The 56721-nt window shown below is 68.0% G+C and carries 52 protein-coding genes and 1 pseudogene (2 of these 53 running past the window's edge); 17 read left to right on the top strand and 36 right to left on the bottom strand.

Going from position 1 to position 56721, the window contains the following annotated elements; translation table 11 throughout:
• The 3 genes in view from CFB89_RS20980 to CFB89_RS20970 are tightly spaced (at most 33 nt apart) and all read right to left on the bottom strand, a layout consistent with a single transcriptional unit that may run on beyond the window.
• On the bottom strand, positions 1-290 hold the beginning of the coding sequence (locus CFB89_RS20980) for a Zn-dependent hydrolase (RefSeq protein WP_089469550.1). The gene continues 967 nt to the left of window position 1, outside the view; only the first 290 of its 1257 coding nucleotides appear in the window; the start codon lies at positions 288-290; the stop codon falls past the left edge of the window.
• Positions 283-807 carry an L-2-amino-thiazoline-4-carboxylic acid hydrolase gene (locus tag CFB89_RS20975; protein ID WP_089469549.1) on the bottom strand — a complete coding sequence of 175 codons (525 nt, stop codon included), beginning with the start codon at positions 805-807 and terminating at the stop codon, positions 283-285. Before CFB89_RS20975 ends, CFB89_RS20980 begins: the two co-directional genes overlap by 8 nt.
• Before the next feature lie 33 nt (positions 808-840).
• Positions 841-2016: a branched-chain amino acid ABC transporter substrate-binding protein gene (locus tag CFB89_RS20970; protein WP_089469548.1), complete on the bottom strand. Its 1176-nt coding sequence runs from the start codon at positions 2014-2016 to the stop codon at positions 841-843.
• 178 nt (positions 2017-2194) lie between these two features.
• Here CFB89_RS20970 and CFB89_RS20965 point away from each other — a divergent pair, with 178 nt between their 5' ends.
• The 5 genes from CFB89_RS20965 (at position 2195) to ahpF (ending at position 6283) form a co-directional block, all read left to right on the top strand.
• Complete coding sequence (locus tag CFB89_RS20965; protein WP_089469547.1) at positions 2195-3091, top strand: LysR substrate-binding domain-containing protein; 897 nt, start codon at positions 2195-2197, stop codon at positions 3089-3091.
• A gap of 89 nt (positions 3092-3180) precedes the next feature.
• Positions 3181-3399 carry a ribbon-helix-helix protein, CopG family gene (locus tag CFB89_RS20960; RefSeq protein WP_089469546.1) on the top strand — a complete coding sequence of 73 codons (219 nt, stop codon included), beginning with the start codon at positions 3181-3183 and terminating at the stop codon, positions 3397-3399.
• Positions 3393-3758: a type II toxin-antitoxin system VapC family toxin gene (locus CFB89_RS20955; RefSeq protein WP_089469545.1), complete on the top strand. Its 366-nt coding sequence runs from the start codon at positions 3393-3395 to the stop codon at positions 3756-3758. Before CFB89_RS20960 ends, CFB89_RS20955 begins: the two co-directional genes overlap by 7 nt.
• 239 nt (positions 3759-3997) lie before the next feature.
• Complete coding sequence (gene ahpC, locus CFB89_RS20950) at positions 3998-4561, top strand: alkyl hydroperoxide reductase subunit C (protein ID WP_034179823.1); 564 nt, start codon at positions 3998-4000, stop codon at positions 4559-4561.
• 123 nt (positions 4562-4684) lie between these two features.
• Positions 4685-6283 carry an alkyl hydroperoxide reductase subunit F gene (gene ahpF, locus CFB89_RS20945; RefSeq protein WP_089469544.1) on the top strand — a complete coding sequence of 533 codons (1599 nt, stop codon included), beginning with the start codon at positions 4685-4687 and terminating at the stop codon, positions 6281-6283.
• A gap of 95 nt (positions 6284-6378) precedes the next feature.
• Here the strand turns inward: ahpF and CFB89_RS20940 are convergent, their stop codons facing one another.
• The 9 genes from CFB89_RS20940 to CFB89_RS20900 form a co-directional block, all read right to left on the bottom strand.
• Complete coding sequence (locus CFB89_RS20940; protein ID WP_089469543.1) at positions 6379-7155, bottom strand: extensin; 777 nt, start codon at positions 7153-7155, stop codon at positions 6379-6381.
• Positions 7156-7321: 166 nt separating this feature from the next.
• Positions 7322-8221, bottom strand: coding sequence for a lipid A hydroxylase LpxO (gene lpxO / locus CFB89_RS20935; protein WP_089469542.1), 900 nt, complete (start codon positions 8219-8221; stop codon positions 7322-7324).
• A 207-nt stretch (positions 8222-8428) separates the two neighbouring features.
• Positions 8429-8983, bottom strand: a complete 555-nt coding sequence (locus CFB89_RS20930; protein WP_089469541.1) for a carboxymuconolactone decarboxylase family protein — start codon at positions 8981-8983, stop codon at positions 8429-8431.
• A 24-nt stretch (positions 8984-9007) separates the two neighbouring features.
• Positions 9008-10342, bottom strand: coding sequence for an aspartate aminotransferase family protein (locus CFB89_RS20925; RefSeq protein ID WP_089469540.1), 1335 nt, complete (start codon positions 10340-10342; stop codon positions 9008-9010).
• A gap of 15 nt (positions 10343-10357) precedes the next feature.
• Positions 10358-11407, bottom strand: coding sequence for a C45 family peptidase (locus tag CFB89_RS20920; protein WP_089469539.1), 1050 nt, complete (start codon positions 11405-11407; stop codon positions 10358-10360).
• Positions 11408-11427: 20 nt separating this feature from the next.
• On the bottom strand, positions 11428-12156 hold the full coding sequence (gene glnQ, locus CFB89_RS20915) for a glutamine ABC transporter ATP-binding protein GlnQ (protein WP_011547980.1): 729 nt from the start codon (positions 12154-12156) through the stop codon (positions 11428-11430).
• Positions 12153-12860, bottom strand: a complete 708-nt coding sequence (gene glnP, locus CFB89_RS20910; protein ID WP_179233505.1) for a glutamine ABC transporter permease GlnP — start codon at positions 12858-12860, stop codon at positions 12153-12155. The genes glnQ and glnP overlap by 4 nt, the downstream gene beginning before the upstream one ends.
• A gap of 15 nt (positions 12861-12875) precedes the next feature.
• Positions 12876-13613 (bottom strand): glutamine ABC transporter substrate-binding protein GlnH, encoded by a 738-nt coding sequence (glnH, locus tag CFB89_RS20905; protein ID WP_089469537.1) that lies wholly within the window; start codon positions 13611-13613, stop codon positions 12876-12878.
• Between the two features lie 518 nt (positions 13614-14131).
• Positions 14132-17671: an ABC transporter ATP-binding protein gene (locus CFB89_RS20900; RefSeq protein WP_089469536.1), complete on the bottom strand. Its 3540-nt coding sequence runs from the start codon at positions 17669-17671 to the stop codon at positions 14132-14134.
• Between the two features lie 118 nt (positions 17672-17789).
• On the opposite strand from CFB89_RS20900, the gene CFB89_RS20895 reads away from it, so the two are divergent.
• On the top strand, positions 17790-18737 hold the full coding sequence (locus CFB89_RS20895; RefSeq protein ID WP_089469535.1) for a LysR family transcriptional regulator: 948 nt from the start codon (positions 17790-17792) through the stop codon (positions 18735-18737).
• A 49-nt stretch (positions 18738-18786) separates the two neighbouring features.
• Here CFB89_RS20895 and CFB89_RS20890 read toward each other — a convergent pair whose 3' ends face one another.
• Positions 18787-19158: an MAPEG family protein gene (locus tag CFB89_RS20890; RefSeq protein ID WP_089469534.1), complete on the bottom strand. Its 372-nt coding sequence runs from the start codon at positions 19156-19158 to the stop codon at positions 18787-18789.
• Positions 19159-19432: 274 nt separating this feature from the next.
• On the opposite strand from CFB89_RS20890, the gene alr reads away from it, so the two are divergent.
• Positions 19433-20554, top strand: coding sequence for an alanine racemase (gene alr, locus CFB89_RS20880; protein ID WP_089469532.1), 1122 nt, complete (start codon positions 19433-19435; stop codon positions 20552-20554).
• Between the two features lie 316 nt (positions 20555-20870).
• Here alr and CFB89_RS20875 read toward each other — a convergent pair whose 3' ends face one another.
• Both CFB89_RS20875 and CFB89_RS20870 read right to left on the bottom strand, forming a co-directional pair.
• The gene (locus CFB89_RS20875) at positions 20871-21665 is read right to left on the bottom strand and encodes an enoyl-CoA hydratase (RefSeq protein ID WP_089470549.1); all 795 of its coding nucleotides are present in this window, start codon (positions 21663-21665) and stop codon (positions 20871-20873) included.
• A gap of 193 nt (positions 21666-21858) precedes the next feature.
• Positions 21859-23299, bottom strand: a pseudogene (locus tag CFB89_RS20870) (MFS transporter).
• Positions 23300-23436: 137 nt separating this feature from the next.
• Between CFB89_RS20870 and CFB89_RS20865 the strand changes: the two are divergent.
• A complete protein-coding gene (locus CFB89_RS20865; RefSeq protein WP_179233504.1) occupies positions 23437-24315 on the top strand; it encodes a LysR family transcriptional regulator in 879 nt (292 codons plus the stop codon).
• 23 nt (positions 24316-24338) lie between these two features.
• Here CFB89_RS20865 and CFB89_RS20860 read toward each other — a convergent pair whose 3' ends face one another.
• The 8 genes from CFB89_RS20860 to CFB89_RS20825 all read right to left on the bottom strand — a co-directional run bounded on the left by CFB89_RS20860 (position 24339) and on the right by CFB89_RS20825 (position 31622).
• Positions 24339-25292: a hypothetical protein gene (locus CFB89_RS20860; RefSeq protein ID WP_089469530.1), complete on the bottom strand. Its 954-nt coding sequence runs from the start codon at positions 25290-25292 to the stop codon at positions 24339-24341.
• 40 nt (positions 25293-25332) lie between these two features.
• Positions 25333-25785 carry a DUF3592 domain-containing protein gene (locus CFB89_RS20855; RefSeq protein ID WP_089469529.1) on the bottom strand — a complete coding sequence of 151 codons (453 nt, stop codon included), beginning with the start codon at positions 25783-25785 and terminating at the stop codon, positions 25333-25335.
• 9 nt (positions 25786-25794) lie between these two features.
• Positions 25795-26379 carry a hypothetical protein gene (locus tag CFB89_RS20850; protein ID WP_144030142.1) on the bottom strand — a complete coding sequence of 195 codons (585 nt, stop codon included), beginning with the start codon at positions 26377-26379 and terminating at the stop codon, positions 25795-25797.
• Positions 26380-26521: 142 nt separating this feature from the next.
• Positions 26522-26887: a response regulator gene (locus CFB89_RS20845; protein ID WP_089470548.1), complete on the bottom strand. Its 366-nt coding sequence runs from the start codon at positions 26885-26887 to the stop codon at positions 26522-26524.
• A gap of 36 nt (positions 26888-26923) precedes the next feature.
• Positions 26924-27883 carry a chemotaxis protein CheX gene (locus CFB89_RS20840; RefSeq protein ID WP_089469527.1) on the bottom strand — a complete coding sequence of 320 codons (960 nt, stop codon included), beginning with the start codon at positions 27881-27883 and terminating at the stop codon, positions 26924-26926.
• Positions 27884-27905: 22 nt separating this feature from the next.
• On the bottom strand, positions 27906-28487 hold the full coding sequence (locus CFB89_RS20835; RefSeq protein ID WP_089469526.1) for a hypothetical protein: 582 nt from the start codon (positions 28485-28487) through the stop codon (positions 27906-27908).
• On the bottom strand, positions 28484-29212 hold the full coding sequence (locus CFB89_RS20830; RefSeq protein ID WP_089470547.1) for a methyl-accepting chemotaxis protein: 729 nt from the start codon (positions 29210-29212) through the stop codon (positions 28484-28486). Before CFB89_RS20830 ends, CFB89_RS20835 begins: the two co-directional genes overlap by 4 nt.
• Positions 29213-29234: 22 nt before the next feature.
• Complete coding sequence (locus tag CFB89_RS20825) at positions 29235-31622, bottom strand: MCP four helix bundle domain-containing protein (RefSeq protein WP_089469525.1); 2388 nt, start codon at positions 31620-31622, stop codon at positions 29235-29237.
• A gap of 585 nt (positions 31623-32207) precedes the next feature.
• On the opposite strand from CFB89_RS20825, the gene CFB89_RS20815 reads away from it, so the two are divergent.
• Complete coding sequence (locus CFB89_RS20815; RefSeq protein ID WP_089469523.1) at positions 32208-32891, top strand: alpha/beta hydrolase; 684 nt, start codon at positions 32208-32210, stop codon at positions 32889-32891.
• Positions 32892-32974: 83 nt separating this feature from the next.
• On the opposite strand, the gene CFB89_RS20810 is transcribed toward CFB89_RS20815, so the two are convergent.
• On the bottom strand, positions 32975-34480 hold the full coding sequence (locus CFB89_RS20810; RefSeq protein WP_089469522.1) for an amino acid permease: 1506 nt from the start codon (positions 34478-34480) through the stop codon (positions 32975-32977).
• Between the two features lie 77 nt (positions 34481-34557).
• On the bottom strand, positions 34558-35964 hold the full coding sequence (locus tag CFB89_RS20805; protein ID WP_089469521.1) for an aspartate ammonia-lyase: 1407 nt from the start codon (positions 35962-35964) through the stop codon (positions 34558-34560).
• Positions 35965-36106: 142 nt separating this feature from the next.
• Between CFB89_RS20805 and CFB89_RS20800 the strand changes: the two genes are divergently transcribed.
• Entirely contained in the window at positions 36107-37081 is a 975-nt protein-coding gene (locus tag CFB89_RS20800) for a LysR family transcriptional regulator (protein ID WP_089469520.1), read from the top strand.
• Between the two features lie 57 nt (positions 37082-37138).
• Here the strand turns inward: CFB89_RS20800 and CFB89_RS20795 are convergent, their stop codons facing one another.
• The 5 genes from CFB89_RS20795 to CFB89_RS20765 all read right to left on the bottom strand — a co-directional run bounded on the left by CFB89_RS20795 (position 37139) and on the right by CFB89_RS20765 (position 42463).
• Positions 37139-38209: an asparaginase gene (locus tag CFB89_RS20795; RefSeq protein ID WP_089469519.1), complete on the bottom strand. Its 1071-nt coding sequence runs from the start codon at positions 38207-38209 to the stop codon at positions 37139-37141.
• 1129 nt (positions 38210-39338) lie between these two features.
• On the bottom strand, positions 39339-39662 hold the full coding sequence (locus CFB89_RS20780; protein ID WP_089469517.1) for a hypothetical protein: 324 nt from the start codon (positions 39660-39662) through the stop codon (positions 39339-39341).
• A 122-nt stretch (positions 39663-39784) separates the two neighbouring features.
• Positions 39785-40807, bottom strand: coding sequence for a DUF2891 domain-containing protein (locus CFB89_RS20775; protein ID WP_089470546.1), 1023 nt, complete (start codon positions 40805-40807; stop codon positions 39785-39787).
• A gap of 19 nt (positions 40808-40826) precedes the next feature.
• Positions 40827-41777 (bottom strand): DUF979 domain-containing protein, encoded by a 951-nt coding sequence (locus tag CFB89_RS20770; RefSeq protein WP_089469516.1) that lies wholly within the window; start codon positions 41775-41777, stop codon positions 40827-40829.
• Complete coding sequence (locus tag CFB89_RS20765; RefSeq protein ID WP_089469515.1) at positions 41774-42463, bottom strand: DUF969 domain-containing protein; 690 nt, start codon at positions 42461-42463, stop codon at positions 41774-41776. Before CFB89_RS20765 ends, CFB89_RS20770 begins: the two co-directional genes overlap by 4 nt.
• 274 nt (positions 42464-42737) lie before the next feature.
• Between CFB89_RS20765 and CFB89_RS20760 the strand changes: the two genes are divergently transcribed.
• On the top strand, positions 42738-42962 hold the full coding sequence (locus CFB89_RS20760; protein ID WP_050013757.1) for a hypothetical protein: 225 nt from the start codon (positions 42738-42740) through the stop codon (positions 42960-42962).
• A 54-nt stretch (positions 42963-43016) separates the two neighbouring features.
• Here the strand turns inward: CFB89_RS20760 and CFB89_RS20755 are convergent, their stop codons facing one another.
• Positions 43017-43451, bottom strand: a complete 435-nt coding sequence (locus CFB89_RS20755) for a hypothetical protein (RefSeq protein ID WP_089469514.1) — start codon at positions 43449-43451, stop codon at positions 43017-43019.
• Positions 43452-43766: 315 nt separating this feature from the next.
• Between CFB89_RS20755 and CFB89_RS20750 the strand changes: the two genes are divergently transcribed.
• Both CFB89_RS20750 and CFB89_RS20745 read left to right on the top strand, forming a co-directional pair.
• Positions 43767-44765 (top strand): chemotaxis response regulator protein-glutamate methylesterase, encoded by a 999-nt coding sequence (locus tag CFB89_RS20750; RefSeq protein WP_089469513.1) that lies wholly within the window; start codon positions 43767-43769, stop codon positions 44763-44765.
• Between the two features lie 67 nt (positions 44766-44832).
• Positions 44833-45888 carry a diguanylate cyclase gene (locus CFB89_RS20745; RefSeq protein ID WP_089469512.1) on the top strand — a complete coding sequence of 352 codons (1056 nt, stop codon included), beginning with the start codon at positions 44833-44835 and terminating at the stop codon, positions 45886-45888.
• 28 nt (positions 45889-45916) lie between these two features.
• Here the strand turns inward: CFB89_RS20745 and CFB89_RS20740 are convergent, their stop codons facing one another.
• On the bottom strand, positions 45917-48166 hold the full coding sequence (locus CFB89_RS20740) for a bifunctional diguanylate cyclase/phosphodiesterase (protein ID WP_089469511.1): 2250 nt from the start codon (positions 48164-48166) through the stop codon (positions 45917-45919).
• A gap of 465 nt (positions 48167-48631) precedes the next feature.
• On the opposite strand from CFB89_RS20740, the gene CFB89_RS20730 reads away from it, so the two are divergent.
• The gene (locus CFB89_RS20730; protein WP_089469509.1) at positions 48632-49354 is read left to right on the top strand and encodes a haloacid dehalogenase type II; all 723 of its coding nucleotides are present in this window, start codon (positions 48632-48634) and stop codon (positions 49352-49354) included.
• 66 nt (positions 49355-49420) lie between these two features.
• Here the strand turns inward: CFB89_RS20730 and CFB89_RS20725 are convergent, their stop codons facing one another.
• Entirely contained in the window at positions 49421-50212 is a 792-nt protein-coding gene (locus CFB89_RS20725) for a uracil permease (protein WP_089469508.1), read from the bottom strand.
• A 93-nt stretch (positions 50213-50305) separates the two neighbouring features.
• Positions 50306-51265, bottom strand: coding sequence for a LysR family transcriptional regulator (locus tag CFB89_RS20720; RefSeq protein ID WP_089469507.1), 960 nt, complete (start codon positions 51263-51265; stop codon positions 50306-50308).
• A 154-nt stretch (positions 51266-51419) separates the two neighbouring features.
• Between CFB89_RS20720 and CFB89_RS20715 the strand changes: the two genes are divergently transcribed.
• The 3 genes from CFB89_RS20715 to mmsB all read left to right on the top strand — a co-directional run bounded on the left by CFB89_RS20715 (position 51420) and on the right by mmsB (position 55289).
• Positions 51420-52739, top strand: coding sequence for an MFS transporter (locus CFB89_RS20715; RefSeq protein WP_089469506.1), 1320 nt, complete (start codon positions 51420-51422; stop codon positions 52737-52739).
• A 115-nt stretch (positions 52740-52854) separates the two neighbouring features.
• Positions 52855-54381 (top strand): CoA-acylating methylmalonate-semialdehyde dehydrogenase, encoded by a 1527-nt coding sequence (locus CFB89_RS20710; protein ID WP_089469505.1) that lies wholly within the window; start codon positions 52855-52857, stop codon positions 54379-54381.
• Positions 54382-54398: 17 nt separating this feature from the next.
• Positions 54399-55289, top strand: coding sequence for a 3-hydroxyisobutyrate dehydrogenase (gene mmsB / locus CFB89_RS20705; protein WP_089469504.1), 891 nt, complete (start codon positions 54399-54401; stop codon positions 55287-55289).
• 116 nt (positions 55290-55405) lie between these two features.
• Here the strand turns inward: mmsB and CFB89_RS20700 are convergent, their stop codons facing one another.
• Positions 55406-55738: a hypothetical protein gene (locus tag CFB89_RS20700; RefSeq protein ID WP_089469503.1), complete on the bottom strand. Its 333-nt coding sequence runs from the start codon at positions 55736-55738 to the stop codon at positions 55406-55408.
• Between the two features lie 227 nt (positions 55739-55965).
• A protein-coding gene (locus tag CFB89_RS20695; protein ID WP_089469502.1) for a c-type cytochrome crosses the window boundary here: on the bottom strand, positions 55966-56721 show its final stretch. 1659 nt of this gene lie beyond the right edge of the window; the window shows 756 of its 2415 coding nt (coding positions 1660-2415); its start codon lies beyond the right edge, outside the window — the gene reads right to left on this strand; its stop codon occupies positions 55966-55968.

Raw genomic sequence — 56721 nt, 5'->3', positions numbered from 1 at the left:
CCGGTCGGCTGCGAATCGGCGTGCGAGCCCGTCATCACCGGCGCGGCGTCGGGGCGGCGGCCCGCGCGGCGCGCGAACACGTTGCCCATCCGGTCGACGCGCACCGTGCAGCCGGCGTCGCGCGCCCACTGCACGAACAGGTCGCGCGACTCGCGGTCGAGATCGGTCAGCGCGAGACGGCAGACGCCGCCCTTCGGCGTCGCGCCGATCTGCGCCATCCGTTCGAGCGACGCCCACAGGCGCTCGCCGTCGACGCGCGGCATGCTCGCCATATCGGTATCGTCACGCATCGCCGTTCTCCTGCGCGTGTTGCAGCGCATAGCGGAAATCGCAGCGCTTGCCGCCCTGCATGATCGTGCTCGTGCGCGTGAGCGCGATGTCCGGCGCATAGCCCTGGATGAAATAGCTGTCGCGCGCGCAGCTCAGCAGATGCCCGATCTCGCCGAGCCCCATCGCGTGATACATCTCCGCATAACTGCAGCGATGCACGTCGTAGTCGTAGTGCGCGTCGTCGGCGCGCCGCACCTCGACGTCGAGCGCATCGTCCTTCTCCCACAGCACCTGCAGCGCGACGAACGACTTCACGCTCGTGCCGTCCGGCTCCTGCGCGGCGAACGTGCGGCCCGCGTCGACGGCCGCGCCGCGCACGGCTTCCGCGATCACGGCCTGTGCGCGCTCGGCGCCGAATTCGCGCTTCATGATCTCGTAGATCGGCTTGATGATTTCCGCTTCGATGCGGCGCCGCGCGAGGATCCCGAGGCGCGTGTCCTCGGGTGCGGCGGCGGATGTCGGGTTCGCTTCTGTCATGGGAATCGTCTCGGTCGTTGTGTCGTCGTGTTGTCACTGGGCCGCGGTGCGCGAGCCGCCGAGCACGTCGACGACGGCCCACTTGCCGCCGCGCACCCGGTAGATCGTGAAGGCCGGGTCCTTCAGGTTGCCTTCGGCGTCGAACGCGATGCGCCCGGTCACGCCGGGCCGCTCGATGGCACGAACGGCCGCGACCAGCTTCGCCGGCTGCGTCGTGCCGGCCTTCTGCGTGGCCGCGATCAGCGTGGCGGCCGCGTCGTACGCGAACGGCGCATGTAGCTCGATCGGCGCGTGAAAGCGTGCCTGGTATTGCGTGTCGAACGCCTTGCCGCCCGGCATCCGGTCGAGCGGCAGGCCCGGTTCGAGCGCCGTCACGCCGTCGCCGTCCTTGCCCGCGAGCGACAGGAAAGTCTGGCTCACGAAGCCGCCCGCGCCGAGCAGCGGCGCGTTCACGCCGAGCTGGCGCATCCGGCGCGCGATCGGCGCGGCCTGCGCGTCGAGGCCGCCGAAGAACACGAGATCCGCGCGCTTGCCCTTGATCGCGGTCAGCACGCCGCTGAAGTCGGTCGTCTTGTCGTTCACGTACTGGCGATCGACGATCGCGCCGCCGTTCGCCTGCACGCCCTTGATGAACTGATCGGCCAGCCCCGCGCCGAACGACGTGCGATCGTCGATCACCGCGATGCGCTTCGCCTTCAGCGTCTTCACCGCGTACGCACCGGTGAAGTGGCCACCGGCATCGTCGTGCCCCATGATGCGGAACGCTGTCGCGTAGCCCTGTTGCGTGTATTGATGGCCGGTGGACGCCGGCGCGATCTGCGGGATGCCCGCATCGCGGTACACGCGCGACGCCGGCACGCTGCAACCCGTGTTCCAGTGACCGACGACGCCGATCACGTGCTGGTCGACGAGTTGCTGTGCGACCGCGACGGCCGTGCGCGGGTCGGACTGGTCGTCGGCCGCGATGAGCTTGTAGACGACCGGCTTGCCGCCGATGGTGGGATGTTTCGCGTTCGCGTCGTCGATCGCGAGTTGCGCGCCGTTCTGCAGATCCTTGCCGATCCGCGCGGACGGGCCGGTGAGCGGCGCGGCGAGACCGATCAGGACGGTCTGGGGCGCGGACTGTGCGGACTGCGCGGACGCGGGAATGGAGGCGACCAGGGCGGCCGTCGAGAAGGCGAAGCTGGCGGAAAGGAAAGCGATTTTCATGTGCGGGGATCGGTCGGTTGGATCTTAAACATGAAAAATATTAAATATTCGACATCCAAACCCCAAATACCCAATTGTTGGATGCTTATGCCATTCCCGCCACATTAACGTATCGCCATGTAAATAAGGGATATTTTTGTGTTGTCGCTCGACATGACTTTTCGATAAAATTCGATACATGAAAAATATCGAACAATTGCCGCACGATCCCCCACTGCGCGCGGTGCGTGCGTTCGAAGCGTTCGCGCGTCTCGGCTCGGTCACCGCGGCGGCAGGCGAACTCGACATCACGCCGTCGGCGGTCAGCCATCAGTTGCAACTGCTCGAGGCGTTCATCCAGACGCCGCTGACGGTACGCGAAGGCCGGCTGCTCGCGCTCACCGACGAAGGCCGCGACTACTACCGGTCGATCAGCGCGGCGTTCTCGGTGCTGCGCAGCGCGACGCGCTTCGTGCGCGACCGTTCGTCGCTGCGCCAGATCACCGTCAGCCTGATTCCGCTGCTCGGCATCGGCTGGTTCATCCCGCGGCTGCATGCGTTCCTCGCCGACAACACGGATGTCGACGTCACGGTGCTGTACGCGCACCACCGCAACTACCGAAGCGACGCGTCCGACCTGTCGATCCGCTTCGGCACCGGCGACTGGCCCGGCTATCGCTGCGAGCGGCTGCTGCCGGGGGCGATGGTGCCGATGTGCAGCCCGTCGTTCCTGAAGCGTCACGGGCCGTTCCGCACGCCGGCCGATCTCTCGCGCGCGCCACTCGTGCACGACGAGGATCGCAGCACGTGGGTCAACTGGCTGCAGGGCGCCGGCGTGCGGCACGTGTCGCACGCGGTAGGGCCGATGTTCGAGGATGGCCAGCTCACGCTGAGCGCCGCCCGCGCGGATCTCGGCGCCGCGTTGCTGCGCGCGCCGCTGGTCCAGCGCGAACTGGCGAACGGCGAGCTCGTGCAGTTGTTCGATCACGCGCTCGACGACGGGCGCGATTACTACCTGTGCACGCGCGAGGACGCGGACATGCCGGACGGAGCGCGGCGGCTGGCGGCGTGGTTGCGGAAGATGGCGGGGATTTGAGCGGGGCCCCATGCCGCGTCGTCCTGGCGGGGCCTTGCATGCTTTCAAACTCGCATATATGATATGCATATCATATATCGGAGGTTGCCATGAGCCGGATTCTGGTCGATCTGTCGGATGGCCAACTAGACGCGTTGGCCGTCATCGTCGAGACTCAACACCGTCCCCGCGCCGCCATCATTCGTGACGCGATCGACGCCTACATTGCCCTGAACAAGCACCGGCTTGCCGACGACGTCTTCGGTCTCTGGAAAGATCGCACGATCGATGGGCTCGCCTATCAAGAGGAATTGCGCTCGGAATGGTAAAAGCCCTTTTCGACACCAACATCCTGATCGATTATCTGGGCGGTGTGGAATCCGCTCGTGCGGAGCTAGGCCGCTACGACTATCGCGCAATCAGCATGATCTCGTGGATGGAAGTCCTCGTCGGGGCGCCCGCAAGTGACGAAGCACCCATTCGCGCATGGCTCTCGTCGTTCGATGTCATCGCCCTCGACAGCACAGTTGCGAATCGCGCCGTGACGATTCGCAAAGACCGCCGGATACGCCTGCCTGACGCGATCGTGTGGGCATCGGCGCAAGTGAACGGTCTGCTGCTCGTATCGCGCAACACGAAGGACTTTCCCGCCTCCGAACCCGGCGTTCGCGTGCCATATCAGATCTAAGCCGACGTACGCGAGCGCATACGCCTTCCCAGCACATCTGCCAGCCGGGCTCGTGCCGAGCAGGTGCCGCCCGCATCAACGTCCGCCGCCCTTCCCGCCCCCGCCCCCCCGCCAATCAAAGGCCGGAAGCAGATAGAAAATCCCGATACCCCGGATTGAAACAAGCAATTTCACAAGTTCAGGGTGAACCCGGATACTGGCAACACTCCACTCACCCCTGACGAAAAGGAATTGTCCAGATGCCGATCATCAACACCCAAATCAAGCCGTTCAAGGCAACCGCTTACCACAACGGCGAATTCGTGCCCGTCTCGGAAGAGAACTTCAAGGGCAAGTGGTCCGTCGTCGTGTTCTACCCGGCCGACTTCACGTTCGTCTGCCCGACCGAACTGGGCGACCTCGCCGACCGTTACGCGGAATTCCAGAAGCTGGGTGTCGAAATCTACGGCGTGTCGACCGACACGCACTTCACGCACAAGGCATGGCACGACACGTCGGACACGATCGGCAAGATCAAGTACCCGATGATCGGCGACCCGACGCTCACGTTGTCGCGCAACTTCGACGTACTGATCGAGGAAGAAGGGATGGCGCTGCGCGGCACGTTCGTGATCAACCCGGAAGGCGAGATCAAGCTGTGCGAAATCCACGACAACGGCATCGGCCGCGACGCGGGCGAACTGCTGCGCAAGGTCCAGGCCGCGCAATACATCGCCGCTCACCCGGGTGAAGTGTGCCCGGCCAAGTGGACGCCGGGTGCGGAAACGCTGACCCCGTCGCTCGACCTGATCGGCAAGATCTAAGGGTCGCCGCGCGCCTCGCACGGGGCGCGCGACATGCATCACCCCGGGCCGCCTCGCACGGCCCGCGCCCTCCTCCGGCACGACGTGCCCGACCAGAATCATCAATACGGAATCCGAAACGCCATGCTCGACGCCAATCTCAAGAACCAACTCAAAGCGTACCTCGAAAAGATCACGCGCCCGATCGAACTCGTCGCCTCGCTCGACGACAGCGCGAAATCGCAGGAACTGCTGGCGCTGCTGACCGAGATTGCGTCGCTGACGGATCGCGTGACCGTAGCCGAACGCCGCGACGACGCCGAGCGCAAACCGTCGTTCTCGATCGGCGAGCCCGGCAAGCCGGCCGGCATCCGCTTCGCCGGCATCCCGATGGGCCATGAATTCACGTCGCTCGTGCTCGCGCTGCTGCAGACGGGCGGCCATCCGATCAAGCTCGACGACGACGTGATCGAGCAGATTCGCGCGCTCGACGGCGACTACGCGTTCGAAACGTATTTCTCGCTGTCGTGCCAGAACTGCCCGGAAGTCGTGCAGGCACTGAACGTGATGTCGCTGATCAACCCGCGCATCCGCCACGTCGCGATCGACGGCGCGCTGTTCCAGAACGAAGTCGAGTCGCGCCAGATCATGGCCGTGCCGACGATGTTCCTCAACGGTGCATCGTTCGGCCAGGGCCGCAGCAGCGTAAAGGAAATCCTCGCGAAGCTCGACACGGGTGCGAGCGAACGCGCGGCGAAGTCGCTCGAGAACAAGCCGGTGTTCGACACGCTGATCGTCGGCGGCGGCCCGGCAGGCGCGGCCGCGGCGATCTACTCGGCACGCAAGGGCATCGCGACGGGTGTCGTCGCCGAGCGTTTCGGCGGCCAGGTGCTGGACACGATGGCGATCGAGAACTTCGTATCGGTGCAGGAAACCGAAGGGCCGAAGTTCGCGACCGCACTCGAACAGCACGTGAAGCAGTACGACGTCGACATCATGGACGTGCAGCGCGCCGACGCGCTGATTCCGGGCGACGTGCACGAGATCCGCCTCGCGAACGGCGCGGTGCTGAAAGCGAAGACGATCGTCCTCGCGACCGGCGCACGCTGGCGCGAAATCAACGTGCCGGGCGAGCGCGAATACCGCAACCGCGGGGTCGCGTACTGCCCGCACTGCGACGGGCCGCTGTTCAAGGGCAAGCGCGTCGCGGTGGTCGGCGGCGGCAACTCGGGTGTCGAGGCCGCGATCGACCTCGCCGGCATCGTGAAGGCAGTCACGCTGATCGAATTCGGCACGCAACTGCGCGCGGACGAAGTGCTGCAGCGCAAGCTGCGCAGCCTGCCGAACGTGACGATCGTCACGCAGGCGCAGACGACCGAGCTGACCGGCGACGGCAGCAAGCTGAACGGGCTCGTATACAAGGATCTGCGTTCGGGCGACACGCAGCGCATCGATCTCGAAGGCGTGTTCGTGCAGATCGGCCTCGTGCCGAACACCGAATGGCTGAAAGGCACGGTCGAACTGTCGAAGCATGGCGAGATCGTCGTCGATGCGCGCGGCGCGACGTCGGTGCCGGGCGTGTTCGCCGCCGGCGACGTGACGACGGTGCCGTTCAAGCAGATCGTGATCGCGGTCGGCGAAGGCGCGAAGGCGTCGCTCGGTGCGTTCGACCACCTGATCCGGCAGGACGTGGCGCCGGTGGCAACCGCTCAACCGCAGGCCGAAGAAGCGGTCGCCGCCTGACGGACGTCAGCCCGACGACATCGAAGTTTGTCTCTCTTGGCCCCGCATGCTTTGGTCGGCGTGCGGGGCGTTTTTTATGCCGGCGGCGTTCGCGATTACTTGGTCGCGGTCGAGCCGCCGTCCGCTGGCGCAGGCGCCGTCGATTTGAAACTGCTCGACTGCCTGACCAGTTGCTCGGTCATCGCGGCCGCCACGGGATTCGCGCCGGACGACGAACCGCCCTGCCGGTACGAACCCGTGCTCGCCGGCATCGACGACACCGTCGACATCGACGGCGGCGGCAACGCCGGATCGAGCTTCGCCGACTCCCTGACGAGCGCGGCCGTCTCCGGCGTTTCGGATTTCGTCGCGGCCGGCGACGCGGCGGCGGCGTGGCGTTCGAGGCCGTCGCGCTTGCGCGGCGCGCGTTGCGTGACCTGTGCGGCGGGAGCCGACTGAGCGGGTGTCGCGGCCGGGGCCGGGGCCGATGGGGTCGAATCCTGTGCATCCACCGTCACGACATTGACCTTCGGCGGCGGTGCGGCCGGCTTCGTCACCGGTTGCGGCTTGTCGCTGACGACCGGCACGGGTGCAGGCGCGGCGTCGACGCGCGCAGTTGCGGCCGGCGCGGGCGTGGGTGCGGTGGGTGCGGGAGGCGGCATGGCGGCCGCCTGTTTCGGCGCTGTCGCGGCAGCCGGCGCCGGCGGCACGATCGCGCCCTGCACCGCGTGATCGTTGCCCGCGGGCGCCGCGGCAACAGGTACGGCCGAATCGACGATGCCGGCGTCTTCGATCGCACGGTGGTCCGCGCGCAGGAGCATCACGTACGCGGTGCCGGCCGCGGCTACCAGGAGCCCGCCGGCGATCAACATGGTTTTACGGGTACTCGTCATGCTTGCTCACCGACATATCGATGTGAACAGGCCATCATACGCGGCCAATGCGCGTTGATCTCGCATGAATACATTTGGTTGCATTGATGACGGCGCGGGGCCGCCGACGCCGCGCGAGGCCGCGCCGCCTATCGTCAGACGAGAAGAAACCGCTCGCCCTCGCCGGTCAGATGCAGAAAATCGCGACCGCGATCCCGCCGAACAGCAACCACTTGACGATGTAATACACGGTACGATTCCACGCCTTGAGCCGCTTGCCGGCGCGGCGAATCGCATACAGGTACCGGAACGCGCGATTGAGCCCGCCCGTGCGATCGCCCGTTTCGTTCGGCGATGCGGCCGCGCGCATCAGCAGTTGCCCGACCGCATCGTTGACGCGCTGCGCCCAGCGATATTTCATCGGGCGCGCGATGTCGCAGAACAGGATCACGCGATCGTGCGCGGTGCGGTTTTCGGCCCAGTGCAGGTACGTCTCGTCGAACATCACGGCGTCGCCGTCGCGCCACGCATACGATTCGCCGTCGACGACGATCCGGCACGCATCGTCGTTCGGCGTATCGAGCCCCAGGTGATAGCGCAGCGAGCCCGCATACGGATCGCGATGCAGCCCGAGTTGCCCGTCCGGCGGCAACTGCGCGAACATCGCCGCCTTGATCGACGGAATCCGCGACAGGATCTCGACCGAGCGCGGACACAGCGCCTGCGCGGACGGATGCGGCGCGTCGTACCACTTCAGGTAGAACCGCTTCCAGCCGCGGCGAAAAAACGAATTGAAGCCGATGTCGTCGTACTCGCCCGACGCCTTGATCCGGCTCGCGTCGCGCAATGCGAGCGCTTCGCGGCGAAACGTGCGCCATTCGCGTTGCAATACCGCGAGCTCCGGAAAAAGATCGGTGTCGAGAAACGGCGTGGTCGGCACCGACGAGAACGCATACGAAAAGCAGTTCAGCGGTGCGGTAAAGGTCGAGTGGTCGGATAGTTGCCTGAACAACCGGTGCCGAACCTTGCCGCGCCGATGCGTGTAGACGACACACGCAATAAACACGATCAACAGGACCCAGCGCATCGATATTTCCCCCGTAAGCCGTTTGCGAGAATTCTAGGTACGGGAAAAATTTCTTGCTCTGACGGTGAGATCGCGTGGTGTAGGTCTCGCAACGCGACGAGATGGCCGATCGATCCGTGCCAAAACGCCGAAAAGCCCGTAGATACGGGCTTTTCGGGCAATCTGCATGCATGCGCGACAGGCTACCGACGCACACGCCGGCGGCGATTATTCCGGAAACGGCAAATCAGTTTGTCCGTCCGCGCGCATCCCGAACGTGTTGAGCGTCATCGCGACGAGCGCGTAATAGCCGAGCAGCGCGACGAGATTCACGACGGTCTCGTGCCCGAAGCGCGCCTGCGCACGCGCGAACGTGGCATCGCTCACGCGCTTCGTGTCGTACAGTTCCGTCGCGAACGCATGGATCAGCGCGTCGTCGTCCGATTCGAATGCGGGCGCGACCCCAAGCCGGATCGCATCGGCCGTCGCGGCCGGCACGCCGGCATCGAGCGCGATCGGGTGATGGATGTGCCACTCGGCCTGCGAGCGCCAGCGCGCGGCCGTCACGAGAATCGCGAGTTCCGACAGGCGCAGCGGCAGCCCGGTGCGATAGCGACAGAACGCGCCAAGCTTCTGCGCGTGCTGGGCCAGTTCAGGGCTCGCGATCCAGCCGAGGAACGGCCCGTTCAGGTTGCCGCGCGGGCCGCTGAGGATGTCGGCGAGCACGGCCTTCTGTTCGTCGGTGGCCGATGCGGGATCGAAAGGAGGCAGTCTGTCTGTCATGGCGAGGAATCGTTGAAGTCGGGTTCACGCGCCAGCCGACGCGAGCGTCGCGCCGATCGCGCCCGACAGCCGCTCGACGATCGTGTCGATCTGCTGCGCGGTGCACACGAACGGCGGCGCGATCAGGATGTGATCGCCGTGCACGCCGTCGATCGTGCCACCCATCGGATATACCATCAAGCCGCGCTGCATCGCTTCGCGCTTGACCGCCGCATGCAGCTTCAACGCCGGGTCGAACGTCGCCTTGGTATCGCGATCGCGCACGAGTTCGACGCCGACGAACAACCCGCGGCCGCGCACGTCGCCGACATGCGGATGCGCGCCGTAGTGCTCGCGCAACGACGCTCGCAACTGCTCGCCGCGCGCCTTCACGTTGTCGAGCAGCTTGTCTTCCGCGATCACGCGCTGCACTTCAAGCGCGGCCGCGCATGCGGTCGCGTGGCCGAGGTACGTGTGACCGTGCTGAAAGAAGCCCGAGCCGTCGACGATCGTGCGATAGATGCGGTCGCTCACGAGCGTCGCCCCGATCGGCTGATAGCCGGCGCCGAGCCCTTTCGCGATCGTCAGCAGATCGGGCGCGACGTCGTCTTCATCGCATGCGTACAGGTAGCCCGTGCGCCCCATCCCCGACATGATCTCGTCGAGGATCAGCAGCACGCCGTACTTGTCGCACACCGCGCGAATTTTCTTCAGGTACGTGCGCACCGGCGGCACCGCGCCGGCCGTCGCGCCGACCACCGTTTCCGCGACGAACGCCGCGACGTTTTCCGCGCCGAGTTCGACGATCTTCCGTTCGAGCTCGTCGGCCAGACGCTGCGCGTACGCTTCGTCGGTTTCGCCCGCCTGCTGGTCACGGTATGCATAGCACGGGCTCACGTGGTGCGCTTCGATCAGCAGCGGCAGGAACGGCTCGCGCCGCCATGCGTTGCCGCCGATCGCGAGCGCGCCGAGCGTATTGCCGTGATAGCTCTGGCGCCGGGCGATGAAATGACGGCGCTGCGGCTCGCCCTTCTCGACGAAATACTGGCGCGCGAGCTTCAGCGCAGCCTCGATCGCCTCGGAGCCGCCCGACACGAAATACACGTGGTCGAGCCCGGCCGGCGCACCGTCGACGAGCCGGTCGGCCAGTTCCTCGGCCACCTCGGTCGTGAAGAACGACGTATGCGCGTAAGGCAATTGCTGCGCCTGCCGCTTGATCGCGTCGATCACGCGCTGGTTGCTGTGGCCGAGACACGAGACGGCCGCGCCGCCGCATGCGTCGATATAGCGTTTACCGGTCGAATCGATGATCTCGATGCCGTCGCCTGCGACGGCAACGGGCAAGGTGGCGCGCGGGGCGCGATGGAAAACGGTCGTCATGCGTTGCCTCAAGGATCAGGACGCGCTGGGCGCGTGCGCGGACGGCACGATGTGCGTCGCGAAGCGCTGCGTGCCGTGTTGATGAACGGTGAAGTCGATCGCGGTGTCATGAATCTCGAACACCGCGGTCGCGAGCGTGTTCTCGTCGTCGGGATCGGCCGGATCGTCGCGATAGATCGGCAGCCCTTCCGGCGCGCGATCGCCGAGCACGCGCAGCAGCGCGGCTGCGTCGATCGTGTCGATGCCGGGCGTCAACGCGTCGACGCGTCGCTGACGGTCGCCCGACGACTGCGTGATGATCTGCGCTTCCGCGTCGCAACCGGCATGCACGAGATGGTTCGCGTGCCCACTGAGATGCGCGACGTCGATAACCGAACAGCGCGCGACGCTCGCCTCGATGCTGAGCACTCGCGCATCGCCGGTCGCAGCGATCGTGTGATGAAAGCCGCTCGCGCGCGCATGCGAACGCAGCACGTCGGCCGCCGCATCGAGCGACGTCGCATCGAGCACTGCGCGCGCGAGGATCATCCGCGGCACGCCAACCGCCGGCGTGCGAATCCGCAGGTTGTTGATCGCCTGCGCGATGCCCGCGCGGTTCGCGGCGAACGTATGCCCGGGCAGCGAGCCCGGGTAATAGAAGCTGATGAAGCCGGGCTTCCCCTGCGGCTGCACGTCGACGAGCAGGCAGCGTTCGCGCAGATACGGATCGCCGTCCTCGTTGTGCGCGATCCAGCGCGTGCCGTTCGCCTCGCGCGCGGCGAGCGTCGTGCAGCCGTCCGGCGCGTTGTGGATCAGTTCGCCGCGGCAATTCCACAGGAAGATATCTTCGGCCGGCCAGCCGACACCCGCCGCGATCCCGTCCAGTTCCGCGACGAGATCGGGGTACGCGGCGAGCGCGGCCTGCCGCAATGCGTCGACGAACGGATGGCCGCGCCAGCGGCGCACGGCCTGCCATGCGCTGCTCTGCTGCATGTACGCGTCGAACACCGGGCGGGCAAGCTCGCCGAGGCGCACGCCGATGTCGAACGGCGTGCCGGCGATGACGGGGGAAAGGGAAAGCGGCATGTCGGTGGATTCGGTTCCGTTCAGGACACGTGTTTCAGGAATTCCTTCAGACGCGGCGTCGGCGGCCGGTCGATCAGGTCGACCGGATGGCCGTCCTCGGCAATGCCGCCCTGATCCATGAACAGCAGCCGCGTGCCGACCCGCTTCGCGAAACCGATCTCGTGCGTGACGACGATCATCGTCATCCCTTCGGTCGCGAGATCCTGCATCACTTTCAGCACTTCGTGACGCAATTCCGGATCGAGCGCCGACGTCGGCTCGTCGAACAGCATCAGCCGCGGCCGGATCGCAAGCGCACGCGCGATCGCGACACGCTGCTGCTGGCCGCCCGACAGCTCCGACGGATAATGATTCGCGCGCGATTCGAGGCCAACCTTGTCGAGCAGCGCCATCGCCTGGTCGCGCGCGTCGGCGCGCGACGCGCCGCGCACCTGCATCGGCCCGAACATCACGTTCTCGAGCGCGGTCATTTGCGGGAACAGATTGAACTGCTGGAACACCATGCCGGCTTCGAGCCGGATGTTGCGGATCGTCGTCGCGTTGCCGCGCACGCTCTGGCCGTCGACCAGCAGCTCGCCGCCGGTGATTTTCTCGAGCGCGTTGATACAGCGCAGCATCGTCGATTTGCCCGAGCCCGACGGCCCGACCACGACGACCACCTCGCCCGCGTCGATCTTCAGATCGATGTTCTTCAACACCGGCACGTGGCCGAAGCTCTTCGACACGTTCTGGAATTCGATCATGCTCATAAGATTTTCATCCGCTTTTCGACGATCCGAAGCGTCAGCGTCATCGCGCCGGTCAGTATCAGGTAGATGACGGCCACCGCGCTCCAGATCTCGACCGCCTGGAAATTGCCCGCGATGATTTCCTGCCCCTTGCGCGTCAGCTCGCCCACGCCGATCACGATGAACAGCGACGTATCCTTCAGGCTCACGATGCATTGGTTGCCGAGCGGCGGAATCAGCCGCCGGAACGCCAGCGGCCCGACGATCTTCAGCAGCACGCGCGGCATCGACAGCCCCATCGCGAGCCCCGCTTCCGTCAGCCCCTTCGGGATCGACAGCAGCGCGCCGCGCACCACTTCCGCGAGATACGCGCCGGAATTCACCGTGATCGCGATGATCGCGGCCGTCAGGCCGTCGATGCGGATATGCGCGAGCAGCGGCAGCGCGAAATACAGGAACATCACCTGCACGACGATCGGCGTGCCGCGAATCAACTCAATATAGATTTGGGCGAGCACGTTCATCACCTTCGGTCCGTATGCGCGGAACATCCCCGCGATCATCCCGACGATGAAACCGCCCACCAGCCCCACCAATGCGATGAACACCGTCAACCGGACCCCGTCCATCAGGTCCGGCAACGCCGCCCAGATCGCCGACCAATCGAAATTCACTTGTCGCTCCCCGTTCGATTCAAGACCGGCGCGGCCGCTCGGCCGCGCCATGGCGCATGGTCACGCTCACATCTTCGGCGGCTCGGCGCCGAACCACTTCTTGTAGATCTGCGCGTAGCGGCCGTCGGCCTTGATCTTCACGAGCGACGCATTGACCTTCGGCACGAGCGGGCTGCCCTTCGGGAAGCCGATCCCGTACTTGTCGCCGCTGACCGGCTGGCCCGCGACCTTCACCTTGCCCTTGCCTTCGTTGTTCACGAAGAACAGCACGTTCGGCGTGTCGTGCATCGCCGCGTCGACGCGGCCGGCTTCGAGCGCGAGGTACGCCTGGTCGATGTTCGGGAACTGGCGGACTTCCTTCGGCTTCAGGTGCGCCTTGATCCAGTCGATCTTCGCGGCGATCACCTTGCCGTTCAGGTCGTCGATCGACTTGATCGACGTATTGCCGGTTTGCACCATCGCGGCGAGGCCGCTGTCGTAGTAGGGCGCGGAGAAGTCGATCGCCTTCTTGCGCTCTTCCTTGATCGTCATCCCGGACAGCGCGACGTCGATGTTCTGCGTCTGCAGCGCCGGGATCAGGCCCGCGAAATCCATCGGCTGGATCGTGTATTTCCAGCCCTGGTCCTTCGCGATCTCGGCCCACAGGTCGAGATCGAAGCCGACGTACTTGTCGCCCTGCTTGAACTCGAACGGCATGAACGACGTATCGGTCCCGACGACGAGCGTCTTGGTGTCCGCGTGGGCGAGGCTGGCGCCGAGCGCGGCGACGACCGCGACGGCTTTCAGGAAGGAACGGCGACTCATGGTTTCTCTCCGCATGATTGAGCGATGTAACCGGCCACCGGGCCGGCGGAACGACGACAGCAAGCCGCACCGCAACATGCGATGTTGAATTAGACCTTAGTGCAACAAGTGTTGTCAATGACGATACTACGACAACAAAAAAGTCCGCAACAAATAAATGCGTCGAGACAAACCCGAGCCGCGCGGCGCGGATAGATCGGAGGAAAGCGGCGGACGGCGGTTGAAATGCACGGTCCGGGGGGGCGGGCGGCGGAGGCAGGCTCCAGGCAGCGGGCTGAAGGGAGGGTTGCAGCAGCGCGTGCGCGCCGGCACGAGGGCCATCCAGTGCAACGCGGGCGGCGGGATGACGGCCGTGCCATCGCCGCCCCCGCACATCGGTTTGCGCGGACGGCCAGCGATTCAACCAGGCTGCTTGTCGGGACGGCCGTGCCGCCAGGCCGGCAACCGCCGGCGCGGCTCAACGCAGGTTGCGGGATGCGCGCGGCATCGCCGAACGCGGCGCACCGCTCCCGCGTCGTTCACGCCGCAACCCCGCTCGCCTGATGCGACACGAGCCGCGCATACGCACCCTGTCGCGCCATCAGTTCCGCGTGGCGGCCGGACTCGATCACCGCGCCCTGCTCGATCACGAGGATCAGGTCGGCATTGCGCACGGTCGACAGGCGGTGCGCGATGATGATCGACGTGCGCTGCGTCATCAGATCCTCCAGCGCCGCGCGGATCTGATGTTCGCTGATCGTGTCCAGGTGCGACGTCGCCTCGTCGAGGATCAGCACCGGCGCATCCTTCAGGAACGCGCGCGCGATCGCCACACGCTGGCGCTGGCCGCCCGACAGCTGCACGCCGCGCTCGCCGACGCGCGTCGCGAGCCCGTCCGGCAGCCGCGCGACGAAGTCGCCGAGCGCCGCATGGTCGATCGCGCGCTGAACATCCGCGTCGGACGCGTCGTTCGCGGCGAGCCGGATGTTCGCCTCGAGCGTGTCGTTGAACAGGTAGGTATCCTGCGCGACGAGCGCGATGTGCTGCCGCAGATCGTCGAGCCGCAGGTCGCGCAGGTCGATGCCACCGAGCGTCACGCGGCCCTGCTGCGGATCCCAGAAGCGCAGCAGCAGGCTCGCGATCGTCGACTTGCCGGCGCCCGACGCGCCGACCAGCGCGACCGTGCTGCCGGCCGGCACCTCGAAGCTCACGCGGTCGATCGCGGGCACGCTGCGCCCCGGATACGTGAACGACGCCGCGTCGAACCGCACCGCCGAATCGCCCGGCATCGCGTGCGCGCCGTCCGTCACCGTCACGGGCTCCTTCTCCAGCGCGCGCAAGCGGCGCGTCGACGCGATCGTGTCGGCAAGCTGGCGCGCGACCTGGCCGATCTCGGCCACCGGCACGAACGCCGCCACCGCGATCAGCACAAGCAGCGGCAACGATTCGCGCGGGAACCCGCCGCGTGCGCACAACCACGCGCCGAGCGCCGCGACGGCCAGCCCGCCGAGCCCGCTCGCGACTTCCAGCGCGGCGCTTTGCGTCGACAGATCGTCGAGCAGCTTCGCGCGCTGCCGGCGATACGCATCGACTTCGGCGACGAACGCCGCGCGCCGGCGATCGATCGCCTGGAACGCGGTCAGTTCCGCGAGCCCCTGGATCGTTTCGGTCAGGTGTGCGCCGAGCTGGCCGAGCGCCTCGCGCGCGCCGGTGCCGAGCCGGTCGACGTCGCGCCGGGCCAGCACGGGCGCGAGCCCGGCCCACAGCAGGAACGGCAGCAGCACCAGCGCGAGCGGCCAAGCGACCGACGCGAGCAGCATCAGCACGCCGGCCGGCACGAGCACCGCGACGAACGCAGGCGCGAGCGTATGCGCGTAGAAATATTCGACGGTCTCGACGTCCTGCGTCGCGAGCGCCACGAGATCGCCGGAACGGCGGCGCAGCAGCCCGGCCGGCGCGAGCCGTTCGAGCGTCGCGAACAGCGCGATGCGCATTTCCGCGAGCAGCCGGTACGCCATGTCGTGCGCGAGCCACGATTCGAGCCAGTGCAGCACGGCCGCGACCGGCGCGATCACGAGCAGCGCGGCCACCAGCCCGGTGCCGACATGGCCGGTCGGCACCGCGCCGACCACCATTGCGCCGATCACGCCGACGCCGATGAACGCGAGCACGCGGCCGATCCCGAACAGCACGGTCAGCGCAACCTTGCCCTGCCACGGCCGCACGAAGCGCAGCAGCGTCTGCAACGTTTCCCGCCAGCCGATCGTCGCCGCGTCGTCGTTCAGCGGCCGCACCTGTGGGCCCGACGACGCGCGCGCGGTCGCGCCGGCCGCCGCCGTCGCGCCGACGGATTCGGCGACCGCTTCCAGCTGCGGGCCCATCAGCCGGCGGTACGGGCCGTCGCGCGCGATCAGCGCCGCATGCGTCCCTTCGTCGACGACCTGCCCCTGGTCGAGCACCAGGATGCGATCGGCGCCGATCACGCTGGACAGCCGGTGCGCGAGCACGAGCGTCGTCCGTCCGCGCGTGAGCCGGTCGAGCGCCTGCTGGATCAGCGCTTCGTTCTCCGCATCGACCGACGACAGCGCCTCGTCGAGCAGCAGGATCGGCGCGTCGCGCAGCAGCGCGCGGGCAATCGCGATGCGCTGGCGCTGGCCACCCGACAGCATCAGCCCGCGTTCGCCGATGCGCGTCGCGTAGCCGTCGGGCAGCGCCGAGATGAAGTCGTGCGCGTTGGCCGCGCGCGCGGCCGCGATCATGTCCGCGTCGCCCGCGTCAGGGCGGCCGAGCCGCAGGTTGTCGGCGACGCTGCCGTCGAACAGCGTCGCATCCTGCGCGACGACTGCGATCATGTCGCGCACCTGGTCGGCATCGAGCGTGCGCACGTCGTGGCCGCCGATCCGGACCATCCCGCCCTGCGCGTCGTGCTGGCGCAGCAGCAGGCGCACGATGGTCGACTTGCCGGCCCCGCTCGGCCCGACGATCGCGACCGTCTCGCCCTCGCGCACCGAGAAACGCAGCGCCGCATGGGCGTCCGCACGGCGCCCCGGATACGCGAAGCTGACGTCGTCGAATGCGATCTCGGGCCGCAGGCCCGCCACGCGCGGCGTGTCGACGGCACGCGCATGGCCGCCCGCATCGAGCAGCGCATGGATCGCATTCGCCGCCGACTGGCCGATCATCCCCTGATGCAGCACCGCGCGCAGGTCGCGCAGCGGCCGGAAGATCTCGCTGCCGGCCATCAGCACGATCAGCAGCGCTTCGAGGCTCATGTCGCCGTGCTGCACGCGCCACGCGCCCACCGCGATCGCCGCGGCCGCGCCGAGGCCGGTGCCGAGATCCGTGAAGAGCCGCGTCAGCAGCCCGAGCGCGAGCACCCAGAACGTGCTGTCCGACAGCGCGCGCGCCTTCGCGGCCAGCTTCGCGCCGAACGCGCTGCTCTGCCCGAACGCCTTCAGCGTCGGCAGGCCCTGCACCGCGTCGAGAAACTCCTCGCCGAACGCCTTGAACGCGGCCGAGCGCGCGAGCGCCGCGCGCTTGTCGGCGCGATGCACGAGCTGCGGCAGCGCGAGCGTGACGAGCGCCGCGACGAGCAGGATCGCGGCCGTCGGCACGTCCCACCACGCGAGCACCGCGAAGATCATCAGCGGCGCGCACGCGGCGATCACGAGCTGCGGCAGATAGACGCCGAAGAAGGTCTGCAACTGCTCGACGCCGTCGACGACGGCCAGCATCACGCCGCCCGTGCGTTCGCCGCTGAACCATGCGGGGCCGAGCGCGGCGATCCGGTCGAACAGCCGCGCGCGCAGCGTCGCCTGCACGCGGCCCGCCGTATGCTGCGCGAGCACCGTGCGGCGATGGTCGAGCCATGCACGCAGCAGCACGCAAGCCGCCGTTGCGGCGACGGCCTCGCCGATGCCGCGCGCCGGCGCGCCGGAAAACACCAGCGCCAGCACGCGGCCGAGAAACACGAAGCGCAGGATGCCGACCCCCATCGCGAGCAGCCCGAGCGCGACGGCCGCCGCCACCCGCCAGCGCAGTCCCGCCATCATGGCCCATAGTCGTCGGTCGAAATACATGCAGCCCTCCGGTCGTGTTTCGTTGCGTTTTTCTGGACCGGATCGAGGCTACCCGCGCCGCCCCCGCGCGGCAAAAGATGATTTTTCAACGGGTGTTGAGTCAACTACAATACCCCGCATGTCGCACCTCCCTCCCCTCAGCGCACTGCGTGCTTTCGAGGCGGCCGTCCGCCTCGGCGGGTTCGCGCGCGCGGCGGCCGAGCTGAACGTGTCGACCAGCGCGGTGAGCCACCAGATTCGTTCGCTCGAGGAATCGCTCGGCGCCCGGCTGCTCGAACGCAGCACGGGGCTCGGCGGCATCAGCCTCACGCCGGCCGGCGCGCGTCTGCTGCCGGCCGTCGGCGATGCGCTGTCGCGTCTCACCGACGCGTGCGCCGACATTCGCGGCACCGCGCAACGGCTCACCGTGTCCGCCAACGCGCCGTTTTCGTCGATGTGGCTCGCGCGCCGGCTGGCGGAATTCTCGTCGCTGCATCCCGACACCCCGCTGCATGCGGTCGTGCTCGACGACGAGCCGGATTTCGCGCGCAGCAGTGTCGACCTGGCGATCGTGCACGTGCCCGCGCACCGGCTGCGGGCCGACGACGACGTGCTGATGCGGGAAACCGTGTTTCCGGTGTGCAGCCCCGAACTGTTTCCGTACGCATCGGAGCACGTATGCCGCTCGCGGCTGCTGCAGGAAATGCACGAGGACAGCCCCGAGATCGACTGGCGCAACTGGGCCGTGCATTTCGGCTTGCCGGACGACTTCGACACGAAGATCGTCCGCTACAGCAGCTTCAGCCAGGTGATCGGCGCGGCCGTCGGCGGCGCGGGCATCGCGCTCGGCCGCGTGCCGCTGATCGAACCCGAACTGCGCAGCGGGCGCCTGGTGCCGCTGGTGCCGGGCCTCGCGCGCGAGGCGTCATGGCGCTTCGTGCTGCGCCGCCATCCGTCGACGCGGCACCGGCTGCTCGATCCGTTGATCGCGTTCCTGCGCAGCGAAGCGGGCGCGCCGCCGTTCGTCGCGAAAAAGGTTGCGCCCGCATCCAACGACAGTCACGCACGGGGCGCGGGCGGCGCCTGACGGCGCGAGCATGCAACGCCGGCTGCACGTTTTGCGCATGAACGGCCGCTTACGGCGTCGCGAAGAACAACCCGACGACGCACGCCATGCCGCCGAACCACACGAGCGAACGCAGCGACGCCCAGTTCAACAGATACATCAGCGCATAGACGACGCGGATCGCGACGAACGCGATCGCGAGCTGGTCGACGCGATGCACGTTCGCGCCGTTGTGCCACGCCACCACCAGCGCGACCGCGAACAGCACGAGCGCTTCCCACGCATTCTGATGCGCGGCCTGCGCGCGTGCGCGCCAGCCTTCAAGCTTCGCCAGATAGTCGCGCGGCATACGGTTGTCGTAACCCTTGCGGGCCTTGGCGAGAAACGTCATCGGGAACGGCAACAGCGCCACGATGAACAGGCACAGCTGGGACGTCGTCATCAAAGTCTCCTCCGTTATGATTACATTGATCAATGACAAGATCGCCGAGAGCTTAGCACTGCATCGTGCTGTCCGCGCACCGGTTTTCTAGACGGGAGGCTCGGCCCGCGACGACGCCACAATTTCCACCAAATCACCGATAAATACGTTAATTAAAACTGGTCGAACACCCATAACATAGCGCTCGACACTGGCTTGACGCGCCGCCGCGCCCGGCCAGCCGGTTTCCCCCGCGCCGCCGCGCGCCGAACGACATCCGACCCGAGCCCTTGCCATGCCCCGTCCCATCGTCGCCCACATCCGCCCCGACGCCGTTCGCCACAACCTCGACTTCATCCGCCGCACCGCCGCGCAATCGCGCGTGTGGGCCGTGATCAAGGCCAATGCGTACGGCCACGGCATCGAACGGATCTACGCGGGCCTCGCGGCCGCCGACGGCATCGCGCTGCTCGATCTCGACGAAGCCGTGCGCGTACGCGAACTCGGCTGGGACAAGCCCGTGCTGCTGCTCGAAGGGATCTTCGAGCCGGCCGACGTCGAGCTGGCCGATCGCCATCGGCTGACGGTCGCCGTGCACTGCGACGAACAGCTCGACCTGCTGATCGCCGCGAAGCCGCAGCAGCCGATCGACATCCAGCTGAAGATGAATTCCGGCATGAACCGGCTCGGCTACCGGCCGGCCGCGTTCCGCGCCGCGTGGGAGCGCGCGGCGAGCGCGTCGCCGATCGGCAAGATCACGCTGATGATGCATTTCGCGAACGCCGACGAAGGCGAAGTCGACTGGCAGCTCGGACAGTTCGACGCGACCACGGCCGGGATTCCGGGCGAGCGCTCGATATCGAACTCGGCGGCCGTGCTGTGGCATCCGCGCGCGCACCGCGACTGGGTGCGGCCCGGCACGATCCTGTACGGCGCGTCGCCGACCGGCGCGGCGCGGGATATCGCCGACACGCCGCTGGCGGCCGCGATGACGCTGACCAGCAAGATCATCGGCGTGCAGACGCTCGCGCCCGGGGAAACGGTCGGCTACGGCCGCCGCTTCACGGCCGACCGGCCGATGCGGATCGGCGTCGTCGCGTGCGGCTACGCGGACGGCTATCCGCGCCACGCGCCGACCGGCACGCCGATCGCGGTGGACGGCGTGATGACGCGCGTCGTCGGCCGCGTGTCGATGGACATGCTGACCGTCGACCTGACGCCGTGCCCGAACGCGGGCATCGGCGCGAGCGTCGAGCTGTGGGGCGACCAGGTGAAAGTGGACGATGTCGCCGAAGCCAGCGGCACGATCGGCTACGAGCTGATGTGCGCGCTCGCGCGCCGCGTGCCGGTGGTGATCGTGCCGCCCGGCGCGTCGACCGTGCAGCCGGCGCTGCGGACGGGGAGCTACGGCCGCTGACCGGCGCCGCCGCGGCGGTGCGGCGGTGCGGCGGTGCGGCGGTACGGCGGTACGGCGGTGCGGCAGTACGGCGGTGCGGCAGTACGGCAGTACGGCAGTACGGCAGTACGGCAGTACGGCAGTGCGGCAGTGCGGCAGTGCGGCAGTGCGTGACCGCGTCGCCGCGCATGCCGTTCCACTTGCTTGCGGGCCGCCTTGGCGGCCCGTCTGCTTTGCGGCGAACCGCCCTCTCGCGCCGGCCACGACGCGCTACGTCGTTGCGCGTTGCACCCACGGTGGGATGACAACGCGCGCCCTGCCCGCTCCCGTCACCGCATCACGAACGCCACGTCGGCTTGCGCTTCTCGAGGAACGCGTCGATCCCTTCGACCGCATCCTCTTCCATCATGTTGCGCGCCATCACGTCGCCCGCGTACGCATACGCTTCGTCGAGCGGCAATTCGCGCTGACGGTAGAACATCTGCTTGCCGACCCGCACCGCGGCCGGGCTCTTCGCGACGATCTCGGCGACCTTGCGCGCGACGGCCGCATCGAGCGCGTCCTCGGGCACGGCTTCGTTGACGAGCCCCCACGCGGCGGCCGTCGCCGCATCGACGAAACGGCCGGTCACCAGCATGTCGAACGCGCGCTTGGCCGCGACGTTGCGGCTCAACGCGACGGCCGGCGTCGAGCAGAACAGCCCGACGTTGATGCCCGACACCGCGAAGCGCGCGGTATCGGCCGCGATCGCGAGGTCGCATGCCGCGACGAGCTGGCAGCCGGCCGCCGTCGCGATGCCGTGCACGCGCGCGATCACCGGCACCGGCAACGCGCGCATCGCGAGCATCACGCGGCTGCACTGCGCGAACAGCGTGCGGTAGTAGTCGAGTTCAGGCTTGGCGCGCATCTGGCGCAAGTCGTGGCCGGCGCAGAACGCCTTGCCTTCGGCGGCCAGCACGACGCAGCGCACGTGCGGATCGGCAGCCAGCGTATCGAATGCATCGTGCAGCGCCGAGAGCATCGCTTCGGACAACGCGTTGAACTGCTGCGGGCGATTCAGGCGCAGCTTGACGACGCCGTCGTGCGCATCGCGCAGCAGGATCGGCTCGGCTGTCTCGTGAATGGGTTCCATGGTGTTCCGCTCGACGGGGTTCGACAGGATTCGATGCGGCGCGGGCGGACGAAACGCGTATCCGGCCGCCCGCGGCAGCGTCACGAAATGGTCCTCCACATTCCGCACGGCGTCCAGCCGCGGTGCCGCACGCGCGTGCGCGACGGCCTGCCGGCCACGGCGCAACGACCGTGCCCGTCTCGCGTCAACGGCGTCAACGGCGTCGTCGCGCGGCTTGCGCGGCTTGCGCGCGGCCTGCCGTCCTCGCGGCCAGCGCGGCGATCGCATAGGCGACACAGCCGAGCGCCGCGACCGCCCACAGCGCACCGGTCAGGTCCGGCAACAGGATCGTCGCGGCGCCTGCGACGGCCACGCCGAGCAGGCTGCCGGCCTGTCGCGCCGCGTTGAGGAACCCGGATGCCACGCCCGCCGCGTCGGCAGGCACCTGTTCGAGCACCGTCGCGATCATCGGTGCGACCGACAACGCGGTGCCGGTGCCGAACGCGGCCATCGCCCCCCCAGACCACCGGCCACGGCCCATGCAGCGCGAGCGCAATCGCGATCGCCGGAATGGCGAGCGCCGCCATCGCGAGACCGTTAGCCATCAGCGTGACCGGACGAACGCGGCCATGCAGTTTTCCCGACAGCAGATTGCCGAGCGACAGACTCAACGCGAACGGCAGCAGCGTCAGCCCGATCTGCCGCGCGCTCATGCCGAAGCGCCCGTGCAGGTACAGGCTCAGCACGAACAGCAATCCGAAGTAGCCGACATAGACGAGGCTGCCCATCAGGTTCATCGCGACGAAGACGCGATTGCGAAACCATGCGAGCGGCACCATCGGATGGCGCGCACGCCGCTCGACGACGACCAGCACTCCGGCGGCGAGCGCGGCGATCAGCAACGCGGCGCGGACCTCCGCGGCGCCCGCGCCGCGTGTCGGCAATTCGATCACCGCGAAACACAGCGCGCCGAGCGCCGCCGCACCGACGCCCTGGCCGGCCCAGTCGAAATGGCGCACGTCCCGCGCGACCGACGCGCGAACGCACGCCGCCGCGCCGGCAAACGCGACCGCGCCGGTCGGCACGTTGATCAGGAACGCGCTGCGCCAGCCGAAATCGTCGACCAGGATGCCGCCCAGCACCGGCCCCACCGCGACCGCGACCGACGCGATGCCGGCCCACACCGCGATCGCCCGCGCCCGCTCGGCCGGCACGTCGAAGGTGCTGCGCACGATCGCGAGCGACGCGGGCAAAAAGAGCGCGGCGCCCATGCCCTGCGCGAACCGCGCGGCCACGAGGATCGCCACCGACGACGCGCCGCCGCACGCCGCCGATGCGCCGACGAACAGCGCCAGCCCGGCAAGGTACACGCGCTTCGCGCCGAACCGGTCGGACAGCGCGCCGCCCGCGAGGATCAGCGCGGCGAAGCTGAGCGTATAGGCGTCGACGATCCACGCGAGCTCCGCGACCGTCGCGCCGAGGCTGGTGCGCATCGCCGGCAGCGCGACGTTGACGATCGTCGAATCGAGCACCGCCATGAACATGCCGACCGCGACGAACGCGAGCGTCAGGCGCTGCTCGCGCGCCGTCGCGCGGCTCGGCGCCGTCGGCGCGACGGAAGAAACCGGGACGGAAACGGAATGGCACTCGGACATGACACCTCCCTGCAGATGCCGGAAGTCTAGGACCGGGCGCGCGATGCGCAAAAGTGATAATTTCGCATTTCCCCGATGCAAATCTGCATCACCGTTTCCTGTCCGTCGCCGCCTGTCCGATGCCACAATCGATCCGCATGAACTGGGACAACGCCCGCTTCTTCCTTGCACTGGCGCGCACCGGCACGCTGCGCGGCGCCGCGGCGCAACTGAACGTCGATCAGGCAACGGTCGGACGCCGGATCGCCGCGCTCGAGGACGAACTGGCGGCCCGGCTGTTTCTGCGCACACCGTCCCTCTATGTACTGACGACCGCGGGCGAAGCGCTGCTCGAGCCGGCCGAAACGATGGAGCGCGCGTCGCTCACGATCGAACGCCGGGTAATGGGGCTCGACGAGCAACTGGCGGGATCGGTGCGGATCGCGACGACCGACACGCTCGGCAAGCGCTTCGTCGTTCCCGCGATCGCCCGCGTGCGGCGCCGGCATGCCGGCATCGACGTCGTGTGCGTGACGTCGGCGCAAATCACCAACCTCACGCGCCGCGAGGCGGATCTCGCGATCCGCACGTTGCGGCCGGAATCGCCGGACCTGATCACCCGGCGGCTCGGGCATCTCGAAACGGGCATCTACGCATCGCGCGGCTACCTGGCCGAACGGGGCGAACCGGTCGCGGGCAGCGCGTTCGACGGGCACGATCTGGTGATGTATCAGCAGCCGGTGGTGCCGACGATGTGGGACGCGCTGTGCGGCGAGCCGACATCGCGCGGCCGCGTGATGTTCCAGACCTCGTCGACGATGATGCTGGTGGAGGCGACGCTGGCGGGGCTCGGGATTTCGGAGTTGCCGTGCTTCCGCGCGGACACCGAGCCGGAACTGGTGCGGCTCATGCCGCAGCGGTGCAATCATTTCGACGTGTGGCTCGTCGCCCATGCCGACCTCTACAAGACCGCGCGCGTGCAGGCGGTGATCGAGGCCGTCGTCGACGAATTCGCGACGGCGGCGGCGGGCCGGTAGTGGCCCGCTAACGGGCCGGTGCGTCAGCGCGGCCGATACTCGCCATCGGCAGCAGACCAGCGAAACGTCTGGCGCCATTTGCCGCCGCGCTCTCGCAACTGCAAGTCGTGGAAGCCGTCCGTCGAGGACGACAGCACACTGAGCGTATTGCTGCCTTCCGTGATGTCGTGATCTCGCGTGCCGTTGCGATGCCAATCCCCGGCGATATCCCGGTAGAACATCATCGGCTGCGCGAACACCACGCGCAGCGTCTTGCCTTCGATCCGGAACAGGTACAACGCCTCGAACGATGCGCCGCCGCCGGCATAGCCGATCGACCAGCCGGCTCGCACCCCGAACGCGGCATCGCCCGCCCGCAGCACATACGGCGCGAGATCGAACCGCGACCACCGCTCGGGCCGTAACGCGCGGTCCCCCGACTGCTTCGTCTCCTCGAGATAGTCGGGAGCGTCGAGATTCGTGTTGCTCCAGTCGGTCGCCTGGTCGAGCGGCTGTTCGGTACGCGCGACCAGGCGCGGCACGCCGTCCGGGCCGCGCTCGAATACGCCCAGCCAGACCCGCTCTTTCCGGTCGTCGGCGTCGGCGCCGCGCGCGAAATCTTCGCAATCGGTAGGCGCACGGAATCGCAGCACGTCGCGCGCAATATCGTCGGTCGGTGCCACGCACACGATCGCGACGAACGCACCGGGGCGTTGCGGCCACGGTTTCGCGCCGGCCAGCACGACTCGCGCAAGCGGCTGGCCCGGGGCAAGTTGCGCCACCAGCCCCTCTCGCGTGAAGCCGGGCGGCAGGTGCACGCCGAAGCCATCCGCTTCCGGCGCGCCGCCCATGTCGCGCGCATACGCGGCGCGTGCTTCGGGCGAATCGAACTTGCCGGACACCTGGTCAAGCGAATGCGCGGTACCCGCCGCGTACGCGGGGAAGCCCGCGAATGCCGCGCCGATCACGACGAGCCACGGCATCAAGCGAATTGTCATGTTGGAATGTCCTGTGAAGAGTTCGGTGCACAACGGGCGGTCACATTCGCTTGCGCCCGCCGCGCCACCTGCGCACGCCCGACCACAACTGTCCGACGCCCGCGACGAAAAAGACCGCGCCCATCCCGCCGATTGCCAGCGCATCGCCCCAGATCGCGCCGAACGTGTTCATCCGCGCGGTCATCCTCGGCGCGTCCGGCGCATAGCGCACCTCGACCGTCGCGCCGTCCTCGACACTGACGTCGCCGCCCTGCGCATATTCGACGTGCTCACCCGCGAGCGTCGTGAACGCGATCTCCGGATGATGCGGGCCCGCGTTCAGCTTGACGACACGCCCCGGCACGACGGCCGACGTCCGCATGAATTCCCGCGTCGACTGCGCGTACAGCGCGGCGCCGATCAGCATGCACGCGCCCAAGATGGAAAAAACGATGCCCTTCGCGATCAGCATCTCGATGGGTTGGGCCGCAGCGCGGCCGGATCCGGTCATCATCGGTTCGCGCTACGGACGCGACGGGTAGAACGACACGTCGATCCGGGACTGTGTCTTGCAGCGATACATCACGCCGCGCCCCGTTTCGTCGGTCACGCCTTCGTACGGCCCGTTACAGCCCACCACCTTGTACCGCGCGAACGGGATGCGCTTGCCGTCCGTCGGGCGGACCCGCACCGGCATGCGCCCCGTCGGGCCATCGCCGATCATGCGCACGAGCACCATGCGCGCCGCATCGATCGGCGCGGCGGAACGCATGTAGATCGTGCGTCCCTGCGCGTCGGTCGTGCCTTCGACTTCGAGTTCCCGGCTGTCCTGGGCCGCGCTGGTGTAAAGCGCGAACGCATAGCGCGTATTCGGCAGCGCCTGCCGGGTGGCCGGATCGTGCAGCACGAAATAGCAGCCGTTTGCGCCCCGCCCGGCCGACGCCTGCCCGTCGGCCTGCGCGGGATGGCACGTGTACGACGAGCCGCTGTCCGCGGCCGCCGCTTGTGCGTTCTGTTGCGCTGTGTTCGCGCATCCGCCCGCCAGCGCGGCGACCAGCGATACGCACGCGCCGCGCAGGAGCGCGGCCCGACCCATTCCGGTTTTCATTGGAGGGTGTTCCGTTCCCGATGTTGTCACTGCCGGGCGTGCCGCGCATGGCAAGGCACGCCGCCCTCGGCATCCGGCAGGATACGGACATCCCGGCGCGCTGTAAATCGCGCACGCAACCCCTCGACGTCCCGCTGGTGCGTCAGCCCGCGAGCTTCTTCAGCGCGTCGAGCACCGCGTCGCCCTTGAACGGCTTCACGATCCAGCCCTTCACGCCGGCGGCCTTGCCGCGCTCCTTCATCGCCGGGCTGCTTTCGGTCGTCAGCATCACGACGTTGACGGCCGTGTTCGCCAGTTCGCCGCGAATCTTCTCGACCATCGTCAGGCCGTCCATGTTCGGCATGTTCACGTCGCTGATCACGAGGCGCACGCCGGGCGTCGCCTTGAGCTTCGCGAGCCCGTCCTTGCCGTCGACTGCCGTCGCGACGTCGAGCCCGTGATTGCGCAGGAAGCCCGCGACTTCGTCGCGCACCGTGCCCGAATCGTCCACCACCAGAACCTTTGCCATGTCGTATTCCCCTTTCGTCGTTGCCGACTTCAACATTCAAAACAGTTCGAGTTCGCCCGCTTCGACCATCGGCCCGACGTCCTGCACCGATTCGCGGAAATCCTCCGGCGACCAGCTCAGGCTGAACACGAAACGCTGGTCGAGACGGACCGAGCGCCCCGAGGCCGGGTCGGTCATCCGGTACTTGAAGCAGAGCTGCGGACAGTCGCCGCCAAACGAGATGAACTTCTGCTTGTGATTGACGACGAGCGGCACCTGCACCGGATGGCGCGCCAGCGCCTCCGCATCGCCGAGATAGCGGTTCTTGAACGCGCCCCACACGAGGTTGGTCAGCTCGCCCAGCACGCTGTTCACGTCGCGGAAATCCGGTGCGCGGCCGTCGTCACGCGTGCCGCCGAGCATGTCGAGCAGCGGCTGCTCGCTCGTCTGCAACAGCATGTAGCCGCGGCACCATGCGCTTTCGAGCGCGATCAGGCTGAACACCTCGCCGAAGATGATCTGGTCGCGGACGATGCACGGCGTGTCGTGCTCGATCGTCATGCCCGGGAACAGGCTGTCGAGGCGCGCCTCGGTGATCTCCGAGATGCCGCGCACGAGCGCGTTCGGGTAGTCGCGGCCGAACAGGTATTCGTCGATCGCGCGCTCGAGCGGCGTCATGTCGTCGGCGACGTAGGCCGCGCACGCGACACGGGCGAGCGCATCGGGCAGCCCGTCGCGCGACGCGAGCGATTCGCGCCGCAGGATGATCGGCAGCTCGGGCCGCAGCGCGTCGATCTGCGTCGCGACGATCGCGCTCTCGGCCGGCGAGCCGCCGTAATCCTCGGCGAGCAGGATCGCGCCGAGATCGATGTTCGAGCGCAGCACCTTCAGCAGCCGGCTGCGCCGCACGGTCAGGCCGACCAGGTGGTGCGCGTCGCAGAAACGCTTGATCGCGTCGGCGTGCACGCGGCTGTCGTCGAGTACGAGCACCTTGCTGACGGGTCGGTCTTCGGTCATCTGATGGATTCCTGATGGTCGGTCAGAACAGTTCGAGCTCGCCGCCGGTGTCCAGCGTGGCCGTCTCCGCCACGTGGAAGTCGACCGGCGCGTTCGCGCACACGCACAGCGTCGCGCCGATCCGCACGCCGCCGTCGAGCGTCAGGTCGTACGCGGCCACGTAATCGGGCGAGAGCGCGTGCATGAAGTCGATGCTCGCGCCGCTCAGCAGGTAAGGCGTCGACATCCCGAGATCGGGAAACGGCGCGGTCAGCGCCTGGTTGATCGCGCCGCAACACAGGTTTGCGACTTCCATGAACGCGTCGGTCAGCGGCCGCTGGCTGTTCGTGCCCGCCGTCGCGCCGGCGAAATGGCGGCGCGTCGCATCGTCGTCGCTGAAGCGCAGCGCGAGCAGCAGGCGGAAGTGCAGCGCGGAGATCGTCAGCGCGACCCCATGCTCGGCCACCTTCGGCTTCGATCGCGACTGCGCGTGCACACGGTCCGGCGCGTCGTGTTCGTGATCGGCGGCCGGCTGGATGTCGCACGCGCCGCCGGCGGCGAGCCGCGTGCGCGCGGCATCGAAAAAGATCCGCTCGAAACCGGCCCTCGCCTGCGCGCCGATCACGCGGCCTCTCCTTCGATCCGTGCATGCAGTTGCCCGGCCAGCGTCTCGACGGTCGCGAGCGCGGCCGTGATCATCTTGCCGCCGGCCTGGATGTCCTGGAACGTCGCGGCCGTCACGAGATCGTTGCGGTTCAGGCTGTCGCGATAGCTGTTCGACAGTTCCTGCGAGCGCGCAGCCAGCCCGCGCACTTCGCTCGCGACGATCGAGAAGCCGCGCCCGGCCGTGCCTGCACGCGCGGCCTCGATCGACGCGTTCAGCGACACGATCGACACGTGCGCGACGATCGCCGACAGTTCCTGGTTCTTCGCGCGCATGTCCTGGTTCTGCGTGGTCAGCGAGATCATCTGCTCGTGCCAGCGCTCGAACGTGCCGGCGAGCCCGCGCAGGCGCACAGCTTCGTCGGCGATCTTCATCGCCTGCTGCGCGAGCGCCGCGCGGTCGGCCGACAGCGCCTGCACCGCGTCGCGCTGCGCGCCGTTCGCGGATGCCTCGTTCGTCAATGCCTCCTCGAGCTGCGCCTCGCGTTGCGCCCATGCGTCGGCCGCCCGCGCATGCGCCGACGCCGCCTCTTCCGCCCGCGCATCGGCCGCGCGGAGCGCATCGCGCAACGCGTGCGCGTCGCGCGCCATCGACGCGACGAGCCGTCGGCGCATCACGCGAAACACGATCGCCGCCGCCACCGCGACGACCACGCCGCCCGCGAGCGCGGCGGCCATCTGGATCATCCACGCCTGCACGATCACGCCGTCACTCCGCCGCGCCGATAGCCGCGCTGCGCGCGCGCGGCGCGTGCCCCGCGCCGTGCGCGGCACCGTCTGCCGCGAAGCGCGCCGGCAGCGACACGATCGTCTCGAACGCGCGATACGGCGCACCGACGCGGTCGTCGGTGAAGCGCAGCGCGATATCGCCGCCGTCGCGCTTCAGGAAATTGCGCACCGCGTCCATGCCGACGCCGCGCCCCGATACTTCGGTCACCGCCTGCGCGGTCGAGAAGCCCGGCCGGAAGATCAGCTCGGCGACGTCCTCGTCGGACAGCGCCGCCTCGCTCGCGGCATCGATCCAGCCGCGCTCGCGCGCGATGCCGCGAATCCGGTCGAGCGCGAGGCCGCGGCCGTCGTCGCCGAGCACGAACCACAGTTCGCCGCCGCCCACGCCGACCGCGATGTCGATCGTGCCGGACGCCGGCTTGCCGGCCGCGCGCCGCGCGTCGGACGATTCGATCCCGTGGTCGATCGCATTGCGCAGCAGGTGCATGAACACGTTCCTCAGCGTCGCGACGATCTCGCTGCGCACGCGCTGGCCGTGGCTGTCGATGTGCACGACGGGCGCCGGCTTGCCGAGCTCGGCCGCGAGCGACGGCAGCGACTCGATCACGCCGCCGAGCGCGTCGCCGATCCCTTGCGTGCCGAGCTGGCTCAGCATGCGGCGCACCGCATCGCGCGCCACGTGCCAGTCGGACGCGTTCGCGGGATCGGCGCCATCGAGCACGCGCAGGCTCTCGCTGATGTGCGCGCGCTCGACCATCAGGAAATCGGCGCCATTCTGCGCCGGCTCGCCGCTGCGGCCGAGCGTGACCGCATTGATCGTCGCGTAGTGGTCGACGGCTTCGCGTACACGCGCCAGGTCATCCATCAGCGCATCGCGGTTCCACTCGGGGCCGCTGTCCGCGCGGCGCAGCGATTCGTACGCCTGCTCCGCTTCGTGGACGATGTTCGTCAGATGCTGAAGGCTGTACGTGCGCGCATTGCCCTTGATCGTGTGCATGTTGCGGAACAGCGCCGCGACGATCGAGTGATCGGCGCGCTCGTGCTGGCGGATCATCCGCTCGTTCTCGCTGAGGAAGCCCTTCGCGCTGTGCACGAAGTCGTGGAACTTGTCCTGGCTGATCGACAGAATCTCGCCGATCATCTCGAGGCGCCGCTGCTGTTCGCCGGCCTGCGCGGTCAGCTCGCGGATCTCGGTCACGTCGCGCACGCACAGCATCAGGCGCACCACCGTGTCGGTCTCGTCGGTGATCGCCGACCAGCTCAGGTCCAGCCACTTCTCGCGGCCATCCGGCATCCGCTTCGCGACTTCGTTGACGAGCAGGTGTTCGTTGAAGCCGAAGTTCATGCTGTCCTCGCCGAGGCACGCATGCACGGCCGCATCGACCTGCGAGCGCGCGTCGGCGCCGATCGACGAATCGTCGAACACGAGCGCCATCAGGTCGCGGCCGGCGATGTCGTTCGTCTCGAAGATGGTTTCGAGGTACGCCGAATATTCCGCATGCACGACGCCGCCTTCGACGACGGTCAGGATGCCCTGCTGCATGTTCTGCAGCATCGCCTGGATGTCGGCCGTCTTCTGCTTCAGTTGCGCGGCGTTCTCCTGGATCTTCTCGATCATCCCGTTGAACGCCACGATCGAATGGCCGATTTCGTCCATCCGTCCCACCGGCACGCGGCGCGTGAAATCCTGGCTCGTCGCGATCTCGCTCATCGCCGTCTGCATCCCGATCAGCGGGCGCGTGATCTGGCGATACAGCACGAAGCCGAGCGCGGTCAGCAGCACGATCACCGTGCCGGCGACGCCCGCGATCGCGGTGGCCGTGGTCGCCAGCATCCCGTTCAGCGCGCCGATCGCGTCGTCCTTCTGGCGGTTCTTCTCGACGCGCAGCGTGTCGACGATGCTTTCGAGTTCGTCGCGATACTGCGCGACGTTCGCGAACAGGTAGGCCTGCGCCATCTCGGCCTTGCCGTCCGTCTTCATCTTCACGGTGTCGGCGATCGCCGCGAAATAGTTCGCAGCGCTGTCTTTCGCCTGCGCGACGAGGCCTTCCTGCGCGCGGCCGACCGCCGATTTCGCCTGCGCGTCGAGCGCGGCGCGCAGCGCGGCCTGCTTCGCCTTCAGCTCGTCGCGCGCCTGCGCGGCGGTGTTCGCGTCGGGCGCGTAGACGAGCGTCATCGTCGCGATCTGGATGTTCTTCACGTCGGCGACGAGATCCGCCGACGCGAGCGCGCTCGGCACGATTCCCTGGGTGACCTGACGCACCTCGGACGCGCTCTTGCGCGTCTGGTACACGGCGTAGACGCCGATCGCGGACAGCGCGAAGAACGTCAGGACGACTAGCAGCGTAATGCGATGACGGATGGTCATGAACACGGCTCCCCGCGGCGATCGGGTTTCGATCGCCCTTTGGTCTATTGAAAGAATGTGAGCGCCGAATTATCGGGGATGGTGTATGACTGTCCGATGACCGAAAATCAATCGTTCATTGAGGAAATTGAAATGAATAATTGCACGCGGAAAAGTCTAAAGTTTTTCGCGGATTGGCCGTTAACTTCCCGCCACCCTGCTCCAGGCGGCCGAGGCCCTAGACGAATCGCCGGAATAGTGGAAATTCATTGTTTTATTCATGCTCCGCAGCATTCGTTTTATTGAATGCCGGAAAAACGGCCGCGCATTATCGACGAGCGGGTTTGTTTTGGTATTTTTTATAATCTTGCAATATTGCCCGGCTGGTTCGCTGATGTCGAACCAGCATGATCGACCGTTCAGCCTTCGCTCGGGACTGCCGGGCCGTCGGTCCCTGCCTGGGCCGCTTGATGCCGCGACCGGCGCTCGAAACGATCGAAGCCCCGATTCATTCCCGACAGGAAACAATCAATCCCGCCCCGGCGATTCCCCTCCCGATCCGCCCGCTCTAGACTGTCGCATCGTTCCCCCTTCCGGACCCATGCGATGACCGACGTCCTGCCGCTGACCACCGAACCCGAATCCGGCCTTCAATATCTGCTACGTCCGGCCACCGGCCGCCCGGCCGCCCGCCTGTTGCTGCTGCATGGCGTCGGCGGTAACGAGACCAACCTGCTGACCGTGGCCGACACGATCGATCCGCGCATCGAAATTGCATTCCTGCGCGGCCCGCTCACGTTCGGGCCCAATCAGCATGCGTGGTTTCCGGTGCGGTTCGGCCCGAACGGCCCTGAAATCGATGCGGCGCGCGCGGACGAGAGCCGCGTGCAGCTAATCACGCTGCTACATGCGCTCCGCGCGCGGGATGGCTCGGCGCCCGCATTGCCGACCGTGATCGCCGGCTTCAGCCAGGGCGGCATCATGAGTGCGAGCGTCGGCCTCACGTCGCCGGGCGACGTCGGCGCGTTCGCCGTGCTGTGCGGGCGCATCCTGCCGGAAATCGATCCGCTGGTCGCGCCGCGCGACGCGCTTCGCCCGCTTCATGCGCTGATCGTGCATGGCCGCTTCGACGACAAGCTGCCCGTCGCTTGGGCGAGCAAGGCCGATGCGACACTCGCGGCGCTCGGCGTTGCGCACGACACGCGGCTGTATGCGGCCGGCCACGAACTGACCGCGGAGATGGCCGGCGATTTCGGCCGATGGGTCGGCGAGCGCGCCGGGTTGAACTGAAGTTGCATTGAACGGAATCGAACGCACCGGAGCGCCGGCCCGCGAACGGACCGGCGCCCCGGGCGCATGACGTCAAGCGTTCGTCACGCGTTCCGCGCGGGATCCGCGACGGCACGCATGGATGCCGGCATCGCCGCCGCCCGCTCGCGCTCGGCGCCGCGTTTCGCCAGCTTCCAGCCGATCACCAGCGCGAGCACGACGACCGGAATCATCGCGACGGTCCACGTGCCGCCCGGGTAGTCGAACGCCATCAGCACCAGCACGCCGACGAGGAAGGCGAGCGTGAGCCACGACGTGAACGGTGCGCCGGGCATCCGGAACGACACGGCCTTCATCTCGCCGCGATCGACCGCGCGACGGAACAGGATCTGGCACATCACGATGAAGCCCCACGTCGTGATGATCCCGAGCGACGCCATGTTCAGCACGATCTCGAACGCCTGCGCCGGCACGATGTAGTTCAGCGGCACGCCGATCGCGTTGATCGCGACCGTGATCAGGATCCCGCCGTACGGCACGCCGCGCGCGTTCATCCGCGACACGAAACGCGGCGCCGAGCCGCCCATCGCGAGCGAGCGCAGCACGCGGCCCGTCGAATAGAGCCCGGAATTCAGGCTCGACAGCGCGGCCGTCAGCACCACGACGTTCATCACCGTGCCGACGTACGGCACGCCGAGCTTGCTGAAGAACGTGACGAACGGGCTTTCGTGCGAGCTGTACGCGGTCCACGGCAGCAGCAGCGTCAACAGCACGACCGAACCGACGTAGAACAGCGCGATACGCCACATCACGCTGTTGATCGCCTTCGGCAGCACCTTGCGCGCGTCGGCCGTCTCGCCCGCCGCGACGCCGACGAGTTCGATGCTCGCATACGCGAACACGACGCCCTGCACGATCAGCACGGCCGGCAGAATCCCGTGCGGGAAGATCCCGCCGTGATCCGCGACGAGATGCAGCCCCGTCATCTGCCCCGCCACCGGATGGCCGCTCGCGAGAAACACGGCGCCGACCGCGAGAAACACCGCGAGCGTGCCGACCTTGACGAGCGAGAACCAGAACTCCATCTCGCCGAACACCTTCACGCCGATCATGTTCATCACCGACACGATCCCGAGCGCGCCCAGCGCGAACACCCATTGCGGCACGTCGGTGAACACGGCCCAGTACTTCATGTAGATCGCGACCGCGGTGATGTCGACGATGCCGGTCGTCGCCCAGTTCAGGTAGTACATCCAGCCCGCGACGAACGACGCGCGTTCGCCCATGAACTCCCGTGCGTACGACACGAAGCTGCCGCTGGTCGGCCGGTGCATCACGAGCTCGCCGAGCGCGCGCATGATCAGGAACGCGAACACGCCGCACACGAGATACACGAGCGCGAGCGCGGGCCCCGCGCTTTGCAGGCGGCCGCCCGCGCCGAGAAAGAGGCCGGTGCCGATCGCACCGCCCATCGCGATCATCTGCACGTGCCGCGGCTTCAACTGCTTCGCATAGCCGGCTTCGTGCGACGCGAACATCGCATCGGGATCGGCATGCGCGGCATCCGCGCCGCCGGCCGGACCGGCCGGGCGCTCGCTGGGGTGTTTCATCGTGAGTCTCCGTTGTTTGTAGATGTATCGCGCCCCGCTCCGTGGGCGCTTTCGGTACGACCGCGCACCGGCTCGCGTCAGAACGCGCGCGGCCGGATCAGCGCTTCGGGGTGCAGCGCTTCGTCGAGTTGCGCCTCGGTCATCAGTTCGCGCGCCAGCACGACCTCGCGGATCGACTTGCCGGTCGCATGCGCCTCGGCGGCCACGGCGGTCGCGCGCTTGTAGCCGATGTACGGATTCAGCGCGGTCGCGAGCGCCACCGAGCGCTCCATCGTTTCGCGCAGCCGCTCGGGATTCGCGGTGATGCCGCTCACGCATCGCTGCGCGAGCGTCGTGCACGCGGCCGTCAGGTGGCTGAAGCTGCGGAACAGCGCGCTCGCGATCACCGGTTCGAACGCGTTGAGCTGAAGCTGGCCGGCCTCGGCCGCGAAGGTGATGGTCACGTCGTTGCCGAACACCTCGAACGCCACCTGGTTGACGACTTCCGGGATCACCGGGTTCACCTTGCCGGGCATGATCGGCGAGCCGGCCTGCACGGGCGGCAGGTTGATTTCGCCGAAGCCCGCGCGCGGGCCGCTCGACAGCAGCCGCAAGTCGTTGCAGATCTTCGACAGCTTGACGGCGATCCGCTTGAGCACGCCCGACACCTGGACGAACGCGCCGCAATCCTGCGTCGCCTCGATCAGGTTCGGCGCGGTGCTCAGGTCGAGGCCGGTGATGCGGCGCAGCGCGGCCAGCGCCTTCTCCGCGTACTGCGGATGCGCGGTGATGCCCGTGCCGATCGCGGTCGCGCCGAGGTTGACCTCGCGAATCAGCCAGCCGGCTTCCTGCAGCCGCGCGATGTCTTCCGTCAGCATCACCGCGTAGGTCGAGAATTCCTGGCCGAGCGTCATCGGCACCGCGTCCTGCAACTGCGTGCGGCCGAGCTTGAGCAAGCCGGCGAACGCGTCGGCCCGCTCCGCGAAGGCATCGCGCAGCCGCGCCATCGCTTCGAGCAGATGTTCGACCGCGAAGCACGTCGCGATCCGGATCGCGGTCGGATAGACGTCGTTGGTGCTCTGCGCGAGATTGACGTGCTCGTTCGGATGCAGGTATTCGTACTGCCCGCGTGCGTGCCCCATGATTTCGAGCGCACGGTTGCAGATCACCTCGTTCGCGTTCATGTTGGTCGACGTGCCGGCGCCGCCCTGGATCACGTCGACGACGAACTGGTCGTGCAGCCGCCCTTCGCGGATCTCGACGCATGCGGCGGCGATCGCGTCACGGTACGGCCGCGGCAGCAGCCCGAGTTCGCAATTGGCGTCGGCCGCCGCTTCCTTCACCGACGCGAGCGCCATCACGAGGTACGGCAGCGATGCGATGGTGCGGCCCGAAATGTCGAAATTCTCTTTCGCGCGCAGCGTGTGGACGCCGTAATAGGCGGTATCCGGAATACTTCGTTTGCCTAAAAGATCCGCTTCGACGCGGAAGCCGTTTTCTGCCATCGTGCCCTCCTGAAATGTCTCGTGCCGCTCGCCGGCCGCCGCTTGCCGACGCGACGGGTTCGCATTCTATGCCTTTGCAAAAACAAGCTCCCTTCTGTATTATCGAAAGCGGTTTTGCGTGGGACGCAATAGCGAGAATCGAATGAAAAAAGGCGCGAGAGAACCCGGCATCGATCATCTGGGCGCGATGCGCGCGTTCGTGCGGGTGGTCGAAACGGGAAGTTTTTCGGCGGTCGCGAAGGAGATGCACGTGTCGACGTCGACGGTCGCACGCAAGGTGACCGCGATCGAGGAGGTGCTCGGCGTCGCGCTGCTGCACCGCTCCACGCACAGCGTGACGCTCACCGAAGCCGGCCACATCTATCTGGAGCGTGCGGTCACGCTGATCGCCGATCTCGACGACACGCTGCGCGTCGTCGCCGAGCTGAATGCGCAGCCGAGCGGCCCGTTGAAGCTGACCGCGCCGGTCGCGTTCGGCCGCCGCCATCTCGCGCCGCTGATCGCGCCGTTTCTCGCGCGCTATCCGACGATCCAGCTCGACGTGCGGCTCACCGACAACCACAACGACCTCGTGGCCGGCGGCTTCGACCTCGATATCCACGAGGGCGAGAACTACCTGGACAACCTGGTCGTCCACCGGCTGTCGCGCAACGACAGCATCCTGTGCGCGACGCCCGGCTACCTCGACCGCTGCGGGCGCCCGGCGACGCCGGACGACCTGAAACACCACAACTGCCTGCGCTACGTGCACCCGGAAGGCGATCCGCGCTGGGAACTCGTGCGCGGCGACGCGCGGCACAGCGTGCTGCCGGCCGGCAATCTCGTCACCGACCATTCGGAGCTGCTGCTGGAGGCGACCTGCGCGGGGCTCGGCATCGCGGAATTCGAGATCTGGCTGGTGCGCGATCTGCTCGCGAGCGGCCAGCTCGAAGCCGTGCTGCCGCGCTACCGGCTGCAGAACCGGCTGACCGGCGAATTCATCTACATCGCGTATCTGGCGAACCGGCGCAGCTCGGCGAAGCTGCGTGTGCTGAAGGATTTTCTCGCGGAACACCTCGCGCAGATCGGCGAGCTGTCGGATCGGGAACTGGCGAAGATTCGCGACGCCCGCGCGTAGCGTGCGCCGATGCGCGGCCCGGACCGCGGGCCGGCGGCATCGGCGCGGCGACCGCGTTCAGGCTGCCTGCAATTCGAACGGGAACGTCGCGTGCCCGAACTCGACGCCCTGCGTGTTGAGCATCGGCGGCCGGTGGAAGCCGGCCAGTTGCCCGCGCTGCGCGGCCGTGCCGATCCGCAGCCGCTCGAGGATTTCGCTGACGACCATATAGAGCACGTCGAGATTGCCGTCCTCGATCTTCACCGAGATGCCGAGCGCGCCGTCCGCACCGAGTTGCCGCGTGCGTTCCGACGCGCGCACGCCGATGCCATAGCACGCATCCGCGCCGAGCTTGCCGACCACCTGCCCGCCGAACGCATTCATCAGCACCGTGCAATAGCGCCCTTCGCCTGCGACCAGTTCCGGATGGGCGGTCATCGCACGGTGAATGCGCGCCAGTGCGCGAATGCGGTCCGTGAGCGCGCCGCCCGTTTCCACCGCTTCCACCGCGTCCGCGCCGTCGGCCAGCGACGCGTACAGGCGCGCCAGGCGATCCAGCGAGAACGCCGGCGTCGGCAGGTTGCAGCCGTCGATGCCCCATTCGACCTCGTCGTCGCGCAGGCCGCATGCGTCGGCCATCACCCGCTTCACGCGCACCTGCATCGGATGGTCGGGCAGATGGTAATCGGCGATCGCGGCGCCGATCGCCCGCGCGCCGGCCAGCATCCCGACATGCTTGCCCGAACAGTTGCTGCATACGCCGGTCGGCGTGTAGTCGCGCTTGATCCACGCCCGGTACACCGCGTCGGACAACGGCGGATGGCCGCCGCAGCGCAGATCGGATTCGTGCGCGGCGACCTTCGCGAGCATCGCGCGCGTGCCTTCGATGTGACGATCCTCGCTGCTGTGCGATGCGCACATCAGCGCGATGTCCGCGTCGTCGAAGCCGAAGCGCTCCGGCGCGCCCGTCTCGATCACCGACAGCGCCTGGGCCGGCTTGGCCGCCGACCGCGCGAGCGTCATCCGGAACGGATCGCCGAACCGGGCCAGCAGCCGGCCGCGTGCATCGACGACCGCCACATGGGCGATGTGCGTGTTCTCGATCGCATTCCCGCGGTACGTGACGACCGCTGCGCGTGGGGTGTCCATCCTCTTCTGTCTCCTTGCTCGCGGGCCTGATGCCGGGGCCCGTCCAACCGGTACGGCAGTGTAGCGAGTCGTCGCCGCCGCGCGTCGGCCGTCGTCATGGAAAGCGGTGTTGCATGCGACGCAAAGGCGGTCGCCTTCCACGAAAGATTGACTGAATTAGTACAAAGACGCTCCGATCGGTCAGCTATTTACCGCTCAGCGGCGCGCTGCAGCGGGAACTGCCGGCAAGCTCGCGCCTGTGCCGGGGCCGGAGGGGGATCGAGGTACGCGCGTCGCGTCAGGCGTCACGGAAACGCCAGCAGCCGTGGACGCTATCGATATTCGTCGATCTCGATCACTGCCCCGACTGATTCAATCAGCTGGCCGCCACCGCTACCGCCACCCTCGCCTACCGTGCGGTCAATCTCGACCGCTACGCGACCGATTTCTATGGCGGATTTGAGCGCGTCAAGCGGCGTGCCCTGAAGCACGTCCAGAGAACCTGGGGCGCGAGTCAACGTCGCGCGTTTTCCTGAACCTAAATCGAGAGTTACCGAGGCATCCCTGGTGCTCCGCTTTTTAGATCAATCTGCATTGCAAAACGGGATAACACAATAGAGCTATTGACTGCCCTCCCCGGTACCCGATGGTTTCGTGGTATTTACCTGCGGCAATCCGTTGTGCATCTGGACCACCTGCATACCGATCAATGGATGGCTCGCCGCCCGCGAAGCAGCGGCAATCGGCAAGCGCGTGCGCCCAAGGTGCTTGCCGCTTCCTCGAGGGCCAGTACCATTCCCCGGCACCTGGCATACATTAGGCGGCAGGCCTTTTTATTCATCGTCTCTGTTGGCAATCTTGCTCGAAGAACACCAGCAAACTCATTGCCATGAGATCATGGGGAAAATTTAAACAATTGTTGAATATCGGAAATTTAAAAAGCAATATATTTATAACTTATCCGACTGATTTTCAAAAAATCAACTTAATCATCCCGTCCCGAGCTCAGTCGGCATGACGCTCACGCGCTGATGGGCTTCATGACCGAGGACTGCGTGTTCGACGACACCGGCGGCGCCGACACCCCCGGCACGCGCTTCGTCGGCCGCAGGACTGATGCGGCCTCAAGCACGCATGCATGCGCGCACGTTCACGCGAGGGGGTACCGCAGCCAGAAGGTTTCGCGGCACGCGTTGTCGAACGTCAACCGCGACGGGTTGATCGGCTGCGCATCGGGATGGCGCAGCACGTCGTAGTCAATCCAGCATTCGGCGCACAGCAGGTCGGAAGGCGCACGGTCCTGCTCGACCGAGCGGCGCACGATCGCGCCGGTGTCGAACCGGTATTCGGTTTCCTCGCGGGTGACCTCGACGTCCTCGTCGGTCCAGCGATCGTGCGATGTCGCGTGCGACACGATCGACACGGAGCCGGCGAGCCCGTGGATCGCGGCGACGTAGGAAATAAGCTTGTCCATGGCATGGCGGCGAACTGGCGGATGGCGCGTTTCGCGCCACGCATGCAGCGCGAAGCGGTCCGAGCGGCGAGTATAGCCGCGCGTCGATGACCTTGCCGCCGGCAGGGTTTCGCCCTCGCGCGCTACGCGTCCAGCGCGAGCAACGCGAACGTCGCGAGCCAGTGCTCGCCCATGTAGTCGCCGGCCACGTGCGCGAGCGCGCTCGCGAGATGCCGGTCGGCCGCCTCGAGCAGCTTCGCGCGCCGCGCATCGCCTTCCGGCAGCGCGCCGGCCAGCGAACGCTGGCACCACGCGCGGCTCAGGTTCAGCCCGTCCAGATGCGCGATCTTGCCGTCGCTGCGGTCGCTGACCGTCGCCGGCTCGAACAGCGTCGCCGGCTGGCCGCGCGCGAGGTCGGGCAGGAAGCGCGCGAACCAGCCGTCGAATTCGGCGGCCGGCAGCACGCGCCGCATCAGTTCGGCTTCCATCAGCGCGGGCGACAGGAATTCGTCGCCCGACGGCTCCCACGCCTGGCAGGCGACGTCGTTCAGGTGCCAGCGCTTCGCGGTATCGACGATCAGCGCGGCGAGCCCGTCGCGCTGCGTATCGCGCGCGAAATCGAGCGTGAGCGCCAGCGCGAACGCGGTGTTGAAGTGGGTGCCGACGCGCAGCGGATAGGTCGCCTTCGGCAGGAAAGTCTCGAAGCGCGACACGAACAGGTCGGCCAGCGGCGCCATCGTCTTCGCCCAGCGCGCGGCCTGCGGCAGCACGCCCTTCAGCGCGAGCCGCTCGAGCTGCGCGACGAGCGCGAGCAGCCATGCCCAGCCGTACGGCCGCTCGAAGCCGGCGTTGTGCGGCAGCGCGAGATACGCGCGCTCGCCGGCGACGTTCGCGTCGGTGAAGTGCGCGTCGACGATCGCGACGATGCGCTCGGCCTCCGGCAATGCCGGATAGCGTTCGAGCACGCGCAGCACGAGCCAGTAGCCGTGCACGCACGAGTGCCAGTCGTAGCTGCCGTAGAAGATCGGGTGCAGCGCGCGCGGCCCCTGCACGTCGTGCGGACCTTCGAGCGCATGCGCGAGCTTGTTCGGATATTCGCGGGTCAGGTGCGCGAGCGCGAGCGACGCGAATTTCGACGCGAGTTCGGGGGTAAGTCGGTCGGTCATGAGGATCTCGTCCATCGAATCAGAAGCGGAATACGAACGCGTACATCAGCAGCGTGTTCACGGCCAGCAGCAGCACGGCGGTCGGCCACTGCGCCTTGATCACGCCGTTCTTGTCCTTCAGTTCGAGCAGCGCCGCGGGCACGATGTTGAAGTTCGCGGCCATCGGCGTCATCAGCGTACCGCAGAAGCCGCTCAGCATCCCGATCGCGCCCATGATCGCCGGATTGCCGTGGAACTGGTGGACGATCAGCGGCAGGCCGATGCCGGCCGTCATCACCGGGAACGCGGCGAAGCCGTTGCCCATGATCATCGTGAACAGCGCCATGCCGACCGTATAGGCCGCGACCACCGCGAACGGCGAATCGATCGGCACCCACTCCTTCACGAGCCCCGACACCACGCCGCCGACGCCCGCGACCGCGAACAGCGCGCCCAGCGCCGCGAGCATCTGCGGCAGGATCGCGGCCCAGCCGACCGCGTCCATCGTGTGGCGTGCTTCCTTCAGCGCATGCACGGGCGAATCGCGCAGCATCGCGAGGGCGACGACGAACGCGACGATCGTGCCGAGCACGAGCGAGATGAGCGTCACGCTCTTCGGCTCGACGAACGGCACGAGTTTCAGCGCGAACGTGCCGATCAGCGTGACGAGCGGAATCAGCAGCGCGGGCAGGAACAACCGGTTGCCGAAGCGCTGCGCGAGCGTCTCGCGCCGCACGGCCGCCGCTTGACCTGCCTCGTCGGACCGGCCGCGGCCGAGCTTGCCCGAACCGGCGATCAGCGCGAGCGCGATCGCCAGGCAGCCCGTCACGAAATGCGGCAGCAGCGCACCGAACAGGAAGGTGGCCGCGTAGACGGCCCAGAACGCGAAATTGACGGCGCGACGCGGGTTCGTGCGATCCGTCAGGTTGAAGTACGCGAACGCGGCGAACATCAGCCCCGCGAGCGTGTACAGCGGTTCGAGGCCGATCATCGCGCGCCCTCCTGCTTCACCAGGCCGAAGCCGCGCGCGAGCCGGCGGTCGAGCAGCGCGAGGCGCGTGCAGTGAATCAGCAGCGCGGCGATCGCGGTCGGGATCGCCCACACCGACAGGTGCAGCGGCTCGATGGCGATGCCGTTCTGTTCGAGAAAACCCTTGATCAGCAGGATCGACTGGATCGCGATGAAGATGTCCTCGCCGAAGAACACGGCGACGTTGTCGGCGCCCGACGCATGCGCGCGGATCTGCTGGCGCACCGCCTCGGGCAGCTCGCCGTGCCGCCCGACCGCCGCGGCCTCGGCCATCGGCGCGATCAGCGGCCGCACCATCTGCGCGTGGCCGCCGAGCGACGTGAGGCCGAGTGCGGCGCTCGCCTGGCGCAGCACGAAGTACAGCATCAGCACGCGGCCCGTGGTGGCCGCGTGCACGCGCGCGATCATCCGCTTCGCCTGCTCCTTGAGCCCGTTGCGCTCGAGCAGCGCGATCACCGGCAGCGTGAGCCAGATCAGCCCCATGTAGCGGTTCTCGGTGAACGCCTTGCCGAACGCGCTGACGATGTCGACGAGATTCAGCCCGCCCGCCAGCCCGGTCGCGAGCCCGGCGATCGTGACCACCAGCAGCGCATTGAAGCGCAGCGCGAAGCCGATCACGACGATCGGCACCCCAATCAGCACCAGCATTTCCCCTCCTTGTGTCTGGACGCGCGGCACGTCGGCCGTGCGCTGCCGGCCTGGTTTGCCTCGGGCTCGGACGGCGAAATCTAACACGAGACTTTATCGATAAAAAGTCGACAATTTGGCGGTTCGGGTAAACGTTGAAGCCGCGGACACCGTGCACGCGGCACGTGTCGACCGCGTTTCATCGGACGAATCGGGCGGGCCGGGCGGCGCGCGTGGCGCGGCCGCGGGACGCCGACTACACTGGAAAGCATCGGCAACGTAAGGGAGAGCCGCCATGATTGACGTATTCCAGACCATCGGCAGCCGCGCGTTCTCCGCGCATCTGGCGAAGGACGGGATGGTGACGCTGATGGAGCAACGCCATGAAGTCGACCGCGTGACGCTCGCGACGGCCTATGCCGCGCTCGTCGAGGAAGCCGAGCAGGAAGACGACCTGCGCGACGCGACGGTCGAGGGGATGATGCGCGCGCTGATCCAGGGCTACGCGCGCAGCCATTGACGGCGCGGCGGCGGCGCGTCCGCCGCGCGGCCTCCAATGCCACGGCGCGGCCCGCTACGCGGCCGGCGTGCCCGCGCCCACGCCCACGCCGAACCACCGGCCCTCGCGCAGTTGCCGGTAGTCGGCCTGCGTGAAGATCCTCGGCAAATTCGCCACCGCGCCGTTGCTGGCGCGGTCGAGCGCCGTCATGAACGCTTCGACCTCGTCGCGGCCGGCAAACAGGATCGTGCTGAAATAACGCTCGCGCTCCGCGTCGGAGAGGTTCGTCGCGCTCAACTGGTACGGATGGTGAAGCGCCGCGAACAGGAAGTAATAGCGTTCGGCGTCGTCGCGCAGCACGCGCACCACCTCGAGGTCGACCGGAAAATCGCGGTAGAACGACGCGTGTCCGCTCTCGATGTAGATCCGGTACAGCAAACGGCCGTCCTGCTCGATCACGATCGGCGCGTACGGGTCGCGGCTGACGAGGACGGTATCGGGCGCGGTCATCCGGTTCTCTCCTGTCCTTTTTGTCGATGCCGGCACGGTAACATGCGGGCTTTTGCGGCCGGTCCGGACAGGATCGACTGGCCCGCTTGCACGCAATGCGGCATCGCCATAGAGGAAACGCACTGAAACGGCACAATGCGCAAATTTTTCGATTGCCGCCGCCCGCGCCGCATGACAGCATTCGGGCGTCGCCAACCGAAAAGAATGCCGCGCCGCCCGGCCGCCGATGCCGTCCGGCCGCGCCGCACAGGCTGTACCTTCCATGAACCCGGCCCACCTCCAACAACACGACGAACCGACCGGAGAATTCCGCTTGTGAACATCGGCATCGTCAACGACCTCCCGCTTGCCGTCGAGGCGATGCGCCGCGCGATCGCGCGCCGGCCCGAGCACCGCGTGCTGTGGGTCGCGACCGACGGCGCGCAAGCCGTCGAACTGTGCGCCGCGCAGCCGCCCGACATCGTGCTGATGGATCTGATCATGCCGAAGTTCGACGGGATCGAAGCGACGCGGCGGATCATGCGCTCCGAACGACCGTGCGCGATCCTGATCGTGACGAGCTGCATCGGCGCGAACGCGTGGCGCGTGTTCGAGGCGATGGGCGCCGGTGCGCTCGACGCGGTCGATACGCCACGGCTCGGCGACGGCGCGGCCGGCGACACGACGAAACTGCTGCTCGCGAAAATCGACCAGATCGGCCGCCTGCTCGACGCGCCGGCCGGCGCACGCGTCGCGGGCGCGGCTGCGCGCGGCGGCCCGCTGGTCGCGATCGGCGCATCGGCCGGCGGCCCCGGCGCGCTCGCGTCGATCCTCGGCAGCCTGCCGGCCGATTTCAACGCGCCGATCGTGATCGTGCAGCACGTCGATCGCGCATTCGCCGAAGGCATGGCGCAATGGCTCGACGGTCAGACCCGGCTCGCCGTACGTGTCGCGCACGAAGGCGACCGCCCGCAGCCGGGCGTCGCGCTGCTCGCCGCGACCGACGATCACCTGCGCATCACGCGCGACGGCACGCTCGAATACACGCGGGAACCGGCCGCCACGCCGTACCGTCCGTCGGTCGACGTGTTCTTCAACAGCCTGACCGAGCACTGGCCCGGCCGCGTGATCGGCGTCCTGCTCACGGGGATGGGGCGCGACGGCGCGATCGGCCTGAAGGCGCTGCGAATGAAGGGCTACCATACGATCGCGCAGGACGAGGCGACCAGCGCCGTATACGGGATGCCGAAGGCGGCCGCCACGCTCGGCGCGGCGCGCGCGATCCTGCCGCTCGGACGCATCGCGGGCGAACTGGCGGCGCTCGCGCGAATCTGAGCCCGACGATGACCGCGCGCGACGCCCATGCCTGCCCCTGCAACGACCGCAACAACCCGCATCGACCATGACGATTGACCTGACTCGCCCGCCGGGCGGCCCGACCGCGTCGCCCGCCGACGCGCCGGCCATGGTGCTGCTGGTCGACGACCAGACGATCGTCGCGGAAGCCGTTCGGCGCGCGCTGGTCGACGAGGAAGGCATCGATTTCCACTACTGCCCGCGCTCCGACGACGCGATGGCCGCCGCGATCGAGACGCGCCCGACCGTGATCCTGCAGGATCTCGTGATGCCGGGCACCGACGGGCTGAGCCTCGTGCGCGCGTACCGCGCGAATCCGGCGACGCGCGACGTACCGATCATCGTGCTGTCGACGCAGGAAGAACCGGTGATCAAGAGCGCCGCGTTCGCGTCCGGCGCGAACGATTACCTGGTCAAGCTGCCCGATCGCATCGAGCTCGTCGCGCGCATCCGCTACCACTCGCGCTCGTACATGAGCCTGCTGCAGCGCGACGAAGCCTATCGCGCGCTGCGGCAGTCGCAACAGCAACTGCTCGAGGCCAATCTCGAGCTGCGGCGCCTCACGCATTCCGACGGCCTGACCGGGCTGTCGAACCGCCGCTATCTCGACGAATACCTGGCCGCCGAGTGGCGGCGCGGCACGCGCGAGCGCAGCGAACTCTCGCTGCTGATGATCGACGTCGACAACTTCAAGCTGTACAACGACACGTACGGACACGTATCGGGCGACAGCGTGCTCAAGCAAATCGCATCGACGATCGAGCGCTGCCTCGGGCAGTCGGGCGATCTCGCTGCCCGCTTCGGCGGCGAGGAATTCGCGGTCGTGATGCCGGCCACGTCGCCGGGCGCCGCGCGGCTGCTCGGCGAGAAGATCCGGCTCGCGGTCGAGGCGCTGCGCGTGCGGCACGCGCATTCGTCGACGGGCAACCAGATCGTGACGATCAGCATCGGCGGCGCGAGCATCGTGCCCACACCCGGCCTGCCGACGACCGTGCTGATCGAGGCGGCCGACCGCGCGCTCTATCGCGCGAAGCACGCAGGCAAGAACCGGGTCGAGATCGATCCGCCGCCGCCGGGCGCAGGCGGGTTCGGCGCGCGCTAGCGCGCTACGTCCGGCGAGCGCGCCGCGCTCATGCGGCGCCGAGCCGGCGCGCGTAGTCGTGCGCGTCCAGCGGGCGGCTGAACAGGTAGCCCTGCTGCATGTCGCAGCCGATCTGCTGCAGGAACCGCGACTGCGCCTGCGTCTCGACGCCTTCGGCCGTGACCTTCATCCCGAGCGAATGCGCCATCGCGACGACCGCCTGCGTGATCGCGACCGAGTCGTGATGATCGGGCACGCCCGACACGAACGAACGGTCGACCTTCAGGTTGTGCAGCGGAAAGCGCTTCAGGTACGCGAGCGACGAATAGCCGGTGCCGAAATCGTCGACCGAGATCCGCACGTTCATGTCCGTGAGCGCTTCGAGCATCGGCAGCACGGTGTCCGTATCGTTCATCAGCACGCCTTCGGTGATCTCCAGTTCCAGCGCGGACGGGTCGAGCCGCGTTTGCGCGAGACAACGGGCGACCGATTCGACGAGCCCTTCGTGAAACTGCCGCGGCGACAGGTTGACGGCCAGCATCAGGTCCGGCGCGATCGTGCGGCGCCACTCGGCCGCCTGCCGGCACGCGGTTTCGAGTACCCATTGGCCGATCGCGACGATCAGCCCCGTGTCTTCCGCGACCGGAATGAATTCCGCCGGCGACATCGGCCCGAGCTCGGGGCTCGTCCAGCGCAGCAGCGCTTCGGCGCCGACCGTGCGGCCGGTGCGCGCGTCGACGACGGGTTGATACGCGAGTCGCAGCATGTCCGACGCGAGCGCGCGCCGCAGCGACTGCTCGATCGCGAAACGGCGCTGCAGCCGCAGGTTGAGCTGCGCGGTGAAGAACGTGAAGTGATTGCGGCCGTGCTGCTTCGCGTCGTACATCGCCGAATCGGCGTTGCGCATCAGCGTCACGGCGTCGTCGCCGTCGCGCGGCGCGACGCTGATGCCGATCGATACGCCGAGCCAGTATTCGTTGTTCGCGATCGCGAACGGCTTCGCGATCGCGTCGATGACCTCGCGCGCAAGCGCCGCGAGACGCTCCGGATCGTCGCAGTCGTCGACGAGGATCACGAACTCGTCGCCGCCGACGCGCGTGAGCGCGTAGCGGCCGTCCGCGCAGCCCGCGAGCCGCGCCGCGACGCTGCGCAGCAGCGCGTCGCCCGCGTCGTGGCCGGCCGTGTCGTTGACCTTCTTGAAGCCGACCAGATCGATGAACAGGATCGCGACGCGCGCGGGCCCGGCCGCCGCATCGCGCACGCCGAACAGTTCGCGCATGCGCTCGCCGAGCCAGCGGCGGTTGTAGAGGCCCGTCAGCGCGTCGCGGGTCGCCAGATACCGCAACTGCTGCTGCGCTTCGCGCACCGGGCCGATGTCGTTGAACGACACGAGCACCGAATCGGCCTGCATCTCGCCCGGCCTCACGATCGGCACCGCGTTGCCGCGCACCCAGATGATGTCGCCGTCCGCGAGACCGAAGCCGACCGTGTAGTCGAGCATCGGCGTGGCCGTCTCGAGCGCGCGCCGGCTCGGCCAGTCGTGCGGGTCGATCGGCGTGCCGTCCTCGTGCAGCTTGCGCATGATCACCGTGGACAGCCGGCGGCCGACGAGCTCGCCCTTCACGCGTATCATCCGGTTCGCGCTCGGATTGCTCGCGATCACGACGCCTTCGCGCGACACGACGAGGATGCCCTCGCTCAGGCTGTTGACGACGAGCCGGTGATGTTCCTCGCTACGGGCGAGCTGCCGCGCGATCCGGTCCTGGTGCACCGCGAGGCCGACGCTGTTGCCGATATCGCGCAACAGCGCGGTTTCCTCGTCGCTTGGGCGGCACGGCCAATGATGATAGACGGCGAACGCGCCGAGCACGACGCCCGCCTCGTCGAGGAACGGCACCGACCAGCACGCGCGCAAGCCCAGCGGCAACGCGATGGCCCGATAGTCGGCCCACAGCGGATCGGTTTCGATGTCCTCGACGGTGACCATCCGGCGCTCGTACATCGCGGTGCCGCACGAGCCGGCCGCAGGGCCGATCGTCGCGCCGTCGATCGCCGCGCTGTACTGCGCGGGCAGCGAGGGCGCCGCGCCGACGCGCACGTGCACGCCGTCCGTATCGAGCAGCAGGATCGTGCACGACGCGCCGTCGCCGAGCAAACCCTCGGCACGCCGGCAAACCTCGACCAACAGTTCCGGCAGCGGCGTGTTGCGTGTGATCAGCCTCAGTACGCTCTGCTCGGATGCGAGCACTTCCGCGGCGAGCCCGAGGCTGTAGCGAGAACTTTGCGGTTCGGTATTCAAGTGAATCCTGCCGTCTGTCCGACCGGGCTGATGCGCCCGGTTCGTTTTCGATATTTCGTGCCCTGTTCCGCTCCGGGTTTACGCCGATCCCCGGGTGCGCCCCGTTTGCGCGCCGAGCCAAGGCGCGCCGAAATATATTTAACACCAATCTATGACGATCGGCGTGCCTGCTTGCATCAGGGGTTTACGCTCGGTTGCCGCGCGGCTTGCAGGCGGCGGCCGGTGCGCCGGCAGGTTACTGCAGCGCACGAAAAGCGAACGCGCGGCAGCCGGGGCTGTCGGGCGGGCTGCCGCGCGCCCTGGCCCCGCTCGCTGCCGCCGGCGCGACCGGCGCGCGAGCGATGCACGTCGCGGCCTGCCCGGCCGCGTTTGCGTATCCGTGATTCAATGTCGATCGAACCGGCGCCGCGCCATCCGGCGGCACGGCGATGTGAACCCTCATCGAACGACCTTCACTGGATCACCATGACGAACCCTGCCGAAATCAAGGCGCTCGTTTTCGATGTCTTCGGAACGATCGTCGACTGGAGAAGCGGTGTCGCACGCGCCGCGGCCGCCTTCCTGGACCGCCACGCGCCGACGCTCGACCCGCTCGCGTTCGCCGACGCGTGGCGCGCCGAATATTCGCCGTCGATGGAAGAAATCCGCAGCGGGCGACGCCGCTACGTGCGACTCGACGTACTGCATCGCGAGAACCTCGTCCGCACGCTCGACCGTTTCGGGATCGTCGACGTGCCCGAAGCCGACATCGACACGCTCAATCTTGCGTGGCACCGGCTCGATCCGTGGCCCGATGCGGTCGCCGGGCTGCGCCGGCTGAAGCAGCGCTACATCATCGCGCCGCTGTCGAACGGCAATATCCGGCTGATGGTCGACGTCGCGAAGCACGGCGGGCTGCCGTGGGACGCGATTCTCGGCGCCGAGGTTGCGCGTGCGTACAAGCCGTCGCCGGCCGTCTATACCGAAGCGGTCGAGATTCTCGGCCTCGCGCCGGCCGAGCTGTGCCTGGTGGCCGCGCACAACGGCGATCTGGCGGCCGCGCGCCGGCTCGGGCTGTCGACCGCGTTCGTGCTGCGGCCGACCGAGCATGGGCCCGGCCAGACGACCGACCTGCAAGCCGACGAGGCGTGGGATTTCGACGTCAGGGATCTGAACGAATTGGCGGATCGGCTGGGTTGCCCCGGCTGAACGCCGGCGGCGCGGCTTGCCCCCGCGCTGCGATCGCGAGGCGGGCACAGGCATGCCGCGCCTTCGTTACCTCACCACCGCCCGCCATGCGGTTCGCGCATAGACGAGCAGCAACGGCAGCAGCGCCAGCGCGAACAGCAGGCACAGCGCGAGCACCCACACCGGCCATTGCTGCGGATTCCCGTGCGCCCAGTAACGGTACGGCACGCTCAGGAAGGCGATTTCCATCAGCAGCGCGCCGAGCGGCACGAGCCCGTTCAGCACCGCCGCCACGCCGAAGCGGGCCGCGCCGTCGATCTTCTTCCCGGCCCCGTATGCCGCGATCAGGTAAACGAAATACCCGATGATCGCGACCATCACCGCGCCGCCGGCCAGCAGGCCGATACTGCGTACGCTCCGTTCGTGCCACTGCCGGGCGCCTTGCGGCAACACGACGTCGACCTTCTCGCCGATGTCGGGCACGGCGCCCGAGCGGATGTTGCCGGGTAGCGTGATGCGTTCGCCATCCGGCATCACGGCTTCCAGGATCGACGTGTACTTGATGCACCGATACGACGAGGTTCGCCCCGAACTGTCGCGGCGCTCGCAGGTATCCCACCCGGACTGGTAGGACACGACGGTCGCCTCGTATTTCGGCGACACCATCAATGCGTAAAGCTCGTCGCCGATCCAGTACGCGAACGGAAAAAACAGCGACACCAGGCAAAAACACACGAGCCACCAGAACGCGACCGCACCGCCGGAGCCGCGCTGGCCGCCCGTCTGTCGGCGCACCATGCGCGACGCGAGCCAGTAGGCGGCCACGCCGAATACGACCACGCACACCACGAAGACCTTGCCCGCATGCGTCAAAGCCATTTGCCCTCTCCCCGATAGCCGGTCGAATCGCCGCCGGCCGTGTTGTCATCCAGATCGATCCTCGCATCGCCGTCGCGCCCCGCCCGTCGACCGCTATTCCGGCTCGCCGACGAACCTCGGCGTCCCCGACTCCCCCGACAGCAGCGCGCGGTTCGCGTCCGCCGCCGCGCGCAGGTAATCCCACAGCGCGGTCACGCGCCGCAGCTTGCGCAGATCCTCGCGGCACGTCAGCCAGAAACACCGCGTGACGACCACGTCGTTCGGCAGCACGGGCACCAGCGCCGGCTGCGTGGCCGCGATGAAGCATGGCAGGATCGCGAGGCCGCCGCCCTGCAGCGCCGCGAAAAGCTGCGCGATCACGCTCGTCGTGCGCAACCCGGCCGTCGCGCCGGGCACCGCGCGATCGAGGTACAGCAGTTCGTTGCTGAACGCGAGATCGTCGACGTAACTGATGAACGCGTGCCGCGCGAGATCGTCCGTGCACGCGATCGGCGCGTGGTTCGCCAGATAGTCGCGCGTCGCGTAGAGCCGCAACTGGTAGTCGCACAGCTTCGTGACCACGTAAGGCCCGCGCTCGGGCCGCTCGAGCGTGATCGCGAGATCGGCCTCGCGCTTGGGCAGGTTGACGAAATGCGGCACCGGCAGCAGGTCCACCGTCACGTGCGGGTGCGCCGAGCGAAACCGCGCAAGCTGCGGCGCGAGGAAAAAACAGCCGAACCCTTCGGTCGACCCGATCCGCACGTGGCCCGACAGCGCCTCGCCGGTGTTCGCGACCTGATCGCACGCCGATTGCACGGTCGTCTCCATCGCATCCGCATACGCGACGAGCCGCTGCCCTTCGGCCGTCAGCGTGAAGCCGCCGGAGCGCGACTTGTCGAACAGCAGCGTGCCCATCGCGGCCTCCAGCGCGCGGATGCGCCGCGCGACGGTCGTGTAGTCGACACCGAGCCGCTTCGCGGCGCCGCTCGCGCGCTGCGTGCGCGCGACTTCGAGAAAAAAGCGCAGGTCGTCCCAGTTCAGGTTGCCGGATACCGGCTCGGTGGCGTGTCGCATCGGCGAGGGAAAAAGCGGGGCTCCGGGCCGGCCGTCGATATGCATAAATGCACATCCAACCGGTTTCTTTATCGGTACATCATGAATCCGCGCATAACTATACTCGACCGTGACCTGCGGACCATGAGCCGCGGGCAATAAAACCGGAGACACCATGCAGACCCGATCCACCCTCGATGAGCATGCGACCATCGCGACGCCGGCGCCCGAGCGCACCGCGAAGCACTACCTGCTGGCCGGCTGGGCCAGCATGGCCGGCACCACGATCGAGTGGTACGACTTCTTCCTCTACGGCACGGCCGCCGCGCTCGTGTTCAACCGCATCTTCTTCCCGTCGCTGGACCCGGTCGTCGGCACGCTCGCCGCGTTCGGCACGTTCGCGGTCGGCTTCATCGGGCGGCCGATGGGCGGCATCGTGTTCGGCCACTTCGGCGACCGCCTCGGCCGCAAGTCGATGCTGATGATCACGCTGCTGCTGATGGGCGTGCCGAGCATGATCATCGGGCTGATCCCGTCGTACGACAGCATCGGCTACTGGGCCGCCGCGCTCCTGATCGCGATGCGCTTCCTGCAGGGGATGGCGGTGGGCGGCGAATGGGGCGGCGCGGTGCTGATGGCCGTCGAGCACGCGCCGAAGGGCCGCAAGGGGTTGTTCGGCAGCCTGCCGCAAACGGGCGTCGGGCTCGGCCTGATCCTGTCGTCGGTCGCGATGGCCGCGGTAGCCGCGCTGCCGGAAGCCGACATGCTGTCGTGGGGCTGGCGCGTGCCGTTCCTCGCGAGCATCGCGCTCGTCGGCCTCGGCTGGTTCATCCGCGCGAAGGTGCCGGAATCGCCCGACTTCGAGAAAGTCCGCAAGCAAGGCAAGGCCGAGAGATCGCCGGTGACGGCCGCGCTACGCCGCCATCCGCGCGAAGTACTGACGATCGTCGGCGCGCGCGCCGCCGAGAACACGTGGTTCTACATGGTCGTCACGTTCGCGCTCGCTTACGCGACGCAGCAGCTGCATCTGCCGAAGGCCGAGATGCTGCACGCGATCACGGCCGGCGCCGCGCTGTCGCTCGTCACGATGCCGCTGTGCGGGCATCTGAGCGACCGCATCGGCCAGCGCCGGATGTTCGCGATCGGCCTCGTGCTGATGTGCGCGTTCGCCGCGCCGTTCTTCACGATGCTCGGCACGCAGCAGACGTCGACCGCATGGTGGGCGATCGTGCTCGGCCTCGGCGTCGTGTTCCCGATCCTCTATGCGCCGGAATCGCTACTGTTCGCGCAGCAGTTTCCGGCGGAAATCCGCTACAGCGGCATCTCGCTGTCGGTGCAGCTGGCCGGCGTGATCGGCGGCGGCTTCGCGCCGATGATCGCGACGTCGCTGCTCAAGGCCGGCGGCGGCCAGCCGCACTACGTGATCGCGTACCTCGTCGGCTTCGGCGTGTTCGCGCTCGTGTGTACCGCGTTGATGCGCCCGGCGCGCGCCTGAGCACGCCGGCCGGCATTCGATCTTCAGTTCGCCCTGCCGCCCGCCGCGCCTGGACGCGCGGCGGACGCGGGCTCCCCTTTGTCATCGCCACACCGTTTCCCCCGGAGAGAGTTCCATGAACGCCGTAGTTCCCCAGACCACCCTCGCCCTGCCCACCGCCAAGCTGCTGATCGACGGCGCGTTCGTCGAATCGCGAAGCGCCGAATGGGGCGACATCGTGAACCCCGCGACGCAGGAAGTGATCGGCCGCGTGCCGTACGCGACGCTCGACGAGGTCGATGCCGCGATCGCATCCGCGCAGCGCGCGTTCCAGACCTGGAAGACGACGCCGATCGGCGCGCGGCTGCGCATCATGCTGAAGTTCCAGGATCTCGTGCGCCGCAATCTCGAACGGATCGCGCACACGCTGACGGCCGAGCAAGGCAAGACGCTGCCCGATGCGCAAGGCGACATCTTCCGCGGCCTCGAAGTGGTCGAGCACGCGTGCTCGATCGGCACGCTGCAGCAAGGCGAATTCGCGGAGAACGTCGCGGGCGGCGTCGACACCTACACGCTGCGCCAGCCGATCGGCGTGTGCGCGGGCATCACGCCGTTCAATTTCCCCGGGATGATTCCGCTGTGGATGTTCCCGATGGCGATCGTGTGCGGCAACACGTTCGTGCTGAAGCCGTCGGAACAGGACCCGCTGTCGACGATGCAGCTCGTCGAGCTCGCGCTCGAGGCCGGCGTGCCGCAAGGCGTGCTGAACGTCGTGCACGGCGGCAAGACGGCGGTCGACCGCCTGTGCACGCACCCGGACGTCAAGGCGATCTCGTTCGTCGGCTCGACGCGCGTCGGCACGCACGTGTACAACCTCGGCAGCCAGCACGGCAAGCGCGTGCAGTCGATGATGGGCGCGAAGAACCACGCGGTCGTGCTGCCCGATGCGCACCGCGAGCAGTCGATCAATGCGCTCGTCGGCGCGGGCTTCGGCGCGGCCGGCCAGCGCTGCATGGCGACCTCCGTGGTCGTGCTGGTCGGCAACGCGCGCGACTGGCTGCCCGATCTCGTCGAGAAGGCGAAGGCGCTGAAGGTCAATGCGGGCGCGGAAGCCGGCACCGACGTCGGCCCGGTCGTGTCGAAGGCGGCGAAGGCACGCATCCTGTCGCTGATCGACGCCGGCGTGAAGGAAGGCGCGACGCTGCTGCTCGACGGCCGCGACGTGACGGTGCCCGGCTACGAGCACGGCAACTTCGTCGGCCCGACGATCTTCTCGGGCGTGACGACCGACATGTCGATCTATCAGGAAGAAATCTTCGGGCCGGTGGTGGTCGTGATGGAAGCCGCGACGCTCGACGACGCGATCGCGCTCGTCAACGCGAACCCGATGGGCAACGGCGTGGGCCTCTTCACGCAGAGCGGCGCGGCGGCGCGCAAGTTCCAGAGCGAGATCGACGTCGGCCAGGTCGGCATCAACATCCCGATTCCGGTGCCGGTGCCCTACTTCAGCTTCACCGGTTCGCGCGGCTCCAAGCTCGGCGATCTCGGCCCGTACGGCAAGCAGGTCGTGCAGTTCTACACGCAGACGAAGACGGTCACCGCGCGCTGGTTCGACGACGACGCGACGGCCGGCGGCGTGAACACGACGATCGCGCTGCGCTGACCCGACGGAGCCCGGACATGGAAATCGCCTTCATCGGACTCGGCAACATGGGCGGCCCGATGGCCGCCAACCTGCTCAAGGCCGGCCACGCGCTGACGGTGTTCGACCTCGACGCGCATGCGGTCGACGCCGCGGTGCGCGCCGGCGCGGCGGCGGCGACGTCGCCGCGTGAAGCCGCCGCGCGCGGCTCGTTGATCATCACGATGCTGCCGGCCGCGCAGCACGTGCGCGCCGTCTACCTCGGCGACGACGGCGTGCTGGCCGGCGCACGCGCCGGCGCGACGCTGATCGACTGCAGCACGATCGATCCCGGCACCGTGCGCGCGGTGGCCGACGCCGCCGCGCAGCGCGACTTTCCGCTCGCCGACGCACCGGTGTCGGGCGGCACCGGCGGCGCGCAGGCCGGCACGCTGACCTTCATGGTCGGCGCGGACGCCGCGCTGTTCGAGCGCATCCGCCCGGTGCTGCTCGACATGGGCAGGAACGTCGTGCACTGCGGCGGCACCGGCACCGGGCAGATCGCGAAGATCTGCAACAACCTGCTGCTCGGCATCTCGATGATGGGCGTCGCGGAAGCGATGGCGCTGGGCGCCGCGCTCGGCATCGAGCCCACCGTGCTGGCCGGCATCATCAACACGTCGACCGGCCGCTGCTGGAGCTCGGACGCGTACAACCCGTATCCGGGCGTGAGCGACACGGCGCCGGCCGCGCGCGGCTATGCGGGCGGCTTCGCGGCGAATCTGATGCTGAAGGATCTCGGGCTCGCGACCGAAGCCGCGCGCGGCGCGCATCAGCCGGTCTGGATGGGCGCGCTCGCGCAGCAGTTATATCAGTCGATGAACCAGCAGGGGCTCGGCACGCTCGACTTCTCCGCGTGCGTGAAGCTGTACGAGGCGCAGCCGGCCTGACCCGCCCGGCCGACGCCGGACGTGCGCCGACCCGCGATGCGCCGGTACGGCATCGCGGGTCGGCTTGCATGCGGGGAGAGAGAAAACGCGGGCGGCGCGATCATGCCGCCGTTCGGTCAACCGCGCGGGTTCGACGCCGTCTCGAAGGTCGGATGGCACTCGAACGCGAGTTCGGAGCGCGCGTCGACGCGGCGGCCGCCGGTCAGCGATTCCTGCTTCATGCTCGCGCGCATCCCGCGCTGCGAGCAGTAGTTGGTGGCTTCGCTGACGGCCTTCTCGTGGGCGTCGGCCCACGTCGTCGACACGCCCACCGTGCGCGTCGTCACGGTGAATACGTTCGGGTTCGACGTCGCGGTCACGTCGGAAGCGGTCGAACACGCGGCGAGCAAGCATGCAGTCGCCGCAATGGTCAACCATCGCAGGGTTCGAAAAGAGACTGGAATGGACATGGAAGGCAAGCGCACGCCGGTTGACGTGCATTGAGCAACATAGGCGACAGTATGCCCGCTCGATCGCCGGAGATCATGCCCCTTTTGGTGAACACATTGTTTCGAATGGTTAAACGATGGCCGAATCAGGCAAGATTTACGGCCGTCACCGGTGGCCATTTCGGCCCGGCAGGTCATTTTGCCCGGCCGGCCCGCGGGGCCAGGGCCTGTTCACGCCGGCGCGACGGTCAATGCGCGCCCGCCTGCCGGATGCTCGCGGATACTTCCGCGAGGTTGCGCCACGCCGGCTGCCCCGGCGCATAGCGCGCGCGGATATAGGCGGCAAGCTCGGCCATCTGGCGGTCGTCGAACGCGTCGCCGAAGCCCGGCATGTAGCCGAGCCCCTCGGTGGCCGGCTGGTCGATCCCGTGATGCAGCACGCGCAGCAGGTTGTCCGGCGTCGCCTGGCTGACGCTCGTGTTGAGCCCCATCAGCGGACGCACGCCGAAATGCCCGACGCCGCCCGATTCCGCATGACAGACCGCGCATGCCGCGTCGAACGCGCGGCGGCCGTTCTCCAGGCCGAGCGTCGCGACGGTTTCCGCGCCGTGCGCGTGGCGGGTGGCCGCGTCCGCGGCGACTGCCGCCTCGACGGGCGGCGACAGCGACGCCAGATAATGCGCGATCGCCCGCACGTCGGACGCCGGCAGCGCCGCGAGCCCCGCGACGACGGGCGCCATCGGCCCGGCCGCGACGCCGTGCTGGGCCGAAAACCCCGTGCGCAGATAGTCGAACAGCGCGCCTTCGGTCCACGGCACGGGCGAAGCCGCCGACGCGACGAGCGGCGGCGCGACCCAGCCTTCCGCTTCGCCGCCCGACAGGTACGCGCGGCCGCCCTTCTCCGCACCGAGCGCGTTGCGCGGCGTGTGGCATGCGCCGCAGTGTCCGGCGCCGTCGACCAGATACTTGCCGCGATTCCACGTCGCCGAGCGCGCGGGGTCCGG

It is taken from the genome of Burkholderia sp. AU16741 (assembly GCF_002223345.1).
GTDB lineage: Bacteria > Pseudomonadota > Gammaproteobacteria > Burkholderiales > Burkholderiaceae > Burkholderia > Burkholderia sola.
Note: the sequence above shows the minus strand (reverse complement) of the source record. Positions and strands in the feature narration are given on the sequence as shown.

Excerpts from the sequence above, each read along its gene's own strand:
- CFB89_RS20840 (WP_089469527.1), bottom strand. The coding sequence starts at position 27,883 with ATGACCGAAGACCGACCCGTCAGCAAGGTGCTCGTACTCGACGACAGC.
- CFB89_RS20700 (WP_089469503.1), bottom strand. The coding sequence starts at position 55,738 with ATGTCCATTCCAGTCTCTTTTCGAACCCTGCGATGGTTGACCATTGCG.
- CFB89_RS20955 (WP_089469545.1), top strand. The coding sequence starts at position 3,393 with ATGGTAAAAGCCCTTTTCGACACCAACATCCTGATCGATTATCTGGGC.
- CFB89_RS20925 (WP_089469540.1), bottom strand. The coding sequence starts at position 10,342 with ATGACGACCGTTTTCCATCGCGCCCCGCGCGCCACCTTGCCCGTTGCC.
- glnQ (WP_011547980.1), bottom strand. The coding sequence starts at position 12,156 with ATGAGCATGATCGAATTCCAGAACGTGTCGAAGAGCTTCGGCCACGTG.
- CFB89_RS20815 (WP_089469523.1), top strand. The coding sequence starts at position 32,208 with ATGACCGACGTCCTGCCGCTGACCACCGAACCCGAATCCGGCCTTCAA.
- CFB89_RS20810 (WP_089469522.1), bottom strand. The coding sequence starts at position 34,480 with ATGAAACACCCCAGCGAGCGCCCGGCCGGTCCGGCCGGCGGCGCGGAT.
- ahpC (WP_034179823.1), top strand. The coding sequence starts at position 3,998 with ATGCCGATCATCAACACCCAAATCAAGCCGTTCAAGGCAACCGCTTAC.
- CFB89_RS20920 (WP_089469539.1), bottom strand. The coding sequence starts at position 11,407 with ATGCCGCTTTCCCTTTCCCCCGTCATCGCCGGCACGCCGTTCGACATC.
- lpxO (WP_089469542.1), bottom strand. The coding sequence starts at position 8,221 with ATGCGCTGGGTCCTGTTGATCGTGTTTATTGCGTGTGTCGTCTACACG.
- CFB89_RS20855 (WP_089469529.1), bottom strand. The coding sequence starts at position 25,785 with ATGATGACCGGATCCGGCCGCGCTGCGGCCCAACCCATCGAGATGCTG.
- CFB89_RS20795 (WP_089469519.1), bottom strand. The coding sequence starts at position 38,209 with ATGGACACCCCACGCGCAGCGGTCGTCACGTACCGCGGGAATGCGATC.
- CFB89_RS20755 (WP_089469514.1), bottom strand. The coding sequence starts at position 43,451 with ATGACCGCGCCCGATACCGTCCTCGTCAGCCGCGACCCGTACGCGCCG.
- glnP (WP_179233505.1), bottom strand. The coding sequence starts at position 12,860 with ATGGCGCGGCCGAGCGGCCGCGCCGGTCTTGAATCGAACGGGGAGCGA.
- CFB89_RS20800 (WP_089469520.1), top strand. The coding sequence starts at position 36,107 with ATGAAAAAAGGCGCGAGAGAACCCGGCATCGATCATCTGGGCGCGATG.
- CFB89_RS20770 (WP_089469516.1), bottom strand. The coding sequence starts at position 41,777 with ATGATCGGCCTCGAACCGCTGTACACGCTCGCGGGGCTGATGTTCGCC.
- alr (WP_089469532.1), top strand. The coding sequence starts at position 19,433 with ATGCCCCGTCCCATCGTCGCCCACATCCGCCCCGACGCCGTTCGCCAC.
- CFB89_RS20865 (WP_179233504.1), top strand. The coding sequence starts at position 23,437 with ATGAACTGGGACAACGCCCGCTTCTTCCTTGCACTGGCGCGCACCGGC.
- CFB89_RS20900 (WP_089469536.1), bottom strand. The coding sequence starts at position 17,671 with ATGTATTTCGACCGACGACTATGGGCCATGATGGCGGGACTGCGCTGG.
- CFB89_RS20965 (WP_089469547.1), top strand. The coding sequence starts at position 2,195 with ATGAAAAATATCGAACAATTGCCGCACGATCCCCCACTGCGCGCGGTG.
- CFB89_RS20930 (WP_089469541.1), bottom strand. The coding sequence starts at position 8,983 with ATGACAGACAGACTGCCTCCTTTCGATCCCGCATCGGCCACCGACGAA.
- CFB89_RS20715 (WP_089469506.1), top strand. The coding sequence starts at position 51,420 with ATGCAGACCCGATCCACCCTCGATGAGCATGCGACCATCGCGACGCCG.
- CFB89_RS20850 (WP_144030142.1), bottom strand. The coding sequence starts at position 26,379 with ATGAAAACCGGAATGGGTCGGGCCGCGCTCCTGCGCGGCGCGTGCGTA.
- CFB89_RS20825 (WP_089469525.1), bottom strand. The coding sequence starts at position 31,622 with ATGACCATCCGTCATCGCATTACGCTGCTAGTCGTCCTGACGTTCTTC.
- CFB89_RS20970 (WP_089469548.1), bottom strand. The coding sequence starts at position 2,016 with ATGAAAATCGCTTTCCTTTCCGCCAGCTTCGCCTTCTCGACGGCCGCC.
- CFB89_RS20875 (WP_089470549.1), bottom strand. The coding sequence starts at position 21,665 with ATGGAACCCATTCACGAGACAGCCGAGCCGATCCTGCTGCGCGATGCG.
- CFB89_RS20780 (WP_089469517.1), bottom strand. The coding sequence starts at position 39,662 with ATGGACAAGCTTATTTCCTACGTCGCCGCGATCCACGGGCTCGCCGGC.
- CFB89_RS20830 (WP_089470547.1), bottom strand. The coding sequence starts at position 29,212 with ATGATCCAGATGGCCGCCGCGCTCGCGGGCGGCGTGGTCGTCGCGGTG.
- CFB89_RS20720 (WP_089469507.1), bottom strand. The coding sequence starts at position 51,265 with ATGCGACACGCCACCGAGCCGGTATCCGGCAACCTGAACTGGGACGAC.
- CFB89_RS20975 (WP_089469549.1), bottom strand. The coding sequence starts at position 807 with ATGACAGAAGCGAACCCGACATCCGCCGCCGCACCCGAGGACACGCGC.
- CFB89_RS20940 (WP_089469543.1), bottom strand. The coding sequence starts at position 7,155 with ATGACGAGTACCCGTAAAACCATGTTGATCGCCGGCGGGCTCCTGGTA.
- CFB89_RS20895 (WP_089469535.1), top strand. The coding sequence starts at position 17,790 with ATGTCGCACCTCCCTCCCCTCAGCGCACTGCGTGCTTTCGAGGCGGCC.
- CFB89_RS20805 (WP_089469521.1), bottom strand. The coding sequence starts at position 35,964 with ATGGCAGAAAACGGCTTCCGCGTCGAAGCGGATCTTTTAGGCAAACGA.
- CFB89_RS20960 (WP_089469546.1), top strand. The coding sequence starts at position 3,181 with ATGAGCCGGATTCTGGTCGATCTGTCGGATGGCCAACTAGACGCGTTG.
- CFB89_RS20760 (WP_050013757.1), top strand. The coding sequence starts at position 42,738 with ATGATTGACGTATTCCAGACCATCGGCAGCCGCGCGTTCTCCGCGCAT.
- mmsB (WP_089469504.1), top strand. The coding sequence starts at position 54,399 with ATGGAAATCGCCTTCATCGGACTCGGCAACATGGGCGGCCCGATGGCC.
- ahpF (WP_089469544.1), top strand. The coding sequence starts at position 4,685 with ATGCTCGACGCCAATCTCAAGAACCAACTCAAAGCGTACCTCGAAAAG.
- CFB89_RS20730 (WP_089469509.1), top strand. The coding sequence starts at position 48,632 with ATGACGAACCCTGCCGAAATCAAGGCGCTCGTTTTCGATGTCTTCGGA.
- glnH (WP_089469537.1), bottom strand. The coding sequence starts at position 13,613 with ATGAGTCGCCGTTCCTTCCTGAAAGCCGTCGCGGTCGTCGCCGCGCTC.
- CFB89_RS20745 (WP_089469512.1), top strand. The coding sequence starts at position 44,833 with ATGACGATTGACCTGACTCGCCCGCCGGGCGGCCCGACCGCGTCGCCC.
- CFB89_RS20765 (WP_089469515.1), bottom strand. The coding sequence starts at position 42,463 with ATGCTGGTGCTGATTGGGGTGCCGATCGTCGTGATCGGCTTCGCGCTG.
- CFB89_RS20845 (WP_089470548.1), bottom strand. The coding sequence starts at position 26,887 with ATGGCAAAGGTTCTGGTGGTGGACGATTCGGGCACGGTGCGCGACGAA.
- CFB89_RS20860 (WP_089469530.1), bottom strand. The coding sequence starts at position 25,292 with ATGACAATTCGCTTGATGCCGTGGCTCGTCGTGATCGGCGCGGCATTC.
- CFB89_RS20710 (WP_089469505.1), top strand. The coding sequence starts at position 52,855 with ATGAACGCCGTAGTTCCCCAGACCACCCTCGCCCTGCCCACCGCCAAG.
- CFB89_RS20725 (WP_089469508.1), bottom strand. The coding sequence starts at position 50,212 with ATGGCTTTGACGCATGCGGGCAAGGTCTTCGTGGTGTGCGTGGTCGTA.
- CFB89_RS20890 (WP_089469534.1), bottom strand. The coding sequence starts at position 19,158 with ATGACGACGTCCCAGCTGTGCCTGTTCATCGTGGCGCTGTTGCCGTTC.
- CFB89_RS20775 (WP_089470546.1), bottom strand. The coding sequence starts at position 40,807 with ATGACCGACCGACTTACCCCCGAACTCGCGTCGAAATTCGCGTCGCTC.